The 54,252-nt window shown below is 65.5% G+C and carries 60 protein-coding genes (1 of these 60 running past the window's edge); 14 read left to right on the plus strand and 46 right to left on the minus strand.

Annotation, left to right across the window (positions count from 1 at the left end; all coding sequences use genetic code 11):
- The 30 genes from N5D30_RS10320 to N5D30_RS10465 form a co-directional block, all read right to left on the minus strand.
- Positions 1-86, minus strand: partial view of a type II toxin-antitoxin system MqsA family antitoxin gene (locus tag N5D30_RS10320; RefSeq protein WP_279909020.1) — the 5' end (the start) only. Its footprint begins 103 nt before the window's first position; only the first 86 of its 189 coding nucleotides appear in the window; it begins with the start codon at positions 84-86; the stop codon falls past the left edge of the window.
- Between the two features lie 35 nt (positions 87-121).
- Complete coding sequence (locus N5D30_RS10325) at positions 122-523, minus strand: helix-turn-helix domain-containing protein (protein WP_279908890.1); 402 nt, start codon at positions 521-523, stop codon at positions 122-124.
- A gap of 7 nt (positions 524-530) precedes the next feature.
- A complete protein-coding gene (locus N5D30_RS10330) occupies positions 531-815 on the minus strand; it encodes a type II toxin-antitoxin system HigB family toxin (RefSeq protein ID WP_279908892.1) in 285 nt (94 codons plus the stop codon).
- Positions 816-869: 54 nt separating this feature from the next.
- Complete coding sequence (locus tag N5D30_RS10335) at positions 870-2,129, minus strand: phage late control D family protein (protein ID WP_279908893.1); 1,260 nt, start codon at positions 2,127-2,129, stop codon at positions 870-872.
- On the minus strand, positions 2,126-2,569 hold the full coding sequence (locus N5D30_RS10340) for a phage tail protein (RefSeq protein WP_279908895.1): 444 nt from the start codon (positions 2,567-2,569) through the stop codon (positions 2,126-2,128). The genes N5D30_RS10335 and N5D30_RS10340 overlap by 4 nt, the downstream gene beginning before the upstream one ends.
- Positions 2,570-2,575: 6 nt before the next feature.
- A complete protein-coding gene (locus N5D30_RS10345) occupies positions 2,576-5,062 on the minus strand; it encodes a phage tail tape measure protein (RefSeq protein ID WP_279908897.1) in 2,487 nt (828 codons plus the stop codon).
- Positions 5,055-5,165 carry a GpE family phage tail protein gene (locus tag N5D30_RS10350; protein WP_262880405.1) on the minus strand — a complete coding sequence of 37 codons (111 nt, stop codon included), beginning with the start codon at positions 5,163-5,165 and terminating at the stop codon, positions 5,055-5,057. Before N5D30_RS10350 ends, N5D30_RS10345 begins: the two co-directional genes overlap by 8 nt.
- Before the next feature lie 17 nt (positions 5,166-5,182).
- The gene (locus N5D30_RS10355) at positions 5,183-5,575 is read right to left on the minus strand and encodes a phage tail assembly protein (protein ID WP_279908898.1); all 393 of its coding nucleotides are present in this window, start codon (positions 5,573-5,575) and stop codon (positions 5,183-5,185) included.
- 77 nt (positions 5,576-5,652) lie between these two features.
- Positions 5,653-6,168: a phage major tail tube protein gene (locus N5D30_RS10360; RefSeq protein ID WP_279908899.1), complete on the minus strand. Its 516-nt coding sequence runs from the start codon at positions 6,166-6,168 to the stop codon at positions 5,653-5,655.
- Positions 6,169-6,216: 48 nt separating this feature from the next.
- Positions 6,217-7,401, minus strand: coding sequence for a phage tail sheath protein (locus N5D30_RS10365; protein WP_279909021.1), 1,185 nt, complete (start codon positions 7,399-7,401; stop codon positions 6,217-6,219).
- A gap of 116 nt (positions 7,402-7,517) precedes the next feature.
- Positions 7,518-8,090, minus strand: coding sequence for a DUF4376 domain-containing protein (locus tag N5D30_RS10370; RefSeq protein WP_279908900.1), 573 nt, complete (start codon positions 8,088-8,090; stop codon positions 7,518-7,520).
- A gap of 498 nt (positions 8,091-8,588) precedes the next feature.
- The gene (locus N5D30_RS10375; RefSeq protein WP_279908901.1) at positions 8,589-9,818 is read right to left on the minus strand and encodes a pyocin knob domain-containing protein; all 1,230 of its coding nucleotides are present in this window, start codon (positions 9,816-9,818) and stop codon (positions 8,589-8,591) included.
- Positions 9,819-9,821: 3 nt separating this feature from the next.
- Complete coding sequence (locus N5D30_RS10380) at positions 9,822-13,016, minus strand: DUF4815 domain-containing protein (RefSeq protein ID WP_279908902.1); 3,195 nt, start codon at positions 13,014-13,016, stop codon at positions 9,822-9,824.
- An 8-nt stretch (positions 13,017-13,024) separates the two neighbouring features.
- On the minus strand, positions 13,025-13,513 hold the full coding sequence (locus N5D30_RS10385; protein WP_279908903.1) for a hypothetical protein: 489 nt from the start codon (positions 13,511-13,513) through the stop codon (positions 13,025-13,027).
- Between the two features lie 2 nt (positions 13,514-13,515).
- Entirely contained in the window at positions 13,516-14,415 is a 900-nt protein-coding gene (locus N5D30_RS10390) for a phage tail protein (RefSeq protein ID WP_279908904.1), read from the minus strand.
- A complete protein-coding gene (locus N5D30_RS10395; RefSeq protein ID WP_279908905.1) occupies positions 14,412-15,242 on the minus strand; it encodes a baseplate J/gp47 family protein in 831 nt (276 codons plus the stop codon). The genes N5D30_RS10390 and N5D30_RS10395 overlap by 4 nt, the downstream gene beginning before the upstream one ends.
- Complete coding sequence (locus tag N5D30_RS10400; protein ID WP_220816061.1) at positions 15,239-15,583, minus strand: GPW/gp25 family protein; 345 nt, start codon at positions 15,581-15,583, stop codon at positions 15,239-15,241. The genes N5D30_RS10395 and N5D30_RS10400 overlap by 4 nt, the downstream gene beginning before the upstream one ends.
- Entirely contained in the window at positions 15,580-16,161 is a 582-nt protein-coding gene (locus N5D30_RS10405; RefSeq protein ID WP_279909022.1) for a phage baseplate assembly protein V, read from the minus strand. Before N5D30_RS10405 ends, N5D30_RS10400 begins: the two co-directional genes overlap by 4 nt.
- Positions 16,162-16,222: 61 nt before the next feature.
- Positions 16,223-16,687 carry a phage virion morphogenesis protein gene (locus tag N5D30_RS10410; protein ID WP_279908906.1) on the minus strand — a complete coding sequence of 155 codons (465 nt, stop codon included), beginning with the start codon at positions 16,685-16,687 and terminating at the stop codon, positions 16,223-16,225.
- Entirely contained in the window at positions 16,680-17,204 is a 525-nt protein-coding gene (locus N5D30_RS10415; RefSeq protein WP_279908907.1) for a phage tail protein, read from the minus strand. Before N5D30_RS10415 ends, N5D30_RS10410 begins: the two co-directional genes overlap by 8 nt.
- A complete protein-coding gene (locus tag N5D30_RS10420) occupies positions 17,201-17,467 on the minus strand; it encodes a hypothetical protein (protein ID WP_220816058.1) in 267 nt (88 codons plus the stop codon). Before N5D30_RS10420 ends, N5D30_RS10415 begins: the two co-directional genes overlap by 4 nt.
- The gene (locus N5D30_RS10425; protein WP_279908909.1) at positions 17,467-17,652 is read right to left on the minus strand and encodes a hypothetical protein; all 186 of its coding nucleotides are present in this window, start codon (positions 17,650-17,652) and stop codon (positions 17,467-17,469) included. Before N5D30_RS10425 ends, N5D30_RS10420 begins: the two co-directional genes overlap by 1 nt.
- Positions 17,649-18,491 carry an N-acetylmuramidase family protein gene (locus N5D30_RS10430; protein ID WP_279908910.1) on the minus strand — a complete coding sequence of 281 codons (843 nt, stop codon included), beginning with the start codon at positions 18,489-18,491 and terminating at the stop codon, positions 17,649-17,651. The genes N5D30_RS10425 and N5D30_RS10430 overlap by 4 nt, the downstream gene beginning before the upstream one ends.
- Positions 18,488-18,802, minus strand: a complete 315-nt coding sequence (locus tag N5D30_RS10435) for a phage holin, lambda family (RefSeq protein ID WP_279908912.1) — start codon at positions 18,800-18,802, stop codon at positions 18,488-18,490. Before N5D30_RS10435 ends, N5D30_RS10430 begins: the two co-directional genes overlap by 4 nt.
- A gap of 12 nt (positions 18,803-18,814) precedes the next feature.
- Positions 18,815-19,021 carry a tail protein X gene (locus N5D30_RS10440; protein ID WP_279908913.1) on the minus strand — a complete coding sequence of 69 codons (207 nt, stop codon included), beginning with the start codon at positions 19,019-19,021 and terminating at the stop codon, positions 18,815-18,817.
- On the minus strand, positions 19,021-19,221 hold the full coding sequence (locus tag N5D30_RS10445) for a hypothetical protein (RefSeq protein WP_279908914.1): 201 nt from the start codon (positions 19,219-19,221) through the stop codon (positions 19,021-19,023). The genes N5D30_RS10440 and N5D30_RS10445 overlap by 1 nt, the downstream gene beginning before the upstream one ends.
- Complete coding sequence (locus tag N5D30_RS10450; RefSeq protein WP_279908916.1) at positions 19,221-19,685, minus strand: head completion/stabilization protein; 465 nt, start codon at positions 19,683-19,685, stop codon at positions 19,221-19,223. The genes N5D30_RS10445 and N5D30_RS10450 overlap by 1 nt, the downstream gene beginning before the upstream one ends.
- Positions 19,686-19,788: 103 nt before the next feature.
- Entirely contained in the window at positions 19,789-20,493 is a 705-nt protein-coding gene (gene gpM / locus N5D30_RS10455) for a phage terminase small subunit (protein WP_279908917.1), read from the minus strand.
- A gap of 10 nt (positions 20,494-20,503) precedes the next feature.
- Positions 20,504-21,511 carry a phage major capsid protein, P2 family gene (locus N5D30_RS10460; RefSeq protein WP_220816050.1) on the minus strand — a complete coding sequence of 336 codons (1,008 nt, stop codon included), beginning with the start codon at positions 21,509-21,511 and terminating at the stop codon, positions 20,504-20,506.
- Positions 21,512-21,550: 39 nt separating this feature from the next.
- On the minus strand, positions 21,551-22,405 hold the full coding sequence (locus N5D30_RS10465) for a GPO family capsid scaffolding protein (RefSeq protein WP_220816049.1): 855 nt from the start codon (positions 22,403-22,405) through the stop codon (positions 21,551-21,553).
- 153 nt (positions 22,406-22,558) lie between these two features.
- On the opposite strand from N5D30_RS10465, the gene N5D30_RS10470 reads away from it, so the two are divergent.
- Both N5D30_RS10470 and N5D30_RS10475 read left to right on the plus strand, forming a co-directional pair.
- Complete coding sequence (locus N5D30_RS10470) at positions 22,559-24,313, plus strand: terminase ATPase subunit family protein (RefSeq protein ID WP_279908918.1); 1,755 nt, start codon at positions 22,559-22,561, stop codon at positions 24,311-24,313.
- A complete protein-coding gene (locus N5D30_RS10475; RefSeq protein WP_279908919.1) occupies positions 24,313-25,371 on the plus strand; it encodes a phage portal protein in 1,059 nt (352 codons plus the stop codon). Before N5D30_RS10470 ends, N5D30_RS10475 begins: the two co-directional genes overlap by 1 nt.
- Before the next feature lie 894 nt (positions 25,372-26,265).
- Here the strand turns inward: N5D30_RS10475 and N5D30_RS10480 are convergent.
- The 8 genes from N5D30_RS10480 to N5D30_RS10515 form a co-directional block, all read right to left on the minus strand.
- Positions 26,266-26,529 (minus strand): Txe/YoeB family addiction module toxin, encoded by a 264-nt coding sequence (locus tag N5D30_RS10480; RefSeq protein ID WP_279908920.1) that lies wholly within the window; start codon positions 26,527-26,529, stop codon positions 26,266-26,268.
- On the minus strand, positions 26,526-26,768 hold the full coding sequence (locus N5D30_RS10485) for a type II toxin-antitoxin system Phd/YefM family antitoxin (protein ID WP_279908921.1): 243 nt from the start codon (positions 26,766-26,768) through the stop codon (positions 26,526-26,528). The genes N5D30_RS10480 and N5D30_RS10485 overlap by 4 nt, the downstream gene beginning before the upstream one ends.
- A gap of 35 nt (positions 26,769-26,803) precedes the next feature.
- Positions 26,804-27,817 (minus strand): tyrosine-type recombinase/integrase, encoded by a 1,014-nt coding sequence (locus tag N5D30_RS10490; RefSeq protein ID WP_279908922.1) that lies wholly within the window; start codon positions 27,815-27,817, stop codon positions 26,804-26,806.
- On the minus strand, positions 27,818-29,095 hold the full coding sequence (locus N5D30_RS10495) for a hypothetical protein (RefSeq protein WP_279908923.1): 1,278 nt from the start codon (positions 29,093-29,095) through the stop codon (positions 27,818-27,820).
- Between the two features lie 453 nt (positions 29,096-29,548).
- The gene (locus N5D30_RS10500) at positions 29,549-29,938 is read right to left on the minus strand and encodes a hypothetical protein (protein WP_279908925.1); all 390 of its coding nucleotides are present in this window, start codon (positions 29,936-29,938) and stop codon (positions 29,549-29,551) included.
- On the minus strand, positions 29,931-30,179 hold the full coding sequence (locus tag N5D30_RS10505) for a hypothetical protein (RefSeq protein WP_279908926.1): 249 nt from the start codon (positions 30,177-30,179) through the stop codon (positions 29,931-29,933). Before N5D30_RS10505 ends, N5D30_RS10500 begins: the two co-directional genes overlap by 8 nt.
- On the minus strand, positions 30,172-30,381 hold the full coding sequence (locus tag N5D30_RS10510) for a hypothetical protein (RefSeq protein ID WP_279908927.1): 210 nt from the start codon (positions 30,379-30,381) through the stop codon (positions 30,172-30,174). Before N5D30_RS10510 ends, N5D30_RS10505 begins: the two co-directional genes overlap by 8 nt.
- Positions 30,382-30,406: 25 nt before the next feature.
- Complete coding sequence (locus tag N5D30_RS10515; protein ID WP_279908929.1) at positions 30,407-30,622, minus strand: DNA-binding protein; 216 nt, start codon at positions 30,620-30,622, stop codon at positions 30,407-30,409.
- A gap of 459 nt (positions 30,623-31,081) precedes the next feature.
- On the opposite strand from N5D30_RS10515, the gene N5D30_RS10525 reads away from it, so the two are divergent.
- Positions 31,082-31,435 (plus strand): hypothetical protein, encoded by a 354-nt coding sequence (locus N5D30_RS10525; protein WP_279908930.1) that lies wholly within the window; start codon positions 31,082-31,084, stop codon positions 31,433-31,435.
- A 218-nt stretch (positions 31,436-31,653) separates the two neighbouring features.
- Positions 31,654-32,391 (plus strand): hypothetical protein, encoded by a 738-nt coding sequence (locus N5D30_RS10530; protein WP_279908931.1) that lies wholly within the window; start codon positions 31,654-31,656, stop codon positions 32,389-32,391.
- Between the two features lie 231 nt (positions 32,392-32,622).
- Here N5D30_RS10530 and N5D30_RS10535 read toward each other — a convergent pair whose 3' ends face one another.
- Together N5D30_RS10535 and N5D30_RS10540 are read right to left on the minus strand one after the other, a co-directional pair.
- Positions 32,623-33,093, minus strand: coding sequence for a Dps family protein (locus N5D30_RS10535; RefSeq protein ID WP_220815274.1), 471 nt, complete (start codon positions 33,091-33,093; stop codon positions 32,623-32,625).
- Between the two features lie 133 nt (positions 33,094-33,226).
- Positions 33,227-34,339, minus strand: coding sequence for an HD domain-containing phosphohydrolase (locus N5D30_RS10540; protein ID WP_279908932.1), 1,113 nt, complete (start codon positions 34,337-34,339; stop codon positions 33,227-33,229).
- 223 nt (positions 34,340-34,562) lie between these two features.
- On the opposite strand from N5D30_RS10540, the gene aspS reads away from it, so the two are divergent.
- Positions 34,563-36,338 (plus strand): aspartate--tRNA ligase, encoded by a 1,776-nt coding sequence (gene aspS, locus N5D30_RS10545; protein ID WP_279908933.1) that lies wholly within the window; start codon positions 34,563-34,565, stop codon positions 36,336-36,338.
- 79 nt (positions 36,339-36,417) lie between these two features.
- Positions 36,418-37,167, plus strand: coding sequence for a YebC/PmpR family DNA-binding transcriptional regulator (locus tag N5D30_RS10550; protein WP_279908934.1), 750 nt, complete (start codon positions 36,418-36,420; stop codon positions 37,165-37,167).
- Between the two features lie 7 nt (positions 37,168-37,174).
- Here the strand turns inward: N5D30_RS10550 and N5D30_RS10555 are convergent, their stop codons facing one another.
- The 4 genes from N5D30_RS10555 to N5D30_RS10570 all read right to left on the minus strand — a co-directional run bounded on the left by N5D30_RS10555 (position 37,175) and on the right by N5D30_RS10570 (position 41,559).
- Entirely contained in the window at positions 37,175-38,326 is a 1,152-nt protein-coding gene (locus tag N5D30_RS10555; RefSeq protein WP_279908937.1) for a glycosyltransferase family 1 protein, read from the minus strand.
- Positions 38,327-38,502: 176 nt separating this feature from the next.
- Complete coding sequence (locus N5D30_RS10560) at positions 38,503-39,486, minus strand: alpha-L-glutamate ligase-like protein (protein WP_220815289.1); 984 nt, start codon at positions 39,484-39,486, stop codon at positions 38,503-38,505.
- Positions 39,487-39,493: 7 nt separating this feature from the next.
- The gene (locus tag N5D30_RS10565; RefSeq protein WP_220815269.1) at positions 39,494-41,020 is read right to left on the minus strand and encodes an inactive transglutaminase family protein; all 1,527 of its coding nucleotides are present in this window, start codon (positions 41,018-41,020) and stop codon (positions 39,494-39,496) included.
- A 5-nt stretch (positions 41,021-41,025) separates the two neighbouring features.
- The gene (locus N5D30_RS10570; protein ID WP_279908941.1) at positions 41,026-41,559 is read right to left on the minus strand and encodes an ATP-dependent zinc protease; all 534 of its coding nucleotides are present in this window, start codon (positions 41,557-41,559) and stop codon (positions 41,026-41,028) included.
- 281 nt (positions 41,560-41,840) lie between these two features.
- Between N5D30_RS10570 and N5D30_RS10575 the strand changes: the two genes are divergently transcribed.
- The 5 genes from N5D30_RS10575 (at position 41,841) to prpF (ending at position 48,761) form a co-directional block, all read left to right on the plus strand.
- Positions 41,841-42,563, plus strand: a complete 723-nt coding sequence (locus N5D30_RS10575; protein ID WP_279904924.1) for a GntR family transcriptional regulator — start codon at positions 41,841-41,843, stop codon at positions 42,561-42,563.
- On the plus strand, positions 42,560-43,447 hold the full coding sequence (prpB, locus tag N5D30_RS10580; protein WP_279908944.1) for a methylisocitrate lyase: 888 nt from the start codon (positions 42,560-42,562) through the stop codon (positions 43,445-43,447). The genes N5D30_RS10575 and prpB overlap by 4 nt, the downstream gene beginning before the upstream one ends.
- A gap of 57 nt (positions 43,448-43,504) precedes the next feature.
- The gene (gene prpC, locus N5D30_RS10585; RefSeq protein ID WP_279908945.1) at positions 43,505-44,665 is read left to right on the plus strand and encodes a 2-methylcitrate synthase; all 1,161 of its coding nucleotides are present in this window, start codon (positions 43,505-43,507) and stop codon (positions 44,663-44,665) included.
- A gap of 95 nt (positions 44,666-44,760) precedes the next feature.
- Positions 44,761-47,370: a Fe/S-dependent 2-methylisocitrate dehydratase AcnD gene (gene acnD / locus N5D30_RS10590; RefSeq protein ID WP_279908947.1), complete on the plus strand. Its 2,610-nt coding sequence runs from the start codon at positions 44,761-44,763 to the stop codon at positions 47,368-47,370.
- A gap of 209 nt (positions 47,371-47,579) precedes the next feature.
- A complete protein-coding gene (gene prpF, locus N5D30_RS10595) occupies positions 47,580-48,761 on the plus strand; it encodes a 2-methylaconitate cis-trans isomerase PrpF (RefSeq protein WP_279908949.1) in 1,182 nt (393 codons plus the stop codon).
- Positions 48,762-48,780: 19 nt separating this feature from the next.
- Here prpF and N5D30_RS10600 read toward each other — a convergent pair whose 3' ends face one another.
- Positions 48,781-49,428 carry a LysE family transporter gene (locus tag N5D30_RS10600; protein ID WP_279908952.1) on the minus strand — a complete coding sequence of 216 codons (648 nt, stop codon included), beginning with the start codon at positions 49,426-49,428 and terminating at the stop codon, positions 48,781-48,783.
- 24 nt (positions 49,429-49,452) lie between these two features.
- A complete protein-coding gene (locus N5D30_RS10605) occupies positions 49,453-50,271 on the minus strand; it encodes a pyruvate, water dikinase regulatory protein (protein WP_220815262.1) in 819 nt (272 codons plus the stop codon).
- Between the two features lie 155 nt (positions 50,272-50,426).
- Here N5D30_RS10605 and ppsA point away from each other — a divergent pair, with 155 nt between their 5' ends.
- The 3 genes from ppsA to N5D30_RS10620 all read left to right on the plus strand — a co-directional run bounded on the left by ppsA (position 50,427) and on the right by N5D30_RS10620 (position 54,246).
- On the plus strand, positions 50,427-52,802 hold the full coding sequence (ppsA, locus tag N5D30_RS10610; protein ID WP_220815261.1) for a phosphoenolpyruvate synthase: 2,376 nt from the start codon (positions 50,427-50,429) through the stop codon (positions 52,800-52,802).
- Positions 52,803-52,914: 112 nt separating this feature from the next.
- Positions 52,915-53,910, plus strand: a complete 996-nt coding sequence (locus N5D30_RS10615) for an alpha/beta fold hydrolase (protein ID WP_279908954.1) — start codon at positions 52,915-52,917, stop codon at positions 53,908-53,910.
- Positions 53,911-53,913: 3 nt separating this feature from the next.
- Positions 53,914-54,246 (plus strand): Rieske 2Fe-2S domain-containing protein, encoded by a 333-nt coding sequence (locus N5D30_RS10620; protein ID WP_279908957.1) that lies wholly within the window; start codon positions 53,914-53,916, stop codon positions 54,244-54,246.
- Positions 54,247-54,252 lie beyond the last annotated feature (6 nt).

Genomic DNA, 54,252 nt, shown 5'->3' on the forward strand with positions numbered 1-54,252 from the left:
GCGGGGCACCAGTCGGCCTCCACCTGGGGAATGATGGTGGTCTGCCCATCGTAGGTGAAGGGCAGGTCGCGGGTATCGTGGGCCAGCTACGCCTGGCCGCAGACGGGACACTTCATGCCAGTCAGAAAAACACGTCTGTCGAGACGTTGAAGCGCTGGGCCAGCGCCCGGATGTGGCGCACGTTGAGTTGGCGCTTGCCGCTGAGAATGTCGGAGACAACCGACTGCGCGCCGATCTCCGGCAGGTCGCTCTGGCTGAGGCCGTGCTCGGCCATGAGGTAGCGCAGCACCTCATGGCCAGGGGCCTCGGGCATGGGGTAGTGCTGGGCATCGTAGGCCGCGACCAGGTCGCCCATCTGCGAGGCGAGGGCGGCGAGCGGGTGGGGCGATTCGCCGGCGATTTCGTCGAGCAGCTCGTCCAGGGCTTCGACGAGGGCGTCGTAGTCAGCCTCGGTTTCCGGTGGGGTGAGCAGCGGGGCGACGTAGCGCCAGTGCTCGGTGGCTTGCTTCAGGAGTGCGCTCATATGCACCTCACTTCCATTGGTTGCGGTCGTACTCTTTGTGATCGAGCACGGCCCTGATGAACACTTTTTTGAAGGTGTAATCCACGGTGGCGATGAGCCGCAGCTTGTTGCCGCCGATATCGAACACATGCTTGTCGCCGACCTTGTCCACGCTGGGGAACAGCTGCTTCATGGCGGCGAAGTCTTTCGGGCTGGTTTTGCTGAGCAGGCGATACCAGGCGTCCAGGGCGGTGGCGGAATGAAGCCATTTCTCTTTGGCTTCCCAGATGCGCTTCTGCGTGATGATGTGCATGCCCAGATTCCGTATCGCAATTTGCTATGGGTGCAGATTACGGGAATTCTGGAGCTATAGCAAGTTGCTATTTTTCCGCATGCGTCCCCATTCGCGGTCGGCGGCGCGCTTCGCGCTGGACTTGCTCTGGTAGAGGTGTGGCAGGCGGCGGGGGTTGGCCTGGTCGCCGGCGGTGACCTTGTGTTGCTGGCCGGTCTTCTCGTCCCGGTACCAGGCGACGACGCCGGTGTAGTCGCCGGAGTCGTCGGCCAGCTCGGCGACGTCGTCGCCGTCCGGCAGCTGGGATTCCAGCTCCAGGGTGGTGGTGAAGGCCTCGGGCGTGAAGCTGTGACGCAGGTTGCCGCCCAGCCAGACGATGGCGGCGATTTCGGCCTTGATGCCGACCAATGAATAGGTCTGGTCCGGGATCAGCTCGGGGCGCGCCCGGGCCAGGGTGTAGCCGAGCGTGGCGGTGCCGCGCTGCAGGCGGTTCCATTCGGCGCGGGCAGCCTGGAGGGCGCTGGCCAGGTCGGTGTAGCTGTGGCGAAGCTCTTTCAGGTTCTCGCCGCCGCCGGCGATCGCTTCCTTCTTCGCCGCGCTGTTGACCTCGTAGTAGTAGGCGCGCACGCCGGTGTAGGCGTCCCGGTCCGCTTCCAGGAAGCGGTGCTGGTCGCCGTCCGCCCTGGTCAGGGTGACGTGGGGCAGGGCCAGGCCGCTGGCGGTGGTGCTCCGGCCGGTGGGCATGAACAGCAGCCGGCCCGCCTTGACCGTGGCGATGGCGTCGTACTCGCGGCCCAGGCGGGCCAGCAGGTTGGCGTCGCTCTCGTTGGCCTGGTCCAGGTGCAGCAGCTCGACGCCGGCGAGCACGGCGCTGACCAGGGGCGCCAGGCCGTGGGCGGCGGCCACGGCGCCGATGATGGTGCCCAGGGTGGTGGTGCTCCAGGACCTTTCCCGCTTGACCTTGAGGCCGCCGCGCAGGTCCGCGCTGCGTCCGCGGATGCTGAGCACGTCCGGCGCGCCGCTGTGTTCGGTTTCGTCCACGGTGTAGGTGCCCTTGTCGACCAGGCCGGTGTCGTCCCAGCCGAGCCAGAGCTGCACAGTGGCGCCCCGGGGCGGGATGGCCAGCAGGCCGTCGTGGTCGCTCAGGGTGATATCGAGCTGGTCCGCTTCCATGCCGCGGTTGTCGGTCAGTTCGATGCTGACCAGGCGCGGTTCGATGGCGGCGGTGATATCGCGGCCGTCGACGACCACGCGGCAGATGGGGCGCGGGTACGCGGTGGCGTCGCGGTAGAGCTGCTGGGCGTCGCCGAGCAGGGCGCCGAGCTGGCCGGTCACGTCAGGATGCTCCGCAGGATGCCGCCCAGGGCGCCGGTGATGACGCCGAGCAGGTCGACGCGGCCGTCGTCGATGCGTTTCAGGTTGACGGTGAACTCGATGCGGCGGGCGGCGCCGTCGCGGAAAAACAGGGTGCGGGTCTCGCTGATGGAGGTGATGGTCCAGGCGCCGTAGATTTTCCCGGTGCCCTCGACAAGGGGCCAGGCTTTGCCGGTGTCGGCCATCATGCGCAGGGTGTCCAGGCTCAGCGGCGTGCCGGCCAGGCCGGGCAGCAGGAGGCCGGGCAGGGTGATGGTGTCTTCACCCCGCCCGAGGTACTGACTGGCCGGGTTGGTGCCGATGCGCGAGGTGCTGCCGTGGCGCCATTCCGTCTGGCGCTGGAATTCCTGGTAGGCGAGGGTTTCCAGGCTGAATACGAACATGCCGAGGGCCATCATCATGGCGGGTTACTCCTGGTCGCTCAGGCCGCTGCGGCCACGCGCGGCGATCTTCCGGCGGTGTTCTTCCAGCTTCTGGTCGACCAGGCGCGCGAGGGCGTTGGTGTCCATGCCAGGCGCAGCGTGGATCTGGATTGTGGTCGGGCCGATATTGGTGGTGCTGGGCGCGCGCGGGGTGAGTGGCGGGCGGTTGTCGAACACGGGTGGCGGCCGCAGTTGCTCGTCCTCGCGGCGGAACTGCTGGACCAGCTTGGTGCCGGCGTTCAGGGCGCCCACGGCGGGAATGAAGTCCAGCTTCTCACGCAGGCTGGCGAAGCCGTCATTCGCCGCGTCGAGCGCCGCCTGCTTGAGGGCCGGGACCATGGCCTTGATGCCGTCAATCAGGCCCTGGATGAGCAGCTTGCCGAAGTCGCTGAACTTGGCCGGCATCTCAACGCCGAACAGGCTCATGACGCCAGCGAACGCGCGGTAGAACAGGCCTTGGGGGCTAAAGTTGAGGATCAGCTCGGCGATGCCGGCCAGCCCCCCGTTGAAGCCCGCTTTGATCTCTGCCCAGAGACCGAGGAAGTATGCCTTGATGGGCTCCCAGTATTTGTAGATCAGGTAGACGGAGACGGCGATAGCGGTCACGGCCAGGCCGATGGGGTTGAGCATCAGGGCGCGCCCGATCCAGAGCAGCGCCTTGCCGGCCCACAGGAGGGCGCCGCCCACGCCCTTGATGGCTGCGATGGCGCCCAGGCTCTTGATGCCGAACAGGGTCAGCGCGTAGCGCACCATGGCGAACGGGCCGAGGAAGCTGGCCAGGGCGAGGGTGACGGCGCCGAAGACGGCGGCCAGCGCCGCGACGCCGGCAATGATCTTGACCAACTGCCCCGCCAGTTCCGGGTTGGCCTTGACCCAGTCGTTAACGCTCGCCAGCACGCCGTTGATGCCTTCGATCAGCTCAATCAGGGTCGGGCGTAGGGTCTCGCCCAGGGCGGATGCGAGGTTGAAGGCGCGGTTCTGGGCCATCAGCAGGCGAGCGGAGAGGGCGGCGGCGCGGATATCCGCCTCGCGCTGCATCGATCCATCGCCGGCGGCGGAGTTGACCAAGCCGAGCTGGCGGCGCAACTCGTCGAGGTTGTGGGTCAGTGCTGCAGCGTCCTTGCCGAACTCTTTCCCGAACAGGCGTGTCGCTACTTCCTGCTGCTTGTCGGGGTCGATTTTCTTCATCCGCTCCAGGACGTCGATGATGGTGCCCATCGCGTCGGTGCTCATGCGCTTTTGCACCACGCCGCTGTCCAGGCCGAGCATCTTCATGCCGCCTTGGAATTTCTTGCTCTGCATGGTGGCGACGCTCAGTTCTCGCACCATGGCGCGGGATGCGGAGGCGGCGGTTTCGGCCTGGCGACCGATGGTCAGGAAGGTGCTGCCCAGCGCTGCGGCGGTTTTGTAATCGAGCTTGTCCGACACGTCGCTGAGACGGGTCATGACCTCGATGATATCGGCGCCCTTGGACTTGGCGTTGTCGTCCAGGTAGTTGATGGCGTCGCCGAGTTTGTCCACCTGGGCGATAGGCACCTTGTACAGGTCGGCGATGCGCGCCAGGTTCTCGCCGATCTCGTCGGCCGGCAGCTCGAAGGCCGTGGCGGCGTTGGCGGCCACTTCGGCGAAGATAAGCAGGTTCTCCTTGCCCTGCACGCCCATGCGCGCGGCGCCCTCGACCAGGGCCGCAATCTCGGTGGTGGCCATGGGGATGCGCTCGGCCAGTTCCTTGATGCTGGCCGCAATCTGGTGGTAGGTGGCGGTGAGCTGGCCGTTGTCGTCGCGCGCGCCCTCGACCTGCTTGGCGACGCCGAGCATGGCGTCCTCGAACTCGATGTAGCTCTTGACCGAGGCGAGCACGGGCATGCCCATGGCGGTGCCTGCCGCAGCGGCACCCGCGCCGGCGCCGGCCATGTTGCCGGCGAGCTGCTGGGTTTTGTCGTACTGCGCGCGAGCGAGCGCCAGTCGCTTGGTCTGGGCGGTGAGCCGCTGCATGCGCCGGCCCTGCTCGCTGATCTGCTGGTTGGTCTGGTCGATGCGCTGGCGCAGATCCCGCTCGTCCCTCACCAGGTTGCGGGTGCTGATGCCGGCGGCGTCGAGCTTGTTGCGCAGGCCCTGGAGCTGGGTCTGCTGCTGCTGGTGTTCGCGCTTGAGGGCGGCGGCCTCGCGGATGGCGCCGCGCAGGTCGCGTTGCATCTGCCGGGTGGGCACGCCGGTGGCGGCCATTTCCTGGTTGAGGGATTTGACGCGGTCGCGGGCGGCCTGCAGACCGGCCTCGGTCTGCCGGCTGGCAGCGTGCAGGGTGCGCCAGCTGGAAACATCGTTCTGCTGGGCCTGCAGCTGCTTGAGCCGGTCGCGGGTTTCCTTGAGTTCCCGCCCCAGGCCGACGCTGCTTTGGGTGATCGTCCGCAGCGGGCGGGTGAGTCGGTCGACGCCCGCGAGGATCACCTGCAGTTTGAGGTCGCTAGCCATCGTTTCTTTCCCAGCGCGCGCGCGCGCGTTCCCGCCATTCCATCAGTTCGGTGACGCTCAGAGACTCCATGTCTCGGGGCGTCCAGTGAAACACCAGGGCGATATCCGCCCAGGCGTCCTCTACGCGACGAGGGAAGCCTCCCGCGCTTTCTTCTGCAGCAAAAAACCGGATACCGCAGTGCCACAGGCCATCAGGTCGGCCGGGTCCAGCGCCTTGACTTCGATCTCCGTCAGAGAAGGGATGGTGATGCGCGGCAGCACCTTGTGGAGCGAGTTGACGTCCATTTGGATAAGGTCCAGCAGAGCGACGCCGCGCAGCTCGCCGCTGCCGGGCTTGCGGATGATCAGCTCTTTGATGGTTTGGCTACCGCGAACGATTGGAGCGTCCAGCTCGATCACTTCCTGGTTGGGGTTCTTCGGTTGCTCGGCCGGTGCGGCGGCGGCCTTGGCCAGTTCCGCTTCGCGGGTGCGTTCCTGCTGCTCGTCGTGCGCGTTGTCGGTGATGCTGCCCATGGTGGGGTTCTCCTTTCATTGAGGGGGTGCCGGTGGGCGCTGAATGGCGGCCTCCCACCGGGCTATGGGGGATGGGGCTAGATGCCGATGGCTCGGCGGTGTTCTTCGAGCAGGTCCTTGCCGTCGACGCGGAAGATGAAGTTCAGGAGGTCGATTTCGATTTCCTCGCGGCCGTCGACGACGAGCTTGTAGTAGGTCAGGGCGGTGGTGATCTTGTGCTCGGTATCCGCGCCGGGCTCGGAGTCGCCCATGTCGATCTCTTCGTGCCGGCCGCGCATGACGACTTCCACGGCGGCGACCGAGCCGTCGTCGTCGCGCTGGTAGGAGCCGGCGCTGCGGAGCTGGACCCCGTCCGCGCGTACCGCGCCGTACTGGCGCAGGACGATCAGGTCCAGGCCGCCCAGGGTCCAGGTGACCACCATTCCGTCGTCGCTGTGGCCCATGTCGACGCTGACCGGGCCGTCCATACCGCCGCCCCGGTACTTCTCCATCTTGCGGGCCAGCTTGGGCAGGGTGATGGACTTGAGGACGCCCATGTAGCTGTTGGCGTCGTTGAACAGGTTCTGGTGCTTGAGCTTTCGGGGCAGCGCCATTGTGGAGTTCTCCTACGGCGCGGCCGAGGCCGCGCGGGGTGATTGGGATCAGGCCGCGATGAGCGAGGCGAAGTCGACTAGGTAGCGGTCGGTGATGCGCTGGCGCAGCAGCAGGTTCTCCAGCGGCGGAACGGGGGTGTAGTCCAGGTCGAGCAGCAGCTTGCCGGCCTTGAGCGTGTCCTTGTCGTTGGCCGCCGGGTCGTACCAGCACTGGCCGTCGATGATGTAGCCGGCGGTCTTCAGTTCGCGGAACTTGGCGTTGATGCTCTCGACGATGTCGCGCACCAGGCTGGCGTGCATGGGCTTGTCGACCGCCCAGAAGCACCCTTCGGCCATGGTGTCGGCCAGCACCTGGGCGGTGCGGGTGTAGTTCTCGAAGGCGAACAGCGGATCGTCGGAGCAGGTGCGGGAGCCCCAGAAGCGGAAGCCGTCGCGGCGAATCAGGGTGGTGACGTCGCCGGCGTTGAGCAGGCCGGCGTCGTTGTCCGGGCTCTGCAGGTCGAAGTAGACGTCGCGGGACAGGCCGGTCACGCCGTTGACTGCGACGTTGGAGAGGGTCTTGTGCCAGCCGGTTTCGCGGTCGATGCGGGCGCGCAGGCCGAGCGCCCGGGCGACGGCGGAGGCTGTCTGGGTGCTGCTGGTGGCGGTGTCGAAGTTGACGAAGTCGGGGTAGAGCAACATCAGCTCGCGGGCGGCGAAGTTCTCGCGGTAGGCCAGGGCCTCGGTCACGTCCTGGCAGTCCCAGGCGCTGGCGTAGGCGAAGCCGCGCAGCTTCTGAGCGGTGGTCACCAATTCGGTGGCGACAGGCAGAGAGTCGAGCCCCGGCACGCCCAGGACGCGCGGACGAACGCCGGTTTTCGCCTCGGCGGCCAGCAGCGCTTTCAGGCCCGTGAACTGGCCGCCGGCGGTGCTGCCGATGATCTTGGTGGCCTGGTCGGCGGCCTTGGCGGCGTCGTCCGCGCCTTCGCCGTCTGCGACGCGCACCACCACGGTAATGGCGTTGGCCTGGTCGGCGATGGCGTCGAGGGAGGCGGCGAGGGTGCCCATGCTGCCGGCCTTGCCGGCGGCGGTAAGCACGTCGGTGACGAGCACGGGTTTGTTGAGCGGGTAGGCGGCGGCGTCGGCGTCGCTGCCGGTGCAGACCATGCCGATGACCCCGGTGGCCGGGGTGCGCATCGGGCGCGTGCCCTCGTTGATTTCTACGGCGCGGACGCCGTGGTGATAACCGGGGATAGGCATTGTGGGGCTCCTGGGCTGGGTGCCTGATCAGTGAGCCCTGAGCGTGACGCGCGCGCGGAGGGGATGCGAGGCGCGGGACCTGTAGCGGGGCGCGCTACAGGCCCCGGAGGTCAGGCGGGGGAGGGCCAGCCCTGGTCGAGCATGGCCGGCGCGAAGGTTTCGGCGGCCAGGGCGGCGAGCAGGTCGGCCTCGCGGTCGAAACAGACCTGGACGTGGGCGCGGACGGCGCGGGCCACGGCCATAACCTGTTCGGCCGTCAGTTCGATGAAGCCGGCCGGGGTCTTCCATTGCATGACGTAGGCCGGGTCCATCAGCGCTTCCAGGGCGGCGCCGTTGATCAAGAGCTTGCTGCGGTCGTCGGTGTCGACGTGCATGCCGCCGACCTCGATGCCGGCGACTTCGGCCTGGTAGCGGCGGGCGGCGATGGCGGCCTGCCAGTCGACCGGCAACGCCGGGATTACGGACCAGCCGCGCACGGCGCGGCCCTGCTCGATGCGCAGCTCGCCGGGCTCCAGCTGCTCGCCGGGGGCCAGCTCCGGCTGCGGGTCGTAGTCGACGATGGCGAAGCCCAGCTCGCCGAGCAGATCGGCCGGCAGTTCGGGCGGGAAGATCATGTGGGCATGGGCGGCACGGAAGTCGTGTTCCTGCCATGCCTGGCGCGTTTCGAGGTTGATGATTTCCATGGTGTCAGCCTATGAGGGTGAGTTTCACGGCGCCGCGCCCGCCAGGGCTGCCGCTGGTTGTGCTGGATATACCGCCGCCGGCCCCGCCGGCCCCGATGGTGCTGCCGTCCGGCCAGGCCGATGGCCGCTGCGCGGAATACGAACCTGATATGCCGGTGCCCGCTGCCCCCCCGGCGGACGAGACCGAGCCGACTGATGATGGCTGGCCCGCTGAGCCAGGGAGATTGCCGCTCGAACTGGCGGGACCGCCGCCACCTCCGCCGCCGACCGATACGCTCAGGGATGCGCTGAATGTCAGCACGCCCGTGACGACTCCAGCGGCCCAGCCTGCCGTCCCGTACCGGCCGTAGAAGGTATCGCTGCCGCTGCCGCCGCCGCCTCCACCGATCACCTGGGCCTGGTAGACGCCGGGGAAGCGTGGATACGCGACGGTCGCGCCAACTGTCGACACTGTCTGGCTGACGCCCAGGGGGCGGGGGCGGAAGTAGATAGGGCTGATCACACGGCCCCCGAGTCGACGAGCATGGCGTAGACGGTTGAGCGACCCGGCAGGCGGTACATCATGATCACGTCGCGCGTGTTGGTGCCTGCGCTGAGCGTCGGCGCTGAGCCGCCGGCCCAGACCGGCGTGAGCGTGACGCCGTCGAGCTGGAACGCGATGGCCTTGCGGCCGCCCCGGATCAGCTCGACGTGCCATGTCACGATCTGATCGGCCGGAGCCGGGACGTTGGTAATGTTCAGCGTCAGGGTGCCGGTGGTGTTCGCCGTGTTCATCGACGCGATGAAGTAGCGACCGGCGCTGACGTCAAGCGCAACTGTCTGAGCAGCGGCAGTCGCCACCTCGCCGGCATTGAACACCCGCTGCATGACCGCCATGGCGGCCACTACAGGGTTGATCAGGGCCTGAGCGCTCTCCAGATTGGTGACGCGCGTAGTCAAGGCGGTGATCAGCTGGGCGATGGCAGTCCCGCTGGGCAGGTAGTCCCAATCGGACCAGACGCCGGCACCGAGCAGGCGATATTTGATCGTCGCCCGGCTGATGTTCTCGGAGCTGATGTAGGGAATGGCGAGCTGGAACAGCCCGCCACCATCATGGCGACCGACGCAGCACCAGTAGTAGTTGGCGACGCCATTGCCGGCCGACATTGGGGTCTGACCGTCCGGGTGGTTCGGATTGCGGGAGCCAGGTGCGCCGCCCAGCAGGCTTTTGAACCACCCGGCCACGATCAGGTTATTGAAGTCCGCGACATTGTCAGTGCCCGTTGCTGTCGGCAGGTATCGGTAGTTGGCGTTCGCCGGCCCGCCGAGGTCGCCGACCCGCAGCACTCGGCCGGCGGTGACGTCGGTCGCGGAGGTGGTGACGGTTGCGGTTGCGGCAGTCCCCAGCGCGAGCGCAGCGCGCCCGGTGGCAGAGTCACCAGCCGCCAGCAAGGAGCGGGCGAAGGCAGTCAGCGTGGCAACGGACAGCGCTCCGGCTCCGGTGAAATACGGCAGCCGGTCAGCCGCGCCGACCAGGGCGGCGAACGCTCGCACGTTGTCCGGCAACAGGTTCAGGTCGAGGCCGCCGCCCTCGCCAGTGAGGCCGTCGAGCCCGGAGGCCAGGGCAGCCAGCAGGCCGTCGACCATCTGCAGCGACGTGCGGATGCGCAGCACGTCGTCGGAGAGGTCGTTGTCCGGGTGCGGCAGGGGCAGCTCGGCGTTGGGCGTTTTCTGGTCGATGACGTCCATGGCTTACTCCGAGACGATGACGCGGATGTTGTGCGCGGTTGGCCGGGCTGCCGGTGTGCCCGCCAGCGTGAGGCGAACCCGCACCACGCTGCCGCTCAGGCCGGGGGTGACGGAGGTCAGTTCCACCGCGCCGTTGTCGGCCGGCGCGGCGGTCGGCGCGTCGCAGGCGTGCCATGGGCCGTCGTCGATCCGGTAGTGCGCGACCGCAGTGCTGCCGGGTGGCAGGACGGCGTCGTAGACGACAGTGAGCCGCTGGTTGGTGCCCAGGGCGGCAGTCACCAGGTTGAACGCGCGGGAAACGTAGGTGCCCTCTGATGCGACCTTGCCTACCACCAGGTTGGAGCCCGGCAGCAGGACACCGGACAGGTCCTCTGTGGCGGTGATCACTGCCGCGACCGCCACGTTGCCGGTGATCGGCGCGGCCAGGCGCACCGGCTGGTCACTGGCCACGTCGAGCACTTCGCCGCTGGGCAGGGTCAGGCGGTATTCCACGCCAGCGCCGGCGGCGGGGTTGAGGTGGTTGCCGAGCATCATCAGATCGGTGGCGTCTTCGACGGCCACGGCGCCGAGCGGCACGACGCGCGTGCGGTTGGCCGGCGCGATGCTGGCCCGTTGCAAACTGAAATACAGGTCGCGGTCCTGGTGGGGCGTCCAGGTCTGGGCGTTGGCGGAGCTGAGCAGGACGCCGACCTCATACGGCTGGTTGCTCACCCAGCGGTTGTACTGCACGTCGTATTTGCCCAGCTCTGCGATGACCAACTCGTGGCCTAGGCCGTTGGTCATGATGACCAGGGCGTATTCCACGCCCTCGAACAGTGTCGGCGGCAGGTCGAGGTTAATGCCGGCAAACGATTCGTTGAGGCCGAACGTGCTGGCGGGGATGCGCTGCTCGGCCAGAACCTTGCCGGTGGGCAGGCCGTTGACGGTTTCGCGGATGTGGATCAGCAACGGCTCGTCGCCGCCGCGCTTGCCGCGCAGGATGATCTGGGCGAGCTGGCATGTGCGGGTGACGCGGAACGTCTGAGCCAGCGGGTCAATGAAACAGGTGCCGATGGGCTTGCCGGTCCAGTAGTCCAAGACGTCGATGATGGTGGTGACGTAGACCTTGTTGGTGACCTCGCGGATGCCTTCGCCGGTGAAAACTGCGGTTCCGGTGCTGCCGCCCGCGCCGGTTGCCTTCACTGCCTTGCTGCCGGACGGAATGCCGGCCGGCACGGTGAAGCTGCCGGCGACTACACCGGCGTCATTGGCTTTGATAACACCGGCAGGCAGCACGTTGATGCCGTCGAACGTCAGCCCGGTCAGTTGCTCGCGGGCACCGAAGCCGGTGATGGTGAAGGCGACCGGGATCTGGCGCAGGGTCGCCACGGCTTCCCGGGTGATGTATGTCTGCGTCGAGACTTTCTTGCTGCTCTGGAGCCCGGTTTCGGCGCTGTCGAAGTAGTCGTACACGAAATGTTCGGTACGCGGCGAGCCCCATACGACGGCGGTTTCGGTCCAGCGATCCACGGCAGGATTCAGCGCGATCGAGGCCGGCACAGGTAGCTGTGAGCCGTAGGCGTTGATGGGCATCCAGCCGGTGCGCATCAGTTGCTTCACTTCGTCCGCCAGGGTGAACTGGCAGAGGGTCGGTTTGGCCACGTCGCCGGGCAGCGGGTGGGCTTGTGCGTCGATGGAGAGCATCAGCGCGCCGGCGACAATCGAAGCGGTCTGCTCGATGCCCGCGTCGCGCAGGCTGTCGTCGATGAGAGGGTCGACGAACATGCCCGACTTGAGCGAGGCGTTACGCATGCTGGCGTCAGTGCGGAGGGCCTGCTCGGCGACCATCTTGGTCAGGGTGTCGAGCCGCGCGCCGTAGCGGGCAAGGTCGAACATGCTGATGACCCGGTAGTTGTCCGCGACGATGCGGCGGGTGTCGTCCAGCCAGGTCTGATGGACCAGGGCGAGCGACAGCAGGGTCGGGGAGGTCGGCGGCGGGAGCGGGTTGCCATTCGAGGGGACGCCGCGCTGCCAGACGACGTTGCCGACCGAGTCGAGGCAGAGGCGGTCGATACGCGGCAGCTTCGCGCGGTAGGTGACCAGGGCGAGGGTGCCGTCTACCGCACCCTCAACGCTAAACCCCCGGGAATCTGGCTCGATGGGCTCGACCGTTTCGATGTAGCGGTAGGTTACGTCGTAGCTGCTGCCGGTGGCTGGCTCCGCGCCTGCAGGCGACCAGTCGACGTAGCCGGCGGTGAGGCGGTAGTCCGCAGGTGCGTGGTAGGTCGTGGCGGCTTGCTTGACCAGCAGGATTTCCAGCACGCCGGCATCCGGCAGCGGGTCGGACACGCCCGTATATGCGCCGTGGACGATCTGGACGGTCCGCTCTTTCGTGACCTGGACCGATTCGATACTGGCGATGGCCGGGCGGTTGACGTTGATGCGCTGCCGGGCCGGGCCGTGCATCAGGTGGGCTTCCGAGTTGATCAGCCTTGTGGTCGGGTCTGCGACGTAGGTGATGCGGCGGGAGGTGGCGAGGTCGAGGGCGCGACCCGCGACGCGGGCCTTGCCGCTGTCCAGTAGCCAGGTTTGCACGTCGTCGGCCGTGGTCGCGCCGAACTTCACGTCCAGGCCACTGACGACGTAGGTGCCGCCGCCGGTGGATTCGCGGTCGTAGCCCTCCAGGGCCTGCACGACGCTGTCGAGCCCCACGGGGGTTGTGCGGGAGCGGACGTAGCCGTCGATCACGGTGTAGACCGGGTAGAACTCCCCATCTGGCCGGGCACCGGCGATGCCCCATTCCGGGATGACCTGCAGGCGATCCGCGCCAGGCTCGCCGTAGCCGCGCGTGCCCGCCGCCGGGTTGAGCAGTGCCGGGTCTTCCAGGGCGGTGATGATGTTGCTGACAAGGTAGGCGCCAACGGTGACGGTGCCCTCCAGCTCGATCTGCAGTTGTGCCGGCGCGATGCCCCGGACGGCGCCGGCCAGGTACAGGGCGCCGCTGCCGAGGGTGGCGATGCCGGTCTGCTGGTCGATGATGATGTCGCAATCGCGGATGACGTCGCCGTCCTTGAGCAGGGCGTCGGCCACGCCTTTCAGACGGTGGTGGGCGCTGCTCACCATTTCGTTGAACTCGGCGGTCTGGATGATCCGGTCTGAGAGGAATCGCAGGCGGTCGTAGTTCTTGTCTGGGTCGAAGTGGTCGAGGATTTCGGTCATGGCGGGCCTCAGAACGGCAGGACGTATTCAAAGGTCTGGCGAACGCCAGCTTCGCGGATGAGGGGGGTATTCAGGCGCTCCAGCACCTTGAGCCGGCCGGGGACCACGACCTGGGCCGGGATGAAGTAGCGCTGGCCGGGTGGTAGTGCAGGGTCGGTTTCCGTGCCGTAGAACAGGCCGACCTCGCGCAGGGTTTCGCCGGCGGCGTCGAGGTAGTCGAACACCACGCGGACGTGCGCCCACTTGGTGGGGGTGGCGGATGGGATGAAGCGCTGGCCGCCGGGCAGTTCGATCTCGCCGGCCGGGTCGGGCTTGACGAACTGGGCCTGGGTGGCGATCCGCCGGCCGACTTCGTCGACCAGGCTGGTGGCGTTGGTCGGCTCGGGTTCTGGGGTGACGTCCCAGGCAGGGTTGCCGCGCCCCCATGCGAAGAACAGGGGGAGACTGATAAAGAGGGCGCATTCGCCGATGCGGCCGTCGTCTTGGAGTGCTGCCATGGTCAGACCTCGGTGGAGTGGTTGGAGTGGATGACCAGGCGCCACGGGCCTGACCAGGGGCCAGACCAGCGCCGGCTCGGGAAGCGTTCCGGCGTGGTGGTGGCGCGGTGTTGGGTGCAGGCCGGCAGCGGGGCGGGGAGGTCGCGCGGGACCAGCGCCTGGCCCACCCGGCCGAACAGCAGGACAGGGGCGGCCAGGTCCCGGTCGGGCACCAGGGCGCTGTGCATTGAGCCGACGCCGCCGAACAGGTCCATTTCCCAGAGGCTGTCCCAGACCCAGGCGTCCCAGTACATGCTGTCGCGGCGCAGCAGCAGGGCGCGGCTGTGGGTGCGTGCCGGCAGGACGTCGCGGGGGGGTGGGGGCAGTAGCGAGGCATGGCGCTCGCCGAAGCTCAGCTTGAGGCCGTCGACCAGCAGGCCGCTGTCGTCGTCGAGCAGGGCGTCGTCCCAGCGAGAGCGATCCAGCCGGGCGTGGCGCACGTCGTAGCCGTGGAACAGGCGATAGAAGCGGACGTGGGCCGGGATGCTCGCGGCTATGAGCTTGCGGATATCGTCGAGCCTGGCCGGGGCGCGGGGGCTGCCGGGGTCCAGGTGCAGCAGGGGGCCGTCTTCTTCGACGGTGGAGTCTATGTCGATCCAGCTGAGTGCGCGCTCGACCGCTGCAGCGGTGCCGCGCTGGCGGAGCCAGGGCAGGCCGGCGGCGATCAGCTGCTCGGGGGTGTCGAAGTACTCCGCGAACTGGGCCAGGAAGTACTGCGCGGCCACGAACGGGGCATAGCCGGGGGGCAGGGTGATCTGGACGCCCGCCGGCAGGTCGCCCAGGCCCTCCAGTTCGCCCAGGCCGAGGCGCGACCAGGCGTGCTCCAGCTGGGTGCTGTTGGGCGGCAGCAGGCTTGCGGTCATGCCAGGCCCCGGTCGGTGAGCTGCAGGCTGCGCAGGGTGGCGAACTCGTCGGCGCCGATGGCGATATCGGCCGGCATGTTCAGCTCGACCTTGGCGACGCCGGCGGCGTGCAGCGCGCTGGTGATCCAGCTGCGGGCGATGGGTCGGCCCAGGGTGGCCTGGGCGGCGAACTGGGCGCGGAACGATGTGGCGAGCTGGGCCACCAGGTTGGTGGGGGCGGTGGCTTCGCGCCAGATGCCGGCGAGCACGTCGACGGGCTTGGCCAGGGCCAGGCGCACGCCGAGGGTGACGCCGAGCATCTTGGCGCCGGGGGCGTCGAAGGCGGCCCAGCAGGCGGCCAGGGTGGCGGGGCCGTCCGCCCCTTCGTGCAGCCACAGCACGACGTCGACGCGGCCGGCGGCGGGCTGGATCACTTCGGCGCTGCGCACGGCCAGGCTGGCGCTTAGCGCGACTAGGACGTAGTGCTCGCGTGTGCCGTTGCCGGCCATTGCGGCGATGCGCAGCAGCAGGCGCTCGCGGTAGCGCGGGTCCTGTTCGCCGGCCAGGCGCGGCAGGCCGAACAGCTCGCCGATGTGGTCCAGGTCCAGCCCCGTCGCGTAGATGATGAGGTTGGCGCGGGCGGCGTCGTTGATACGGGCGCGCAGCAGCAGCTCGCGGTAGGCCGACTCCTGCAGCAGTTTGGTCAGCGGCTCGGACTCCAGGGCGAGCACGTCGGCCACGGCCTGGCGGTCGGCTTCGGGGTACTGGGCGAGCAGGCCTTCTTTGCGGGCCTGCAGGATTCGCTCGTAGTCCAGCGCTTCGACGATATCGGGGGCGTTGAGCGTCATGCGAGGGCTCCCATGCGCAGCGGCACTTGGAGGCTGAACGGTTCGTTGCTGTCGACGAGGGTCCCTTCGATATCCGCCACGCCGGTGGACCAGGCGTCGCCGTAGGCGATCTGGGCGCGGCTGATGCGCACGCGCGGTTCCCAGCGCATGACTGCGGCGGCGATGGCGGCCAGGGCGAGCATGCGGGTGTGGTCGTTGTGCGGGGCGTCGATCAGGTCAGGCAGGTGGCTGCCGTACTCGCGGCGCATCAGCCGGGAGCCCAGCGGGGTGGTGAGAATGTCGCTGATGGACTGGCGGATGTGCGCCAGGCGCTCGATGGCGCGGCCGTTGTGCCTGTTCATGCGCCCCCCGGGATCGGCTGGCCGGTGACGGACGGGCCGCTCATGACGCCGCCGTGGGTGTGCTTGACCAGGCTGACGCCGGCGGCGACGACGTCTTCGCTGACGGTGACTTTGCCGGTGACGTTCTGGTTGCCGGTTTGCGTGTAGTCGCCCTGGTGGGTGATGGGGCCGACGATGTTGATGCCGCCGGTGCTGACAAGCTCGGTGACGCCGCCGGCCGGCAGGATGGCGCGCAGCTGGTGGGCGACGCTGTCGTATTCGATAACGGCGCCGTCCCGGTAGGTGTAGCGGTGCAGGCCTTCGCGCTCGCCGTTCGCCGGCAGCAGGTCGCTGAACAGGCCGGACAGCACCAGGCCCTGGGCGAGGTTGCCGGAGGGGCTGAGCAGCAGGACCTGTTCGCCGACGGTGGGCGGATTCCACTCGCGGTCCGCGCCGGCGCGTGGGGTGATCCAGGGCAGCAAGGCCGTAGTGATTTCGCCGGAGGTGACGCGCACGCGCGGCGGCTGCATCTGCACCTCGGCGACGGTGCCGAGGCGGATCATGTTTTCGACGAGGCGGGCGAGGGCGGCGTAGTTCATGCCGCCGATGGTGGCGGTCGCGCGCGCGTGGCGCATTCGGCTGGCCCTGTAGCGCGCCCCGCTACAGGGCGCCGTCGCCCACCAGGTGTTCCAGCAGCGCGTCGCGGATCAGGTCCAGGTCCGCGTCGGTGAAGCCGAGCAGTTCGCGGCGGGCGTATTGTACGTCCGGTGCGCCCTTCTCCGGGCGGTCGCGCAGGCCGCGCTGGTGGACGCGGGCGATGCGGGCGGCGCGGCCGACGAAGCCGATGGCGATTTCGTTGGGGGTGCTCTGCAGCTTGAGGTGCCTGGCCTGCTTGAGCTTGGTGAACATCTGCCGCTTGATGCGGCCCGCCTTGCCCCGGAGGTTCTTGCGAGGCTTGCGCGGGGCGTAGGCGGAGCCGTCCGGGTTGCGCTGGGCGCCGATGCGGCGCTGCTGGTTGCGGCGCAGGTCGCGGCCGATGGTGGTGTTCAGCCGGCGGCGGTCGCTGGGCGAGAGCCGGGCCAGCAGGGCGCCGGCCCAGTCTTCCAGGGCTTCGAGGTCAGCCACGGCGCGGCGGGTGCGGCATGGCCAGGTCGCCGCCCTCTTGCTCGGTGCTCTGCCACTCGGCCAGCAGCTCGGCGCCGCTGTAGAGCTGCCAGGTGCCGGCCGGCAGGAACGGTTCCAGCTGCTGTTCCTGCGGGTATTCGACCAGCAGCTGGCCACCCGGCTGGCCCTTGACGATGACGCGCTCGGTCAGCGGCAGGGTTATCGACAGGTCGACCTTGCCGGCGTCGATGACGTCGACCTCGAAGCCGATGCCTTCGGCGTTCTGCTCGAAGCTGGCCAGCAGCTCATGCTGGTGGACGCCGAGCCACGCCAGCAGCGGGATGAATACGGCGTCCGGGCTGCCGGCGAAGTCGGTCAGCATCAGGTTGAGGGTGTAGCGGTACTCGAATGACAGGCCGCGCGCGGCGGTGCTGCGCGCGCTGCCCTGGTCAATGAAGATCAGCAGCTGGTCGGGGGAGCGCCGCAGTTGGGGAATGGCGGCGAGCAGGTGGGCGCGCAGGCTGTCGGGCTTCTTCATGGCGTGGGCTTCTTCTTCCCAGCCCGGCGGTAGAAGCGGCGACCGAACACGGCCACGCCGGCGAACATGACGATGGCGATGGCATCGGACAAGCCGGCGGCCATCAGCGGGTACTGGTCTGCCCAGCCCGGGCGCGCTTCCTCGACGCAGGCCAGCAGCTCGCGGTCGGCCTGGGCCTTGCCGATCTGCAGGTCATACGCGGCGTCGTGGGCCTGGCAGCAGTGTTGCCACCAGCCTTCGGGGAATCCGGTGCAGTAGTCCATCACTGGTCCCCGGCGCAGTCGACGTGCAGGCGGTTGGGGGCCAGCGCCAGGGCGACGGCCTCGCGGTTGACGCTGCGGGCCGGCTCCGGCAGGCCGCAGTAGCGGGACACGGCCCACTGCGCGGACTGGATGACGGTGCAGCCCTGGAGCAGGGCGGAGAACAGCAGGGCAATGGCGTGTTTCATGCCGCTGCTTCCTGGCCGCAGCCGCACGCGGCGTGGCGTTCGTAGGCCCGTTCCAGCTTCACGTCGTACAGGTTGCGGGCATAGGCCGGACCGTTGTAGAGGCGGGCGAACTCGGCCCACTTCTTCCCCTTCAGCGCTTTCAGCAGGGCCTTGTCCGCTTCAAGGAAGCGGACGAAGGCCTCGAACTGCTCGCCCTCGTCCTTGGCCATCAGCGCCACGAATTCCTGCACGCTGGCGTAGCCCAGGCGCTCGGCGTGGTAGCCCATGACCTGGAAGGCGCCCCAGCTGGTCGACTCCAGGGCGGCGCGCTCGTCCAGGCTCTTGGCGAGCGCGAGGCGTTGGTGCTCGGCGGTGCCGCCGGAGTAGCCCCCGGGGGCGGTGTTGATCAGGTTGGGATACTTGGCGGCCAGCTCGGCCGCGCGGCGCTTCAACTCGGCAACGTCGTCGCCCTCGGTGCGGGGCAGCTGCAGGCGCTGCAGCATGACGTGGCGCTCGAACAGAATCTTCGGCTTGCCGTTGTTCAGGAAGCCCACGCCGGCGCTTTCCACTTCGTTGACCGCGTAGATGGCGGCCAGCTCGACGCCCAGGCGCTTGGCGGCCGCTGCCAGCTGGGTGTGGCCCAGCAGGCGGTCGCCGCCGAAGCCGGCGAGGGTGACGAGAGTCTTGGTGCCGGCGATGCCGTCGACGACCAGGCCGGCGCGGCGCTGGTAGGCGCGGACGGCGGCTTCGGTGGCGTCGCCGTAGATGCCGTCGACGAACACGTCGAGGCCGAGGAAGCGCAGAGAGCGCTGGAGCTGCTGGACGTCGGTGCCGGTGGCGCCGTGCTTGAGCTGGGTCATAGGTTGTCCACCTTGCGGTTGTAGAGGCGTTTGAGGCCGTGGCGGATGGCGTCGGAGCCGACCAGGCCGACGAAGCCACCGAAGAAGGGGGCGTAGCCTGCGGGGATGCCGACCAGGGCCAGGCCGTTGCTGACGGCCAGGGTGATCAGCCCGCAGATGAATCCCTCGCTCAGGGCGCGGCGCACGCCGCCCCCGCTGTGGATGAAGCGGGCTGTGGCGAGCACGGCGGAGAGGGCCGCCGCGTAGATGAGCGGGTGATGATGTTCGAGCCAGGCGCCGAGCCAGGCCCAGGTTTCGGGGCGGTCAGGCATTCCGTTCATTCCTCAGTCCCATAGGTTCACCACTTGGGCGGTGGGTTGCGGGGCAACATCGGGAAGTTCGATCAGGGTGCCCATGGGCAGGATGGGGCCGCGACCCGCGAGCCCAGGGTTGGCCGCGAGCACGGCCTCGACTACGCCCGAGCTGCGGCCGTAGTGCCGCCAGCAGACGTCGTCGAGGGTGTCGCCCTGGTTCGCGCGGGCCTGGGCCATCAGCGTTCGCCCTCGGCTGCTTTGGCCTGATCGGGGAACACCCAGGGGCCATCGTCGGAGACAAGGGCGCCAGGCGAGTGCCCGGTTTCCACGACGCGGACGACGGCATAGCCCAGCGGGTGCATGATTTCGCGGTTGATGCGTTCGAGCAGGCCAAGCCGGGAAATTTCGTTCCAGTCGATCACCTGGTGCTTTTTCATCACAGCAGTTCCACGGTGGTGCGGGCGACGCCCAGCAGGTCGCGGATAGCGAAGCGCTGGTCGCGGCGGTAGTCGTCGATGGAGCGTTCTTCTTCCTCGGCCGAGTCGCCGCCGGATCGTGTGGCGTCGTAGCTGCGGTAGCGCTCGGCGCATTCGGCGCTGGTGGCGCTGTAGATCGCGCGTTCGTAGAGGGCCACGCGGTGGCTGCGGCCGCCGATCTGCTCGGCCGGTACGTCCGCCAGGGTGGCGTGGCCGGCGGCCAGCTGGGTGGCCTTCCAGGCGGCCAGTTCGCGGTTGACGCTGATCATGGCGGCGACCACGGCGAACTCCAGGCGCTGGTTGGTGACGTCGGCCTTGATGCGCTGGGCGTCGCGCAGCTTGTCGCCGTCGATATCGGGCCACCAGCCGTCGTTGACCAGGGTGAAGGGCTCGGCGCTGCCGCCGCTTGCCACGAATGCGCTCATGCTTGCCGCTCGAATAGGTCGGCGGTGGTCGGGGCGTCACAGCGGAGAAAGGAATAAACCGCTGATCAGCCCCGAGCCGCCGGGGTTGCGGGGGACCGCTCGGTTAGCCGGCTTCGCCAGCGTGTTTCTTGAGAAGCTTTTCTACGGTATCCATGTCTTTCTTCGCGCCGCACTTGTCGTGCAGCTCGATGGCGCGCGCGAGCTGGGCCTTGGCGTTGACCAGGCGCTCGATGCCAGCGGCGTCTACATGCTCGGGGTTGAAGGCCTTCAGATCGACCTTGCCCAGGGCGAGGTGCAGCTTGGCGCGGGCCTCGTCGGGCATGTCGTGTGTAGCGGTGAGTTCTGCGGTACGCAGCAGGATGGCGCGGTCGAAGTCGCCGCCGGCCTTGAGCGCGGTCAAGGCCGCCTGGGCTACTTCTTCCGCGACGACGCACGGCGTGCCACGGGTGAAGCGGTCAGGCATGGGCAGGCCGTACGGCAGTGCGTATTCCGCGATATCCAGCGCGCCGGCCAGGTCGCCGGTGTCGATGCGCCAGGCCATGACGGTGGTCAGTACCTCGTCGCCGGCGCCCTTGCCGGCCGAGAGCACGCCCTCGACATAGGGAGCGTAGGCCGGCAGCAGCTCGGCTTTCAGTTGCACCTTGGCCTGGATGGACTGAATTTGCTTGAGGCGCAGCATGTCCTGGTGCAGCTGGGCCATGTGCAGTTCGTAGGCGTTGGCGCCTTCCATGGTCATTTCCGGGGTTGCCGCCGCCGCCTCTGCGGCGGCGGTGACGCGCTGGAAGTGACGGCGGCAGGGGTTGGTCATGGTCGGCGCCTCAGCTCAGCTCGATGTTTTCGGCCAGGGCGGCGCAGCCCAGGTCTTCGATGACATACGCTTCGTTGACCGACTCGTAGTTCTCGATGCGGTCGCGCTTGGCGTTGTCGACGACGGTGCGGCGGCGGCTGCCTTCCTGCCAGTAGATGGACAGGTTGTCGAGCCGGGTGACCAGCAGCCCCTTGGCCGGGAAGTGCGGCACGCGAACGGCCGGCAGGTTGCCGATACGCTTCTGGCTCATGACGATATCGGCCGCGAGCATTTCGCTGGGCGCCTGGGTCTTGTTGATGATCGGGAAGTACTTGTCGGCCAGAATCTGGCGGCCGCAGATGACGACCATGTCGGTGTCTTCCTGATACCAGGGCTCAATGAGTTCGTTGACCATGGCGTAGACCAGGGCGTCGATGTTCTCGAAGTCCTTGCCGCTGCCGACCTCGATTTTATTGCTGCCCTGGGCGACTTCCTTCATCACGCGGGCGGCGTTTTCGGTGCGCATCTTCTGCAGCCAGCCGATGTTGACGTCCTGGAGCAGCGGATTGGTGGCCGGGTTGGACGTGGCCGCGCGACTGGTGCCGTTCCAGCCGATGCAGATGCGGTTGAGGGCCATGAGCTTGATGATTGCGTCGCGGATGCGGGCTTGGAAGTCGGGGAACTTGGCCCAGGCGTCGAGCTTCGAGTACTTGAGGTGGGTGTCGAAGTTGGTCTGGGTGCAGATGTACCCACGGTCGTCCAGGGCGCTGGGGTCGCGGGTTTCGCGGTCCTTGACGTCGGTATCGGTGGTGCCGGCGACGTTGCCGGTAACACCGAGGCCGATTTTCTCGCCCATCTGCTCGGTGACGCCGTAGATGTTGACGCGGCTCAGGAACTCGCTGGATTCCTGGATGCGGCTTTCCAGGGTCTGCGCGACCGAGGGGGCGGTGGCAAATTTGGTGGTGACGTCGGTCACGCCGTTCAGCTGCGCGAGCTGCTGCAGGTAGGCGTTGAACAGGGCACGGGTTTCGTTGCGCATGGGGCTCTCCGGTAGTCCTTGGGTGTGCAGTTCCGTTGATCAGCAGTCGGTGACGGCGAGGCCATCGCCCCCGGAAGCCACCGGCCGCTTGGGCTGGCTCGGGTTGGGGGTGTTGCTGAGCCGCTTGACCAGGTCGGCGAACTCGGTCTGCAGCGTCTCGAACTTGGTTTGCAGGGCCTTGCGGGCGGCCTGTTCGGTAGCGAAGGCCTTTTCCTGCTCGGCGCCGTGGGTGGCGATCTGCTCGATCATTTCGCCCAGGGCGGCGAAGGAAGCGGCGTCCTTGCCTTCCTTGTCCTTGCTCTTGCCCAGCAGTCCGTCGAGCTTTTCTTTCAGCCCGGCGAACATGCTTGGTGTGTCGGTGATTTCCTCGAACTCGATGGCCTCGACCTGCTCGGCGGAGGTGAACAGGTTCTCCGGGCTGACCTTCCGGCTGTTCAGCGTTCCATGCTGAGCGCTGAAGGCGAGCGCTTCAGTTCCCAGGCTGGCCGGGTTGTCGGTGAGGGCGACGCCCACCAGGTAGGCCTTGCCGGTGTCGGCGAACTTCGGGGAGACCTCGATAGAGGTGTAGATTTTCTGGCCCTTCTTGTTGAGGGCGATGCCGGCTTCGTTGGGCTCGAACTGGGCGTAGAGGGCGAGTTTCTTTTTGCCGCCCAGTTCGACTTCCTCGGCTTTCAGGGCAACCACGTCGCCGTAGGCGCCAAAGGGCGACTCAGGCATCACGCTCTTGATGTGTTCGCAGTTGATCCGAGCGCCGTACAGGTTGCGGTCGTAGCTGCTGGCCATTTCCTCGATCCAGCTGCGTTCGATGTTGCGGCCGTCGGTGGTTGCCCCTTCCAGGGCGACACGGAAGGGCTTGGAACGGTACTTCTTGGCGGGGGCGGTGCTTGCGGCCATTCGGGCGGTCCTCGATGCGGTGGCGGTGGTGCCGTTGCGTTGAGGGCATGGTCGACAGCAGGAGAGGGCGCAGCAACGCGCTAAGCCTGTAGCGGGGCGCGCTACAGGGTGCCGTGGTAGGGGCTCGCGCGCGCGACCGGCAGCATCGGCGCCATGAATGCCATCGCCCAGCCCGCCGCCACCGATAACCGCCGCCAGGCCAAGTTCCTGTATTGGACCGGCTGGCGCATCACGGAAATTGCCGACCACCTGGGCGAGAAGGAAAAGACCGTCCATAGTTGGAAGGCCCGCGACGAGTGGGACCGTGCGGACAACGTCGAGCGGATCGGCGGGGCGCTGGAAGCGCGCCTGGTGCAGCTGATCCTCAAGGACTGCAAGACCGGCGGCGACTTCAAGGAAATTGACCTGTTGCACCGGCAGCTGGAGCGACAGGCGCGCATCCAGCGCTTCCAGGGTGGCGGCACCGAGGCCGAGCTAAACCCGAACATAGAGCGACGCAACTCCGGGCCGAAGCAGGCGCCGAAGCGCAACGAGTTCAGCGAAGAACAGATCGAAACGCTGGTCGAGGCGTTCCTCGACGGTTGTTTCGATTACCAGCTCGATTGGTATCGGGCGGGCAATCAGCGCACGCGCATGCTGCTGAAGTCTCGCCAGATCGGGGCCACGTACTACTTCGCCCGAGAAGCGCTGATCGACGCGATCACCACCGGCCGCAATCAGATTTTCCTGTCCGCCAGCAAGGCGCAGGCGCACCAGTTCAAGACGTATATGCAGTCCTTCGTCAATGAGGTGCTGGGCGTCAAGTTGACCGGCGACCCCATCGTGCTGTGGAACAACGCCGAGCTGCATTTTCTCGGGACGAACTACCGGACGGCCCAGGGCCGCACCGGGAATTTCTACTTCGATGAATTCTTCTGGGTTCATGGCTTCGCGGAGATCAACAAAACCGCCTCGGCGATGGCGCTGCAGAAGCGCTGGCGGAAGACCTATTTCAGCACGCCGAGCAGCACGGCCCACCCGGCCTATGTGTACTGGACCGGCGAGCGACACAACAAGGGCAAGCCGACCGCCAAGCACCTGCACATTGACGTCAGCCATGAGGCGCTGCAGCAGGGCCGGTTGTGCGAGGACCGTATCTGGCGGCAGATCGTCACCATCCTGGATGCCGAGGAACGGGGCTGCGATCTGTTCGACCTGGACGAGCTGCGCCTCGAATACGACGGCCCCGCGTTCCAGAACCTGCTGATGTGCCAGTTCGTCAACGATGGCGACTCGGTGTTCCCGTTGACGTTGCTGCAGCCGGCGATGGTGGAAAGCTGGGATTGGGAGGGCTACCGCCCGTTCGCTCCCAGGCCCCTGGGGGATCGGCCGGTGTGGGTTGGCTATGACCCTGCAGAGACTGGCGACTCGGCGGGGCTGGTGGTGGTGTCGCCGCCGCCGCCGTCCGGCGGCAAGTTCCGGGTGATCGAGCGCTTCCAGTTCCGTGGCATGGACTTCAACGCCCAGGCCGAGACCATCCGCAAGATCACAGAGCGCTACTGGGTCACCTACATCGGTATCGATACCACCGGCATGGGGTCGGGGGTGGCGCAGCTGGTGAAGCAGTTCTTCCCGGGCCTGCGCACGTTCAGCTACAGCCCCGAGGTGAAAACCCGCCTAGTCATGAAGGCGTGGGACGTGTTCACGAAGGGGCGTATCGAGTTCGACGCCGGCTGGGCCGACTTGGCCCAGTCGCTGCTGGCGATCCGCAAGACCATGACCGCCAGCGGGCGGCAGTTCACCTACACGGCGGGGCGCAGCGATTCCACCGGGCACGCCGACCTGGCCTGGGCGCTGTTCCACGCGCTGGCCAATGAGCCCCTGGAAGGCCAGACCGTCGCCAATACCAGCATCATGGAGATTTGTTGATGAGCAAGAAAAGTCGCCGCCAGCCGGCCCACAAAGCGAGTGAGGTTCTGGAAGGCGAGCTGCTGCTCAAGGACCAGAGCGGGGCGCCGATGGTGTTCACCTTCGGCGACCCTGACCCGGTCCTCGATGGGCGCGGGGTGCTGGACTATCTGGAGTGCTGGGCGAACGGGCGATGGTATGAACCGCCGGTGTCGCTGAGCGGCCTGGCCAAGGCGCAGACGGCCAGCGTCTACCTGCAGTCGGGCCTCACGTTCAAGCGCAACGCGCTGTCCCGCACGTTCATTCCCCACCGGCTGCTGAGCCGCCAGGCCTTCGAGCAGGTCGTCATGGACTGGGGGTGGTCGGGCAATCTGTACCTGGAAAAGCAGGACAACATGCTGCGGCAGGCGATGGGGCTCAAGCCCTGCTTGGCAAAGTACATGCGCAGGGGGGTTGAGCTGGACACCTACTACCAGGTGATGGGCTGGAAGGACGAATACCAGTTCCGCCCGGGTAGTGTGTGCCACCTGCGCGAGGCCGATATCAGCCAGGAAATCTACGGCCTGCCGGAGTGGCTGCCGGCGCTCCAGAGTGCGCTGCTCAACGAGAGCGCGACCCTGTTCCGCCGGAAGTACTACCAGAACGGGTCGCACGCTGGGTTCATCCTCTACATGACCGACGCCGTCCAGGACGAGACCTTCGTCAAGGACCTGCGCGAGGCGATGAAGAACAGCAAGGGGCCGGGCAACTTCCGCAACCTGTTCATGTACGCACCTGGTGGGAAGAAGGAGGGAATCCAGCTGATCCCCATCAGCGAGGTTGCGGCAAAGGACGACTTCGGAGCGATCAAGAACATCAGCCGCGACGACCAGCTGGCCATGCTGCGCATCCCGCCCCAGTTGATGGGCATCGTGCCGCAGAACGCGGGGGGCTTCGGCTCGATCCGCGACGCGGCCGAGGTGTGGGCGGTCAACGAGCTGGAGCCGGTGCAGGCCCGCCTGGCACAGATCAACGAATGGCTGGGGGAGGAAGTGGTGCGCTGGAAGCCGTATGCGCTGCCCAGCAGCGCCGCCAACTGACCCTGGCACCCGCCCTACCCAAGCCGCCCGCGAGGCGGCTTTTTTGTGCCCGACGGCCGGCTGGGGGCACGCGGGCGCACCAACGTGGTGCGATTTTGGTCCCCGAGCGGCTGCCGGAGGCCCAGCGGCACCCGGCGCGCGCAGTCGTCCCCCCGCCACGCCTGCGGGCTAAACGTGTGGATTTTTCCGCACCCCCGCACAGGCCTCCAGGCGGCCCAGGCTGTGCGCTGGTTTCCGATTTCCGATTCTGGATTTCCCTGCGAATCCCTGCAGGAGGGGGCTTTCTTGGGGCTATGGGGATGCCTGCCGCCCTTTTCTCAGGAGCGAATTTCAAAACGGGTAATTTTGGTTAGGACGTTCACAAACCGCGCTGGAGCCCGCGTGGTTGCTGGTCTGGAGCCCTTACCTTGGAAGGTAATTTTGGGTAAGGGAAAAGGTAATTTTTTTGTAAGTAGCTGATTCGTAAGGATTTTTATTTTTGAGAAAATCACTTCAGAAAAGGTAATTCGATTACCTATCAATTACCAAAAAATTACCTTTAATAAATATCTATAAGCCTTTGTATTTAAAGGAGAAAACTCTATTCAGAAAATCAAATTACCAAAATTACCTGTTTTTTAGGGGTCAACATAAAAACCGAAAAAGCCCATGGGGCGGGGTGTTTCTGGCCGCCGCTAATGCTGACGTGGGAACGCTCTGGGAACAGATACAGACGCCTGCGCACCCTCTAACCCGCATGGAATGCGGCCTCCAGCGGTGGGGGATTAGCTCGGGTGCATTCGAATCCCTCCTTCACCGCCAGACCCCAATGCTAAGGCCCTGAAAACTAACAAGTTTTCGGGGCTTTTGCTTTTCAGACCCTCGAACGTGTCGAAGAAGTGTCGAGAGCCGGCGCTATTCGTAGTGCGACCAGAGCCTGAGTACCTTCACCGTCTGCTCCTCCTGCAGCACCTGATACACCAGGCGATGCTGGATATTGATGCGCCGCGAGTAGGCGCCGGCCAGATCGCCGACCAGCTTTTCGTAAGGGGGCGGGTTCTGGAAGGGGTTGGCCCGCACCACCTCCAGCAGCGCTTTCGCCTTGTCCTTCAAGCCTGCAGATGCCAGCTTCTGCGCGTCCTTCTGCGCCTGCTTCGTGTAGACGAGTTGCCAGGTCACCAGTCCAGTTCCTTAGAGCATTCCTCGACGGGCTCGGCCATGCCTTCCTTGATCGACTCGCGCATGCCAGGGATGGACAGCAGATAGAGCGTTTCCTGGATGGCTTCCCAATCTTCGGCCGAGAGCAGCACGGAGCTGGTCCGCTTGCCAGAGATCATGATCGGCTGATGCGACTCGGCCGACTGGTCCATGAGCCGATAGAGATTGGTGCGGGCTTCGCTTGCGGTGAGTACTTTCATGGGAGGTATCTCCAGAGTCATGCGCTGAGCGTACGCTAAAACGTACGTTGTGTTAATGCGCTCTCGTCGGAGAGTGGGTTGAACAGCAGGGCCTCCTGCAGGTGATCCGGCGCCAGGTGCGCATAGCGCATGGTCATCGTCAGGGAGGAATGGCCCAGGATCTTCTGCAGCACCAAAATGTTGCCGCCCCGCATGACGAAGTGGCTGGCGAAGGTGTGGCGCAGCACGTGGGTGGCCTGGCCTGCAGGAAGGCGAATCGACGTGGTTTCGAGTACCCGGCTGAAGGTCAGCATGCAGTGGGTAAAGGGGCCATGCTTCTTCCAGTGGGCGCGTAGTCGCTTGGCCAGGGCATCGGATATCGGCACCGACCTGACCCGCTTCGACTTGGTGTTGGCGAACACCACCAGATTGCCACGCAAGCGATCCGGCCCGAGCTGTTCGGCCTCACCCCAGCGGGCACCCGTTGCCAGGCAGAGGCGGGCGATCACAGGCGGGTGCGGCGAGGTGTCGGCACGATCATCCAGGGCATCCAGCACTTCGCCGATCTGCTCGATCGACAGATAGGACAGCGGCCGCTCCTGCAGCTTGATCGGCTTGAGCCTGGCGAAGGGGCAGGGGTAGTCGATCACGCCCAGGCTGTGCAGGTTGTTGTAGACCGCCTTGAGGTAGCCGAGACGATTGTTCGTGGTCTTCGGCGATACACCGGCAGCGAGCCAGGTTGCGCGGAGGTTGGCGACTGTGGCGCCTTCCACGGCGATGGCCTTCGGGTCGCCCAGGGTGGCTGCAGCTTCGTCGAGAATGGCCTTGCGCCGGACGCCATCCGAGAGGGACGAGCCGTGCAGGTCGAACCACAGCTTCACCAGCTCGGAAACGGTGCGCCGATCCTTGGGCTTGGGTGACCAGTCCGGTGTGTCGATAACCTTGGCCCTGCAGGTCGCTTCGAAGCGCTGGGCTTCACCCTTGGTCTTGAGCGTCTTGCGGAAGCGCTTGCCCTTGATCGGCTCTACATCCACCCGCCAGCGGCCGTCCGGCAGTTGCTCGATTGCCATCTAGACGGCCCGTCCCCAGCGGATATGACGTTCCTCCAGCAGATCCTTGATGTGCTTGTAGATGTCGTACTCGGTCATGTCCTTGGCGGCGTAGTGATCGCGGATGACCGGCCAGCATTCCCAGGTTTGCAGCCGGTCAAACGCCTTTTTTGCACCCACCCGCTCCCTTGCCAGCAGGCTGACGAAGTTGCCCAGGAACAGCTCCACGTTCTTGCCGGAGAAGCCGCGAGCGGTCTTGTAGTGGCGCTTGTATTCGGTTTCCTCCAGCAGCGAGTCGACGGGCACGTCTACGCGCACGTCCTGGCGGATCAGCGTCCAGATGGGCTCATAGCGTCCCGGGCGAGCCAGCAGGCGGAACTGGGTCAGGCCGTAGCGCCAGAGGCCGTCAAGGTGAGCGGCGAAGGAGCAAAACGAACGGGTGTCGATAATCTGGCCAGTCTGCAGGTCCACCGAGCCACTGGCGAACTGCTGGATGATGGAATGGTGGTAGCGCAGCTCGACACGCCACACGTCCTGGGCGGGGTTGTAGTTGTCCGGGTCGCCTTCGTCGAAGCTGTCACGGCGCTTCCACACGCCTTCCCAGTAGTCCAGCTTGTCGGTCGCCCTGGCTTGCTCGGTCTTGTTGTAGATGCAGAGCTGGATGCCACCCGCCGAGCCGAACATGGACGTTTCACCGCGGCCGTACACACTGGACTTGCTGGCCCACTCGATCTGGTTGATGCCCGAAATGTCCCGGTGCGTTCGTGCCCGGCAGTGCATGCGGCCCACCAGATCGACCGGAGGCTTCCACCCCTGCAGGTCCAGGGCCAGATGCACGGCACACTGGTTGGCTTCCACATGGGTCAGCAACTCGCCGGCGTAGTAGTCCATGCGGTCTTGCAGGCGCTCGGGGCTCAGGCTGTCGATGGCATGGGGTGACACCTCGATCTTGAGGTGCGGGCCGATGGCGTCCTGCTTGGCGTTGAAGTTCTTCACCAGCAGGACGAAGCCCAGGTCGGCGTTCTGCAGCTTGTACTGGTAGCCGGAGTCCCGACCTACCCGGCCGGCGTGCCAGCGCTGGCCGGCGAACTCGACCATGGCGCCCGGCTTCTCGAACAGCACCATGATTTCCGGGCGGATCAGCCCCCGGTAGAGCTGGCGCACCGTGTCCACGCCGCAACGGAGCAAGCGGACCTTCGACAGGTCGGTCAGGATGGCCGTCGTGTCGTCGAAGAACAGGCGCCCGCTCGGGGATTCCTGAAACTCATGATCGACGCGCAGTTGGTCTTTAACCTTCATCTTGTCTCACTCCAAATTGCTACGAATTGGCACTGTGTTTACTTCGTTATCTGACGTGTTACAGGGACGTCAGCCGGGCGCCCTGCCAGCGCCTAGCGGCGTCTCCCGCTGCGCGCAAACCGCCGCTAGGCGCTGTCCGGCGTCTCTTCACTCCCTCCACCAGCAGCTATCCATCCCGCTCAGGCAGGGATAGTCATCACAGGCAATGCAGGTATCGCCCAGGAAGGGCACTAAGAAAGGAGGCGGATCGGGCGGCAGGCCCTGGGCGCACCCTCGCCAGAGCGCGAGGCAGGCCAGCAGCAGAAACAGGCGGGGCATCGCGGCGAGGTCCAGCGGGGAAAACACCAAGGGCGCCGCCCTTGTCATCCCGCTCTTGCCGCCGAGGGCTCGGGAGCATGGGGTGGTGAAGCTACCCCACACTCCCCGGCAGAGGCTGTTCATGGTCGTGCAGGGTCAAGGATGCGCTACGCCCGTGCTTCCGTTCGACGGAACGATGAAGCTGTTCCGACGAGCCGGGAGCGCGGCCCCTGACCTCGACGCAGAGGGTCGGGTCATACGGTCCAGTACGTTGCCGGAACTCTGCCGGTCGCGGTGCCGTATCGCCCGAATGGTGCGGATGTTGTAGAAGCAGATTTCAGCGGGGAAATCCTTCGTGCCACCGAGAGGGACCGTCAGGAAATAGCCGCTCTCGTCATAGACCCCTTCCATCGGCAGGACGATGCCGACGATATGGAAGCAGCGCCACAGCACTACCGGGTCTTCCTTCCAGAACAACTCAACAATGACTGTTGCCCCCATGTACTGAGCAGCGTTTGAGGCGTCCACAGGGAGGCGGCTATCCATGGCTGTAACCTCCTTCCTTGAACTCGCCCTTGCTGCTGAGCAGCTCCTCGCGGAGCTGCTGGACGTTGACCATGCGAAGACCGCCCATGGTGATGCTGGGCAGGGTGCCGTTCTCCACCCACTCGGCCACCTCATCCACCGGAATGCCGCAGGCCGAGGCAAAGGTCACGATGCTGCACAGGTCGCCGATGGCAGAGCCAAGCGGTACGACCTTGCCATGGGGCTGACCGGGCTTATTCATCGTCGTAATCCCCTTCTTCGAAGCTGCTCTTGCCCTTGTCGAGGTCGGCCTTGATCCTGGCCAGGTTGATCATGCGGAAGTCGGAGACCTTCACGCTCGGGATGGCGCCGCTGTTCATCCAGGCGATCACGCTGTCGATGGAGGTGCCGCACATGGCGGCAAAGGTGCTGATGCTGCAAATATCGAGTTTGGCGTGGCTCATGCGGTGTGCTCCTTGGCTTGGCGATTCATGCGGTCCAGTCCTGTTCCAGCAGCCACGAACGGAACAGCGCGCTGTTCACCATGCGGCGCTTGCCGACCTTGAGGGTGGGGATCACGGCCTTCATCGCCCAGGCGCGGGCGACTCCATAGGCAATTCCGTTGCGTTCGGCCCAGCCCTCGATGGTTTCGAGGTCGCGCTGCTGGGCATGCAGCTTGGCGGGGTCTAGCTCTTCCAGTTCCATGCTCGTTCCGTCACTATTCGTGGCATTAGCCGTTAGTGGCTCAGGGAAATATTTGCCCCAGGTGAATTATTGCCCTGAATGTCGATGCGGAGCAATATTTTCTCTGGATTTTATTTTCTATATGAGCACGGCTGCTGATAGAGCACGTCTACTGATCAAGAAGCTTGGGCCGAAGAAGGCCAGCACATATGGTGGCGACTACGAGCGCTGGAAGAGTGTGAGCAAGGGCGCAGTACGTGTGAGCACTGAGGAAATTGATGTGCTTGTAGACGTCTTCCCCCAATACGCCCTATGGCTAGCGAGCGGAAAGACTGCGCCTGAAATAGGGCAGACCAGCCCGGAATACGACCGGGCCCATTCAAACTTGCCCAATCAAGACGTGGGATAGCGATCACCAAGGAAGTAGTTAGGCGCTGGTATTCCCAAAGGACGGGCGGCGAAAAGGACTGAATCACGCGAATGGATGACGACGACATCTACATCCCACCCAGGCCCAAGGAGCGGAGCAGCTTCATGTGGCTTGGCATCATCACCCTGGCAATCGTGCTGGGAACCCTTATCGCTGATGGCATCCGACTCTTGGCAGCAAATGCCTGGATGAACTATCAGCTTGAGCAGCTAGCAAAAGAGTTTCATAGCGAAAAAGCAGAGACCCGGCAACGAGCCGAGGGGCGGCGCGAAACATTACAAACTCAAGAGGCTGAAAAGAAGATGCAGCTTTATGAGTGCCTGTTTTGGCAGGATCAATATCGCTCAAATCCTAGTGCTAAGAACGAAGCAAAGAAAATGCAGAGTTGTAGGCAGGCTAAATAATGTGGCGGAATTGAATGTAGATGACTCAATAGAGGGATGATCGGTTTGCGCTAATTATAAGAAAGGGCATTTCGAGTATCGAAAGTGCCATGAAGGCGCAAACAATTTTTTACGAGCAATGCAGGTCAAGCGGTGGTGCAAGAAACGATATATTACAACAGCGCTATTGCCTGCTGTGTCTGGACTTAATCCTGTAGGTTAATTTTAAAAGGATTTTTATGTTTCAAATAGAAGTGGATCGTTTGCTTGAATACCTGCTGAAAGCAAAAAGATACAAGGCTCCGATGCATCGCAGCGCGCATGCCATTTCTTTTGAGCAGGCTTCAAAATTAGTGCTGGCATTAGGGATTTTGTTTTTTATAGCGATGTTAGTGGTTGCGAGCGTGGTTTTTATTGGCGGTGAAGCTTCTGAAAGAGTTAAACTTTGGGGGACAATTACGGGTCTGGCAAGTATGGTGTTGGTTTTGCTTTCATTTGTTCTTGGAGGGGGCAGTATAATAATTTCAATCTTGAGGATATCTAAAGATCTTCATGCTGATTTTCTTGAAGAGAAAGATAGGGAAATGGAGCATGCTCGTTATGTTTTAAGTGTAAGCGAGACTGCTGTTAATTATGTAGAGAAAATTCTTATAAATAAAATTGATAGAATCGAAAGTAGAATCAGTGGTTTCATGGGTAGAGCTGATTTGGCTTTGCTTTCCTTGGCTGCGATGGGGTGGACCTTATACAAGGAAGTTGATGATCGTGTAGGGGCTGATTATGTGATCGATCAAGTCTCTCAGGGTTTGAACGCTGGATGGTTATTTAATACAATTTTTTTTGGCTCTGCATTAGTTTTTGGTATGGCAATTGGGGCGATGGCGCTTAAATACATATCGCGTCAATACAGGTACGCACTGGAGATTGTTCAGCTTTCTTTTGTGCTACGCAAAGGAAATGCTTTCGGAGCGCCGTAGAGATTTGTGTCGAAAAAGTGTCGAAATCACTGCGTCGGATAGCTACGTAGTGAGAAGGATCAGTGCCCGGAGGCCGCAGATTGAGCGAGTTTGCGACGCAACGGAACGGCAAAAATAGGGTTCGAATCCCTCCTTCACCGCCAGACCAAAACAAAGCCCCGAAAACTGATGTTTTCGGGGCTTTGTTCTTTCCGGTATCCCTCCTTTTGTGGGAGGGATGTCACTTCAAGGTCAGTCCGCCAGCAGGCTACGCAGCATCCATGCAGTCTTCTCGTGTACCTGCATGCGCTGGGTCAGCAGGTCGGCGGTTGGTTCGTCGCTGACCTTGTCGAGCAGCGGGAAGATACCGCGGGCAGTGCGTACCACCGCTTCCTGGCCTTGGACCAGCAGTTTGATCATTTCCTCTGCGCTGGGCACGTTTTCCTCTTCCTTGATGGAGGAGAGGCGGGCGTAGGCGGAGTAGGTGCCAGGGGCGGGGAAGCCGAGGGCGCGGATGCGTTCGGCGATGGCGTCGACGGCCAGGGCCAGTTCGGTGTACTGCGTCTCGAACATGAGATGCAGAGTGTTGAACATCGGGCCGGTGACGTTCCAGTGGAAGTTGTGGGTCTTCAGATACAGGGTGTAGGTGTCCGCCAGCAGGCGGGACAGGCCCTCGGCGATGGCGGCGCGATCCTGTTCGGCGATACCGATGTTGATTTCCATACCTTTCTCCTCATATGGCCGGAGCACAAGCTCCCAGTGATGGGGGCAGCCTAACATAGGCCACGTGGCTTCCAGCTTGGCTTGAATCAATGAATGCCATGCTTGGAGGCTATTGCCGGGTTTGCGGTTCCGTTTAAAGGTGGGCGAGTTCCGGTCTGTTCTGCAGCGTGTGGTTGAATGCCTCGACCCAGTGGCGGCTGAATTGCTGGCCCGCCAGGTTGTTGATTTCCAGGATCGCGCGCAGGCGCGGGCGCTTGCTCAAGGTCTGGTGGGCTCGTTCGTGGGTGCGCGCGTCGTAGGTGTCGGCGATGTTCAGCAGCAGCGCGCCGGGATGGATCTCCGCCTCGCGCAGTCCCTTCGGATAGCCGCTGCCGTCGGCATGTTCCTGGTGCTGGAGGATGATCTCGCCTGCTTCGCTCCAGAGCGGCATGCGCTTGAGCAGTTCGCTGGCCTGGCGGGGGTGGGATTGCATCTGCCGGCGTTCTTCGCGGCTGAGGTCGCTTCCCTTGTGCAGCAGGTCCAGCGGCAGGAAGGCCATGCCCAGGTCGTGCAGAAATACCGCGGCTGCGAGCTGCTCGGGAGCCACCGGCTTGCCGGCGGATTCGTTCATGCCCAGCGCGAGGTCGAGCAGGCGCAGGCCGCGGCCCTGCCAGTAGGGCGAACGCTGCTCGCCCGCTTCCATGAGTCCGGCGAAGAACAGCAGGTCGGCGTTGGCCTCGATGCCATGATCGGAGAGCAGCTGGGCGAGCTGTCCTTCACCGATTTCGACAGGCTCCAGGCGGGTTTCCGGCGCCAGGTTCTGCAATAGGCCGCGACGGACTTCGGTCTGCCGGGAAGCGGGGGCCGCCGCGAGTGCCTGGAGTGCCTGACAGAGGCTGTCGATCTGGCGCCGGTCCGGCGCTGCGGCAAGCCCGAGGGCCGCCTGGATCGTGTTGCGCAGCTGGTCCAGGCTGAGCAGCAGGATGTCGCCGAGCAGGCTGTCGAACTGCAGGGTGCCTGCGCGCAGGCAGTCCAGCACGTCCTCCATCGCCTGGGGCAGCGGCAGCAGATGGTTCAGCTCGACGTAGCCGAGGTTGCCCTTGAGGCTGTGCACCAAGCGGAACAGTTCGCGCAACCGGCCGCCATCCTGCGGGTGGCGCTCCAGTTCGATCAGCAATTGCTCGCAGCGCGGCAGCTGCTCCTCGGTATCGAGGCGAAAGTCATCCAGCAGATCGCTGGGTATGTCGGCGGGGCGGGGCAGGGCCATGGGGTGGTCTCCGCAGGGCTGGACTCTCAGTATAGAAAGGCTGCGGGGCGGTGGTGGGCTGCGCAGGTGCGATTAACGCTATATAATCCCGCCCCTTGTCCCGCGGGTGCGGAGACGCATCGACCATGGCGCCATCGGTCGCCCGTTTCCCCTCCGCCTGCAGAGTATGCCCGGGCCGGCCGGGCGCGAATTCAAGACTGATCTAGAGAAGCGAACCACGACCATGATGCGCAGCCACTATTGCGGCCAGTTGAACGAGAGCCTGGACGGCCAGGAAATCACCCTTTGCGGCTGGGTTCACCGCCGTCGCGACCATGGTGGCGTGATCTTCCTCGACATCCGCGACCGTGAAGGCCTGGCCCAGGTGGTGTTCGACCCGGATCGCGCCGACACCTTCGCCAAGGCCGACCGCGTGCGCAGCGAGTACGTGGTCAAGGTCACCGGCAAGGTGCGCCTGCGTCCGGAGGGCGCACGCAACCCGAACATGGCCAGCGGCGCCATCGAGGTCCTGGGCTACGAGCTGGAAGTGCTGAACCAGGCCGAGACCCCGCCGTTCCCGCTGGACGAATACTCCGACGTGGGCGAGGAAACCCGCCTGCGCTACCGCTTCATTGACCTGCGCCGCCCGGAGATGGCCGCCAAGCTGAAGCTGCGTTCGCGCATCACCAGCAGCATCCGCCGCTACCTGGACGATAACGGCTTCCTCGACGTCGAGACCCCGATCCTAACCCGTGCCACCCCGGAAGGCGCGCGCGACTATCTGGTGCCGAGCCGTACCCACGCCGGCAGCTTCTTCGCTCTGCCGCAATCGCCGCAACTGTTCAAGCAACTGCTGATGGTGGCCGGCTTCGACCGCTACTACCAGATCGCCAAGTGCTTCCGCGACGAGGACCTGCGTGCCGACCGTCAGCCGGAATTCACCCAGATCGACCTCGAGACCAGCTTCCTCGATGAAGACGACATCATGGGCCTCACCGAGACCATGATCCGCAATCTGTTCAAGGAAGTGCTGGACGTGGAGTTCGGCGAGCTGCCGCACATGACCCTGGCCGAGGCCATGCGTCGCTTCGGCTCCGACAAGCCGGACCTGCGCATCCCGCTGGAACTGGTCGACGTGGCCGACCAGCTCAAGGACGTGGAATTCAAGGTGTTCTCGGGCCCGGCCAACGATCCGAAGGGCCGCGTCGCCGCTCTGCGCGTGCCGGGTGCCGCCTCCATGCCGCGCAGCCAGATCGACGACTACACCAAGTTCGTCGGCAACTACGGCGCCAAGGGCCTGGCCTACATCAAGGTCAACGAGCGCGCCAAGGGCGTCGAGGGCCTGCAGTCGCCGATCGTCAAGTTCATCCCGGAGGACAACCTCAAGGTTATCCTTGACCGCGTGGGTGCCGTGGACGGCGACATCGTGTTCTTCGGCGCTGACAAGGCCAAGATCGTCTGCGACGCCTTGGGCGCGCTGCGTATCAAGGTCGGCCACGATCTGAACCTGCTCACCTGTGAGTGGGCGCCGCTGTGGGTGGTCGACTTCCCGATGTTCGAGGAGAACGACGACGGCAGCCTGACCGCCATGCACCACCCGTTCACCGCGCCCAAGTGCTCGCCGGAAGAGCTGGAGGCCAACCCGGCCGCCGCGCTGTCTCGCGCCTACGACATGGTGCTCAACGGCACCGAGCTGGGTGGCGGCTCCATCCGTATCCATGACAAGGGCATGCAGCAGGCGGTGTTCCGTGTGCTCGGCATCAGTGAGGACGAGCAGCAGGAGAAGTTCGGCTTCCTGCTCGACGCGCTGAAGTTCGGCGCGCCGCCCCATGGCGGCCTGGCCTTCGGCCTGGATCGCCTGGTGATGCTGATGACCGGCGCCAGCTCGATCCGCGAGGTCATCGCCTTCCCGAAAACCCAGAGCGCGGCCTGCGTCATGACCCAGGCGCCGGGCATCGTCGATGCCAAGGCGCTGCGCGAGCTGCACATCCGCCTGCGCGAACAGCCCAAGGCGGAATAAGAGAGAGCGACAGGAGCCTGGCATGCCAGGCTCCTTGCATTTCAGCGGTACGAAATCGATCGAAGAGACGGAGTGAGTTATGGCTGGTCATTCCAAATGGGCCAACATCAAGCACCGCAAGGGGCGTCAGGACGCCAAGCGCGGCAAGATCTTCACCAAGCTGATCCGTGAGCTGACCGTGGCTGCCAAGCACGGCGGCGGGGTGCCGGCGGACAATCCGCGCCTGCGCCTGGCGGTGGATAAGGCGCTGACCGCCAACATGTCGCGTGACGTGATCGACCGCGCCATCGCCCGTGGCGCCGGCAACAACGAAGCCGACAACATGATCGAGCTGAGCTACGAAGGCTACGGGCCGAGCGGCGTGGCGATCATCGTCGAGGCCATGACCGACAACCGCAACCGCACCGCCGCGGCGGTACGCCACGCCTTCAGCAAGTGTGGTGGCAACCTCGGCACCGACGGTTCGGTGGCCTACATGTTCGAGCGCAAGGGGCAGGTCAGCTATGCCCCGGGCGTGGACGAGGACGCGCTGATGGAGGCGGCTCTGGAGGCCGGCGCCGATGACGTGGAGATGGGCGAGGATGGCTCGGCCCTGGTGTCCACCGGTTTCTCCGACTTCCACGCGGTGAACGAGGCCCTGCAGGGTGCCGGTTTCAAGAGCGAGGAGGCCGAGATCGCCATGATCCCGTCGGTCAGCGCGCCGATTGCCGACCTGGAAACCGCGAAGCAGGTGCTCAAGCTGATCGACATGCTCGAGGACCTGGACGACGTGCAGAACGTCTACCACAACGCGGAAATCCCCGACGAGCTCATGGAGCAGCTGGACTGATCGCTATTCAGGCTTGATCTGTGCCAGGCCGGCTGGCCTGGTGCAGGTGCGCCTCGAACTGGGCGACGATCTGCGGCCAGCCCTGCTTGCCGGCATGCTGGCGGGCATTCAGGCGCACCCGCCGCAGGCTTTCGGCATCGTGCAGCAGCCAGTGCGCCGCGTCGATGAAGGTCTGCTCGTCGCCGGGCGTCGCCAGCGCGCCGTTGTGGCCGTGGCGGATATGCAGGGCGGCCGCCGCCTGGTCGAAGGCGACTACGCCGAGCCCCGAGGCCAGGGCCTCCAGCAGGACGTTGCCGAAGGTTTCCGACAGGCTGGGGAAGAGGAACAGGTCGCCGCTGGCGTAGTGAGCGGCCAGGTCCTCGCCGCGCCTCACTCCGCAGAACACGGCGTCCGGCAGCTCTTCCTGCAGCTGTGCCCGCAGCGGGCCATCCCCGACCATCACCAGCCGCAGGCGCAGCCGGGACTGTTGCAGCGCCCGATAGGTGCGCACCAGCAGTTGCAGGTTCTTTTCTGCGGCCAGGCGGCCGACGTGCAGCACGGCGATCTCGTCTTCCTCCAGTCCCCAGGCGGCACGCAGCTCCTGGGAGCGCCGTGCGGGGTGGAACAGCTGGCCGTCCACGCCGCGGGCCAGCAGTTCCAGCCGCTCGAAACCGCGCCGCTGCAGTTCCAGTCGCTGGCTGGGGCTGGGCACCAGGGTCAGCCGCGAGCGGTTGTGGAACCAGCGCAGGTAGCCGGTCAGCAGGCGGCTGAGCAGGCCGAAGCCGTAGTGGCCGCTGTATTGCTGGAAGTTGGTGTGGAAGCCGCTGACCACCGGGATGCCGAGACGCCGCGCGGCGCGTAGGGCCGAGAGGCCGAGTGGCCCTTCGGTGGCGATGTAGAGCACGTCCGGCCGGTTGCGCTGCCAGCGCCGGAGCAGCTTGTGCAGCGACGACTGCCCCCATTGCAGGCCGGCGTAGCCAGGCAGCGGCCAGCCGCGTGTCAGCAGCAGTTCCTCGTCGCTGGCGCCGGCTTCGTCGACCTGGCGCGGGCGCACCAGCTGCAGTCGATGGCCGCGCTCGCGCAGGCCCTGGCAGAGCCGGCCGAGGGTGTTGGCCACGCCGTTGACTTCGGGCGGATAGGTCTCGCTGACCAGGGCGATATGCAGGCTTGTGACATTCATGGCATCAGTCTGGACCGATGCCGTGTCGCGCAGGTGACGGGGCGATGACCGAATGGTGACCGCGCTTGTGGCGCACCGTCCCGTCATCCCCGCGAAGGCGGGGACCCAGAAACGCAGCGCATGGATTCCCGCCTGCGCGGGAATGACGGGGTTTGAGTGGGGGCTGCGTGTGCCCCTCAGACTTCCTTCGGCTTGATGTGGCCGAACAGCTGCTGGGAGAAGCGCACGCGCTCTTCCGGGCTTTCCTTGATGTCGTCCTTCGCCAGTTCCGCGATGCGGGCTTCCACCGCGTGGGCGCGATGGGTCAGGCCGCAGTCGTTGGCGATCTGGATGTTCAGGCCGGGGCGGGCGTTGAGTTCGAGGATCAGCGGACCCTTGTCCACGTCCAGCACCATGTCCACGCCGATATAGCCGAGGCCGCACAGCTCGTAGCAGCCGGCCGCCAGCTTCATGAAGCCGTCCCAGTTCGGCAGCTGCACGCCGTCCACCGCGTTGGTGGTGTCCGGGTGCTTGGTGATCTTGTTGTTCAGCCAGGTGCCGCGCAGGGTCACGCCAGTGGCCAGATCCACGCCGACGCCGATGGCGCCCTGGTGCAGGTTGGCCTTGCCGTTGGACTGGCGGGTCGGCAGGCGCAGCATGGCCATCACCGGGTAGCCCATCAGCACGATGATGCGGATGTCCGGCACGCCCTCGTAGCTGATGCTCTTGAAGATCGGGTCCGGGGTGACGCGGTATTCGATCAGCGCGCGGTCGCGGTGGCCGCCCAGCGAATACAGGCCGGACAGAATGCTGGAGAGCTGCTGCTCGATCTCGTCGTGGCTGACGATCTTGCCGGAGACGGTCTTGAAGCGGCCCTCGAACTTGTCGGCGATCACCAGGATGCCGTCGCCGCCGGCGCCCTGGGCAGGCTTGATGACGAAGTCGCTGCGCCCGCCGATGATCTCGTCGAAGCGCTCGATCTCCTTCTCCGTGGAGATGATGCCGTACAGCTCCGGCACATGGATGCCGGCCTCGATGGCCCGCTCCTTGGTGATGATCTTGTCGTCGACGATCGGGTACAGGTGCCGCTTGTTGTACTTCAGCACGTAGTCCGCGTTGCGTCGGTTGATGCCCATGATGCCTTTGGCTTCAAGGGCCTTCCACGTCTTCCACAGGCCGATCATGGGTTCAATCCTTCAGGAAGGCTTTGAAGCGGAACAGCTCGGTCAGGCGGTAGCCGCGGTAGCGACCCATCGCCAGCATGAAGCCCACCAGGATCAGCAGCACGGCCGGGAAGGTGAAGACGAAGTAGGTCAGCTGCTCGATGCTCATCAGCATGTGGGCCAGCGATGCGGCGATCAGGGTGCCGACGGCGACCTTGAAGGCGTGGGCGCCGCCGCGCTCTTCCCAGGTGATGGACAGGCGCTCGATGGTCATGGTCAGGATCACCATCGGGAACAGGGCCACCGACAGGCCGCGCTCCAGGCCGAGCTTGTGGCTGAACAGGCTGATCACCGCGATCAGCACTACCACGAAGGTCAGCACCACCGACAGGCGCGGCAGCATCTGCAGCTTGAGGTGTTCGAGGTACGAGCGCAGCGACAGACCGAGCGCGGTGATGATGGTGAACAGCGCGATGCCGAAGCCCAGCTGGGTCTCGCGGAAGGCGAGGGCGATCAGCACCGGGGTGAAGGTGCCGAGGGTCTGCAGGCCGCCGAGGTTGCGCAGGATCAGGATCACCAGCACGCCGATCGGGATCATGATCATGATCTGGTAGGTCTGCTGGGTCTGCAGCGGCAGGCCGTACAGCGAGTATTCGAGGAAGTCGACGTCGGTGTTCTCGTCGGTCAGCTTGGCCAGGCGGATGGCGTTCATCTCGCTGTTGTTCAGGGTGAAGCTGACCTGCGGCTTCTTGCCGCCCTCGATGGTCACCAGCGGCTCGTCGCCGGTCCACCAGACCACGCGATCGACCGGCAGGCCCTGTTCGCCGGTTTCCGGGTTGAAGTACAGCCAGTTGTCGCCGTTGAAGCTGCGCAGCCACAGTTCCGGGGTCTGCTGGGCGTCGGCGACCAGGCGGATGGTGTGCACGCGCTCCATCGGCACGTGGGCGATGGACAGCAGCAGGTCGATCACCTTGGCCTTGTTGGCGGTGGACGAGTCGCCGCCGAGCAGCAGCTTGACGTTGTCGTCGCCGGCATTGTTGACACGCTTGATGGTCTCGCTGATGAAGGTCTGCACGTCCGCCGAGTGCTGGCGGATGGGGGCGAGCAGCGCTTCGGCGGCGATCTTCTCGGCGCCTTCCACGGCGATGCTGTCACGGAAGATCGGGCCCTTGGCCTTGGCCGGCTCGCCGCTGTAGCGCTTGGTCAGCACCAGGCGGTAGTAGAGGGTCTGGTTGCCGTTGGCGCGGCGGGCCGACCAGGTCAGCTTGCGGTTGCCGTCGACGCGGTTGACGCTCACCCCGTAGTTGTTGGAGATGAAGCTCTCGTTGAGGCTGACGTAGTCCTGGTTCAACGGCGGCACGAACATCTGCACCTTCACCGGTTCGCGCGGGCTGGCCTGGAATTCGACCTTGGCGTCGATGTTCCACAGATCGTCGGTCTCGTCTTCGGTCACCGGGATGCCGAGGATGAAGATCTGGTAGGCCGTGACCAGAACGCCCACCGTCACCAGGAGGGTGATCAGGACTTTCAGATGCAGGGTAAGAGAGCGCATGTGAGTTACTCGGCAGAGTTTGCGGAGGTGCAGCCAGGTTTGCCAGCAGCATATTTAAGACTGGGATCGACCAGGGCATCCAGGCGCTTGAGCGCTTCGGAGCCGATCAGCAGCGGGTATTGGAAGGCGCTGCGGTCGGTCAGGTTCACTTCGATGGTGCGTCGGGCCTTGCCCATGCACAGCTGCAGTTCGATCACCGGGCGTGCGGTGTAGGTCTTGTCTTCGTCGGGATCGAAGTCGCCGGCGCGGCGCTTGATCTTGCTGATGCGCGCCAGCGGGCGCTCGATCGGATGCTCGTGGGCGTCGTCGATGGCCAGGTAGAAGCGTACCCAGGTCTCGCCGTCGCGCTTGAAGCGCTTGATGTCGCGGGCGCTGAGGGACGCGGTCTTGGCGCCGGTGTCGAGCTTGGCGGCGACCTGCAGGTCCAGTTCGGTAAGGCTGACGTATTCGTTCAGACCATAGACGGTCTTTTCGGCGGCGGGACTCAGGCCGGGAAGCATCAGGATGCCGAGGAGGGTGGCGAGGGACGTGAGTCGCATAAATCCTTTGATGGGTCGCGTCGTCGGGGCGGCGGGGCATGGGGCCGGCCGATGAAGTCTAGCAGGCGCACGGGTGGCCTGGGCCGGTGGATGCGGGCGGCATTCTAACATGGGGTTTTTCTGCGGCGACAGCCGCTTATGAGCGTTTCTGCAGGTGAAATGGTCGGTTGGGCACCGTTTTGCTCTCTCTTTGGATTGTCGACAATCCTGGTTTTGTTCATTGACATAAAGGCTTTTAAGGGCTTATTTTGGGCTCATTGAAGTCAATGTTGTTGACAATGATGCTCGAATTTATCGACTCGACCGCTGCCGACCAGGGCGACTCGGAAACCCTGGCCGAACACGTCTTCCGCCGCATCCAGGCGGCCATCGTGCAGGGCGAAATCCCCCCGGGCAGCAAGATCTCCGAGCCCGAGCTGGCGCGCACCTATGGCATCAGTCGCGGGCCGTTGCGCGAAGCGATACACCGTCTCGAGGGACAGAAGCTGCTGGTGCGAGTTCCCCACGTGGGCGCACGGGTGGTCTCGCTCAGCCATGCCGAACTGATCGAGCTGTACGAGATCCGCGAGTCCCTGGAGGGCATGGCCTGCCGCCTGGCGGCCGAGCGCATGGGGCAGGACGAGATCGACGAACTGCGCCGGGTGCTCGAGCTGCATGAGCAGGACGCCGCGTTCAAGGCCGGCGTGGGCTACTACCAGCAGGAAGGCGATTTCGACTTCCACTACCGGATCATCCAGGGCAGCCGCAACAAGACCCTGGCGCAGATGCTCTGCGGCGAGCTGTACCAGTTGGTGCGCATGTACCGGCTGCAGTTCTCCAGCATGCCCAACCGGCCGCACCAGGCCTTCGCCGAACACCACCGCATTCTCGATGCCATCGCCGACCGTGACGGCGAACTGGCCGAGCTGCTGATGCGCCGTCACATCGGCGCCTCCAAGCGCAACATCGAGCGCCACTACCAGGAAGCGCTCGCCAACCCGTCCAAAACACGAGGTGAGTCATGAGTCAGAACACCGCCGGCCAGCGTTTCCGTCAGGCCCTTGCCGAAGAGAAACCGCTGCAGGTCATCGGCGCGATCAACGCCAACCACGCACTGCTGGCCAAGCGTGCCGGCTTCCGCGCCATCTACCTGTCCGGCGGCGGCGTGGCGGCCGGTTCCCTCGGCCTGCCGGACCTGGGCATCAATACCCTGGACGACGTGCTCACCGACGTGCGCCGTATCACCGACGTCTGCGACCTGCCGCTGCTGGTGGACATCGACACCGGTTTCGGCCCCAGCGCCTTCAACATCGAGCGCACCATCAAGAACCTGATCAAGGCCGGCGCCGCCGCCGCCCACATCGAGGACCAGGTTGGCGCCAAGCGCTGTGGCCACCGCCCGGGCAAGGAAATCGTCTCCTGCGAGGAGATGGTCGACCGGGTGAAGGCCGCCGCCGACGCCAAGACCGACCCGGACTTCTTCCTGATCGCCCGCACCGACGCGATCCAGGCCGAGGGCGTGGACGCCGCCATCGAGCGCTGCCGGCGCTACGTGGAGGCGGGCGCCGACGGCATCTTCGCCGAGGCCGCCTACGACCTGCCGACCTACGAGCGCTTCGTGCGCGAGCTGAACGTGCCGGTGCTGGCCAACATCACCGAGTTCGGCGCCACGCCGCTGTTCACCCGCGACGAGCTGGCCTCGGTCGGTGTGGCCATCCAGCTGTATCCGCTGTCGGCGTTCCGTGCGGCCAACAAGGCAGCGGAAAGTGTCTACACCTCGATCCGCCAGAACGGCCATCAGAAAGACGTCATCGAGCAGATGCAGACTCGCGTTGAGCTGTACGACCGCATCGGCTACCACGCCTTCGAGCAGAAGCTGGACGCGCTGTTCGCCGCCGGCAAGAAGTGATCGGCACGCAGGCCCGCCTGCGCACGCACAAGAACGAATGATGAGGAGAGACCCGCGATGAGCGCCCAAGAAGCGACCACCCCTGGCTTCAAGCCGAAGAAGTCCGTGGCCCTGAGCGGCACCGCCGCCGGCAACACCGCCCTGTGCACCGTCGGCCGTACCGGCAACGATCTGCACTACCGCGGCTACGACATTCTCGATGTCGCCACCACCTGCGAGTTCGAGGAAATCGCCCACCTGTTGGTACACGGCAAGCTGCCGAACGTCGCCGAACTGGCCGCCTACAAGGCTAAGCTCAAGGCCCTGCGTGGCCTGCCGGCGGGCCTCAAGGCCGCGCTGGAGCAGCTGCCGCCGTCCGCCCACCCGATGGACGTGATGCGCACCGGCGTGTCCGTGCTCGGCTGCCTGCAGCCGGAGAAGGAAGACCACAACCACCCGGGCGCCCGCGACATCGCCGACAAGCTGATGGCCTCGCTGGGCTCCATGCTGCTGTACTGGTATCACTTCAGTCACAACGGCCGGCGCATCGAGGTAGAGACCGACGACGACTCCATCGGCGGTCACTTCCTGCACCTGCTGCACGGCGAGAAGCCGCGCGAGTCCTGGGTACGTGCCATGCACACGTCGCTGATCCTGTACGCCGAGCACGAATTCAACGCCTCCACCTTCACCTCCCGGGTTGTCGCCGGCACCGGCTCCGACATGTTCAGCTGCATCGCCGGCGGCATCGGCGCGCTGCGCGGACCCAAGCACGGCGGCGCCAATGAGGTGGCCTTCGAGATCCAGAAGCGCTACGACAACCCGGACGAGGCCGAGGCCGACATCCGCGCCCGCGTCGAGCGCAAGGAAGTGGTGATCGGCTTCGGCCACCCGGTCTACACCGTGGCCGACCCGCGCAACAAGGTGATCAAGGAAGTGGCGCGCCAGCTCTCTGCCGAGCAGTCCAATAACAAGATGTACGACATCGCCGAGCGCCTGGAGACCATCATGTGGGACATCAAGAAGATGTTCCCCAACCTCGACTGGTTCAGCGCCGTCAGCTACCACATGATGGGCGTGCCCACCGCCATGTTCACCCCGCTGTTCGTGATCGCCCGCACCTCGGGCTGGTCCAGCCACGTCATCGAGCAGCGCATCGACGGCAAGATCATCCGGCCGAGCGCCAACTACGTCGGTCCGGAAGACCTGAAGTTCGTGCCCCTCAAGGACCGTCCGTAATCCAGCGGCGCGCCCCTCGCTGACCGTGCAGCGCGCCTTCTCCCGGACGGGGGAGGGTCGCCGGGGCCGCCCGCCAAGCCCATACAGGTTCGACCATGAACAGCCAATACCGTGAACGCCTGCCAGGCACAGACCTGGACTACTACAACGCCCCCGCGGCGGTGGACGCCATCAAGCCCGGCGCCTGGGCCGGCCTGCCGTACACCTCCCGCGTGCTGGCCGAACAACTGGTGCGCCGCTGCGACCCGCAGCACCTGACCGCCTCGCTGGAGCAGCTGATCTACCGCAAGCGCGACCTGGACTTCCCCTGGTACCCGGCGCGGGTGGTCTGCCACGACATCCTCGGCCAGACCGCGCTGGTCGACCTGGCCGGCCTGCGCGACGCCATCGCCGAGCAGGGCGGCGACCCGTCCAAGGTCAACCCGGTGGTGCCGACCCAGCTGATCGTCGACCACTCGCTGGCCGTGGAAGCACCGGGCTTCGACCCGGACGCCTTCGAGAAGAACCGTGCCATCGAGGACCGCCGCAACGAGGACCGCTTCCACTTCATCGAGTGGACCAAGACCGCGTTCAAGAACGTCGACGTGATCCCGGCCGGCAACGGCATCATGCACCAGATCAACCTGGAGAAGATGAGCCCGGTGATCCAGGCGCGCGGCGGCGTGGCTTTCCCCGATACCTGCGTCGGCACCGACTCGCACACCCCGCACGTCGATGCCCTGGGCGTGATCGCCATCGGCGTCGGCGGCCTGGAAGCGGAAACCGTGATGCTCGGCCATCCGTCGATGATGCGCCTGCCCGATATCGTCGGCGTGGAACTGACCGGCCAGCGCAAGCCCGGCATCACTGCCACCGATATCGTCCTGGCGATCACCGAGTTCCTGCGCAAGGAGCGGGTGGTCGGCGCCTACGTCGAGTTCTTCGGCGAGGGTGCCGACAGCCTGTCCATCGGCGACCGCGCGACCATCTCCAACATGTGCCCGGAATACGGCGCCACCGCCTCGATGTTCTACATCGACGGCCAGACCATCGACTACCTCAAGCTCACCGGCCGCGAGCCGGAGCAGGTGGCGCTGGTGGAGAACTACGCCAAGGCCCTCGGCCTGTGGAGCGACGCGCTGAAGACCGCCGAGTACGAGCGCGTGCTGTCCTTCGACCTGGGCAGCGTGGTGCGCAACATGGCCGGCCCGTCCAACCCGCACCGCCGCCTGCCGACCTCGGCGCTGGCCGAGCGCGGCATCGCCGACGAAGCCAAGCTGCAGAGCGGCAAGGTCGAGGAAGCGGAGGGCCTGATGCCGGACGGCGCGGTGATCATCGCCGCCATCACCAGTTGCACCAACACCTCCAACCCGCGCAACGTGGTCGCCGCCGGCCTGGTGGCGAAGAAGGCCAACGCGCTGGGCCTGGTGCGCAAGCCCTGGGTGAAGACCTCCTTCGCGCCCGGCTCGAAAGTCGCCAGGCTCTATCTGGAAGAGGCCGGCCTGCTGCCGGAGCTGGAAAAGCTCGGCTTCGGCATCGTCGCCTACGCCTGCACCACCTGTAACGGCATGTCCGGCGCGCTCGATCCGGTGATCCAGAAGGAAATCATCGACCGCGACCTGTACGCCACCGCCGTGCTCTCCGGCAACCGCAACTTCGACGGTCGCATCCATCCCTACGCCAAGCAGGCCTTCCTGGCTTCGCCGCCGCTGGTGGTGGCCTACGCCATCGCCGGTACCGTGCGCTTCGATATCGAGCAGGACCCGCTGGGCACCGACGCCAGCGGCAATCCCATAACCCTCAAGGACCTGTGGCCGTCCGACGAGGAGATCGACGCCATCGTCGCCGCCAGCGTCAAGCCGGAGCAGTTCCGCCAGGTCTACATCCCGATGTTCGACCTGGGCAGCGTGCAGGAAGCGGAAAGCCCGCTGTACGACTGGCGCCCGATGTCCACTTACATCCGCCGCCCGCCGTACTGGGAGGGCGCCCTGGCCGGCGAGCGTACGCTCAGGGGCATGCGTCCGCTGGCGATCCTGCCGGACAACATCACCACCGACCACCTGTCGCCGTCCAACGCGATCCTGATGGACTCGGCCGCCGGCGAATACCTGCACAAGATGGGCCTGCCGGAGGAGGACTTCAATTCCTACGCGACCCACCGCGGCGACCACCTGACCGCCCAGCGCGCCACCTTCGCCAACCCGCAGTTGGTCAACGAGATGGCCGTGGTCGACGGCCAGGTGAAGAAGGGCTCGCTGGCCCGCGTCGAGCCGGAAGGCCAGGTCATGCGCATGTGGGAGGCCATCGAGACCTACATGAACCGCAAACAGAACCTGATCATCGTCGCCGGCGCCGACTACGGCCAGGGTTCGTCCCGCGACTGGGCGGCCAAGGGCGTGCGTCTGGCGGGGGTCGAGGTGATCGTCGCCGAGGGCTTCGAGCGCATCCACCGCACCAACCTGGTCGGCATGGGCGTGCTGCCGGTGGAGTTCAAGCCAGGCACCACCCGCCTGACCCTGGGCCTGGACGGCACCGAGACCTATGACATCGAGGGCGAAGTGTCGCCGCGCTGCGACCTGACCCTGGTGGTCAACCGGCGTAGCGGCGAGGTGGTCAGGGTCCCTGTGACCTGCCGCCTGGACACCGCCGCCGACGTCAGCGTGTACAAGGCCGGTGGCGTGTTGCAGCGCTTCGCCAAGGACTTCCTTGAAGGGGCGGTTGCCTGATAGCACGGACTGCTCCCTCTCCCATGAATGGGAGAGGGAGTAGACCCTGAGGGCCAGCAACACCTGGATTCCCGCCTACGCGGGAATGACGGGGGCAGGCCCGCCGTCCTTCCATGCCGTCGTCCCCGCGAAGGCGGGGACCCAGTAGGCTCACAGCGCCAAATTACTTGCCTAACATAGGATCTACCTTAATCAGCCAGGACGAAATCATGGCGCAACAGATCAAGATTCCCGCTACCTACATGCGTGGCGGCACCAGCAAGGGCGTGTTCTTCCGCCTGCAGGACCTGCCGGAAAGCTGCCGGGTGCCGGGCGAGGCGCGCGACAGGCTGTTCATGCGCGTGATCGGCAGCCCCGACCCTTATGCCGCGCACATCGACGGCATGGGCGGCGCCACCTCCAGCACCAGCAAGTGCGTGATCCTGTCGCGCAGCAGCCAGCCGGACCACGACGTCGATTACCTCTATGGCCAGGTCTCCATCGACAAGGCCTTCGTAGACTGGAGCGGCAACTGCGGCAACCTGTCCACCGCTGCCGGCGCCTTCGCCATCCATGCGGGGCTGGTCGATCCGGCGCGCATCCCCGAGAACGGCACCTGCGTGGTACGCATCTGGCAGGCCAACATCCAGAAGACCATCATCGCCCACGTGCCGGTCACCGGCGGTCAGGTCCAGGAAACCGGCGACTTCGAGCTGGACGGCGTCACCTTCCCGGCCGCCGAGATCGTGCTGGAGTTCCTCGATCCGTCCGATGACGGCGAGGAGGGCGGCTCGATGTTCCCCACCGGCAATCTGGTGGACGATCTGGAGGTCCCCGGCATCGGCACCTTCAAGGCGACCATGATCACCGCCGGCATCCCCACGGTGTTCGTCAACGCCGAGGACATCGGCTATCAGGGCACCGAGCTGCGCGAGGACATCAACGGCGATCCGGCGCAGCTGGCGCGCTTCGAGCAGATCCGCGTCGCCGGCGCCCTGCGCATGGGGCTGATCAAGACCGCCGAAGAGGCTGTGACCCGCCAGCACACGCCGAAGATCGCCTTCGTCACCCAGCCCCGCAGCTACCGGGCGTCGAGCGGCAAGACGGTCGAGGCGGGCGATGTCGACCTGCTGGTGCGCGCCCTGTCCATGGGCAAGCTGCACCACGCCATGATGGGCACCTGCGCCGTTGCTATCGGCACGGCGGCGGCGATCCCTGGCACCCTGGTCAACCTGGCCGCCGGTGGCGGCGAGCGCGAGGCGGTGCGTTTCGGCCATCCGTCCGGCACCTTGCGGGTCGGTGCCCAAGCGAGGCTGGTCGAGGGCCAGTGGACGGTGACCAAGGCCATCATGAGCCGCAGTGCGCGGATACTGATGGAAGGCTGGGTGAGGGTGCCGGGCGACGCGTTCTAGGTCTCGCTCGCGCCGGGCGTCAGTGGTGATTGACGCCCAGCATCAGGCCGCCGGCGCCGACGAAGAAGGCACCGGTGCCTTTGTTCAGGCGGCTGATGCCCTTGCGGCTGCGCACCATGCGGCGAATCTGCAAGCCGAACAGGGCATAGGCCATGGAGGCGACGCAAAGCTCGGCCAGCAGATAGGTGCTGCCGAGGTAGAGGAACTGCTCGGCGGCCGGCTCACCGGGCTTGATGAACTGGGGAAAGATCGCGGCGAACAGCAGGATGGCCTTGGGGTTGCTGATGCCGACCAGGAACTCGTTTAGCATCAGCTTGCCGATGGGCGCCCTGGCGGCGGGCTGGGGGCGCAGCTCGCCCTCGTCGACCTTCAGGCCGCTGAACTCGGTGCTGCGCCAGGTGCGGATGCCCAGGTACACCAGGTAGAGCGCGCCGACCCACTTGATGAGGGTGAAGGCGGTCTCCGAGGCCAGCAGCATGGCGCCCAGGCCGACCGCGGAGATGAACAGGAAGATGGCGTAGGACGCCAGTCGGCCGAAGGTGGCCAGCAGTGCGGCCCGCAGGCCGTAGTTGATGCCGTTGTTGAGGGCGCAGAAGTTGTTGGGCCCCGGGCCGAGGGAGATCAGCGCCGCGATGGGGGCGAACAAAACCGCGTCCATGAGTGTCATGACATCACCGGCTGGGCAAGTGGATTATTTGAGGCGCCGTTCGACGCCTTTCTCGACCAGGATCTTCGCCGAGATTTCCTCGACGGAGAAGTGGGTCGAGTTGATGAAGTTGATGCCTTCGCGACGAAGCAGGTTCTCCACCTCGCGCACCTCGAATTCGCACTGGGCGAAGCTGGCGTAGCGGCTGTTGGGCTTGCGCTCGTGGCGGATGGCGGTGAGGCGGTCGGGGTCGATGGTCAGGCCGAACAGCTTGTGCTTGTAGGGCTTGAGGGCGGTCGGCAGCTGCAGGCGCTCCATGTCCTCCTCGGTGAGGGGGTAGTTGGCGGCGCGGATGCCGAACTGCATGGCCATGTACAGGCAGGTGGGCGTCTTGCCGCAGCGGGAGACGCCGATCAGGATCAGGTCGGCCTTGTCGTAGTAGTGGGTGCGGGCGCCATCGTCGTTGTCCAGAGCGAAGTTGACCGCCTCGATGCGCTCCATGTAGTTGGTGCTGCTGGCGATGGAGTGGGACTTGCCGACCGAGTAGGAGGAATGCTCGCTCAGCTCGGCCTCCAGCGGTGCCAGGAAGGTCGAGAAGATGTCGATCATGAAGCCTTCGGACTGGCCCAGGATGTCGCGGATTTCGTGGTTGACCACGGTGTCGAAGATGATCGGCCGGGCGCCGTCTTTCTCGGCAGCATTGTTGATTTGCTGTACCATGGCCCGCGCCTTCTCGACGCTGTCTATATAGGGGCGCGTGAGCTTGGTGAAGCTGATGGTCTCGAATTGCGCCAGCAGACTTTGACCAAGGGTTTCCGCGGTGATGCCGGTGCCGTCGGAAATGAAGAATGCGGTTCGTTTCATTGATGCCGGAGGCCTTAAGTCAGGAACGATTCTTGGCTATGATAGGCCCCCTTTGCTGGGCCCGTACTGGTCGGCATTGTGACTTATTTCCTTGAGGCAAAGCCAGGATGCGGCGGCGCTGCACCGGCTCTGCCACGTACAGTGGAGAGTTCACCTTGGTAGAGTACGTCATTTCCCTCGATAAGCTCGGCGTCCACGATGTGGAGCATGTAGGGGGCAAGAACGCATCCCTCGGCGAGATGATCAGCAACCTCGCCGGTGCTGGCGTATCGGTTCCCGGTGGTTTCGCCACCACTGCCCAGGCCTACCGTGACTTCCTCGAACAGAGCGGCCTCAACGACCGCATCCACGCCGCCCTCGACGCGCTGGACGTGGACGACGTCAACGCCCTGGCCAAGACCGGCGCGCAGATCCGCCAGTGGGTGATGGACGCCGAGTTCCCGGCCCAGCTGGACGCCGACATCCGCACCGCCTTCGCCGAGATGAGTGCCGGCAACGACAACATGGCCGTCGCCGTGCGTTCCTCGGCCACCGCCGAGGATCTGCCGGACGCCTCCTTCGCCGGCCAGCAGGAGACCTTCCTCAACATCCGTGGCGTGGACAACGTGATCCGCGCAGCCAAGGAAGTGTTCGCTTCCCTGTTCAACGACCGCGCCATCGCCTACCGTGTGCACCAGGGCTTCGACCACAAGCTGGTCGCCCTGTCCGCCGGCGTGCAGCGCATGGTGCGTTCGGAAACCGGCACCGCCGGCGTGATGTTCACTCTGGACACCGAGTCCGGCTTCCGCGACGTGGTGTTCATCACCGGCGCTTACGGCCTCGGCGAGACCGTGGTGCAGGGCGCGGTGAACCCCGACGAGTTCTACGTGCACAAGCAGACCCTGGAGGCCGGCCGTCCGGCGATCCTGCGTCGCAACCTGGGCAGCAAGGCGATCAAGATGGTCTACGGCGACGAAGCCAAGGCCGGTCGCTCGGTCAAGACCGTCGACGTGGACCGCGCCGACCGCGCCCGCTTCGCCCTGTCCGACGCCGAGGTCACCGAGCTGGCCAAGCAGGCGCTGATCATCGAGAAGCACTACGGCCGCCCGATGGACATCGAGTGGGCCAAGGACGGCGATGACGGCAAGCTGTACATCGTCCAGGCCCGTCCCGAGACCGTGAAGAGCCGCAGCAGCGCTACCGTGATGGAGCGCTACCTGCTCAAGGAGAAGGGCAAGGTGCTGGTGGAAGGCCGCGCCATCGGCCAGCGCATCGGTGCCGGCAAGGTGCGCGTCATCCACGACGTGTCCGAGATGGACAAGGTGCAGCCGGGCGACGTGCTGGTCTCCGACATGACCGATCCGGACTGGGAACCGGTGATGAAGCGCGCCAGCGCCATCGTCACCAACCGCGGCGGTCGTACCTGCCATGCGGCGATCATCGCCCGCGAACTGGGCATCCCGGCCGTGGTCGGCTGCGGCAACGCCACCCAGGTGCTGCAGGACGGCCAGGGCGTGACCGTCTCCTGTGCCGAGGGCGACACCGGCTTCATCTTCGAGGGCCAGCTGGGCTTCGACATCCGCAAGAACTCGGTCGACGCCATGCCCGACCTGCCGTTCAAGATCATGATGAACGTGGGCAACCCGGACCGTGCCTTCGACTTCGCCCAACTGCCCAACGAGGGCGTCGGCCTGGCCCGTCTCGAATTCATCATCAACCGCATGATTGGGGTGCACCCCAAGGCGCTGCTGAACTTCGCCGGCCTGCCGGCGGAGATCAAGGACAGCGTCGAGAAGCGCATCGCCGGCTATGACGACCCGGTCGGCTTCTATGTCGAGAAGCTGGTCGAGGGCATCAGCACCCTGGCCGCGGCCTTCTGGCCGAAGAAGGTCATCGTGCGCCTGTCGGACTTCAAGTCCAACGAGTACGCCAACCTGATCGGCGGCAAGCTGTACGAGCCGGAAGAAGAGAACCCGATGCTCGGCTTCCGTGGCGCGTCCCGCTACATCAGCGAGAGCTTCCGCGACTGCTTCGAGCTGGAGTGCCGCGCGCTGAAGAAGGTGCGCAACGAGATGGGCCTGACCAACGTCGAGATCATGGTGCCCTTCGTGCGCACCCTCGGTGAGGCCTCGCAGGTGGTCGAGCTGCTCGCCAGCAACGGCCTGAACCGCGGTCAGGACGGCCTGAAGGTCATCATGATGTGCGAACTGCCGTCCAACGCCCTGCTGGCCGACGAATTCCTCGAATTCTTCGACGGCTTCTCCATCGGCTCCAACGACCTGACCCAGCTCACCCTGGGCCTGGACCGCGACTCCGGCATCGTCGCCCACCTGTTCGACGAGCGTAACCCGGCGGTCAAGAAGCTGCTGGCCAACGCCATCGCCGCCTGCAACAAGGCCGGCAAGTACATCGGCATCTGCGGCCAGGGCCCGTCGGACCACCCGGACCTGGCCAAGTGGCTGATGGAGCAGGGCATCGAGAGCGTGTCGCTGAACCCGGACTCGGTGCTGGACACCTGGTTCTTCCTCGCCGAGGGCCAGCAGCAAGGCTGATCCGGTCGCACGCAGAAGGGCGGGAGCGATCCCGCCTTTTTTGTGGCTCCGGGCTATCGCCCAGGGACGACGCCAGCAGTCGCTCCCGGCAATTCTTGTGCAAGAAAGCAGTATGCAAAGCAGTAGCGAATTGTTCCCCGTCGCCCTGATCAGCGCCGAACTGCGCGGCGATCTGAGCGAGGACGTGTACCGCCTGAAGCCTGGCACCGCGCCGGATTTCTCCGTCGAGCTGGCCGTGACCCGGCTGGGCCTGGCCGGCCAGCAGGAGCGCGGCCAGCCGGTGATCCTGCTGCACGGCAGCTTCTCCAACCGGCGCTTCTGGTATTCGCCACGGGCCATCGGCCTCGGACCGCACCTGGCCCGCGCCGGTTTCGACGTGTGGATCGCCGAGATGCGCGGGCACGGCTTGTCCCCGCGCAACCAGGCTTACAAGCACAACAGCGTGGCGGAGTATGCCCGCTACGACCTGCCGGCCATCGCCGCCTTCGTCCGTGAGCAGAGCGGGCAGGTGCCGCACTGGGTGGGGCACTCGCTGGGCGGCATCACCCTGGCCGCCGCGCTGGGCGGCGGCTACCTGGACGAGAGCAGCGCCGCGTCGGCGGCACTGTTCGGCAGCCAGATCAGCCGCGTCTACTGGCCGCTCAAGGTGCCGCCCCTGGAATGGGGCAGCCGCCTGCTGCTCAGGGGCTTTCCTCATATTTCCGGTACCCGTTTCAAGCGCGGCCCCGAGGACGAGCCGATCGGTGTGGCGCTGGAAAGCCTGCGCTGGCACCGGCTGTTCGGCCGCTTCGGCGACGCCGAGCGCGACTGGTGGGCCGGCATGGCCGACGTGACGGTGCCGCTGCTGGCGGTGAGCGCCACGGGTGACCTGCAGGACCCGGCCTGGGCCTGCCGCAAGCTCTACGATCAGTTCATCTCGGCGCCGCGCAGCTTCCTGCTGCTGGGCAAGGACAAGGGCTACTCCAGCGATTTCGGCCATATCGAGATGCTGGTCAGCAAGGAGGCGCAGACCGAGGTCTGGCCGCTGGTCGAGCACTGGCTGCGGGAACTGGGACTGCCGCCCGAAAAACGCCAGGACGAGGTTACAAGCGCTCTGGCATGCGGCTAAGATGTGACGAAATCCGCCGGCTCGGTCACGATCCGCATGTTCGTCGCTCTGGAGCGTCTGATCAATCTGCAGGACGGCTATCGGCAGGCCTTCCGGGTCGCCGGTCTCGATCTGCTGTTGCTGGTGGTCGAGCGACAGCCGCTGCTGCCGGAGAATCGCTGTCCCCATCGCGGGACGCCGCTGCAGGACGCCACCCTCAGCGGCTCGGTGCTGCGTTGCGCGCGCCACGGCGTGGAGTTCGACCTGCACAGCGGCCGGCCGCTGAACGCGCACTGCGCGGCGCTTCGCCGGTTCAGCCTGGCGTACGACGGTGACCGCATCGGTATCGATGTCTGAGGTTCA

Source organism: Pseudomonas sp. GD03875 (genome assembly GCF_029840585.1).
Taxonomy (GTDB): Bacteria; Pseudomonadota; Gammaproteobacteria; order Pseudomonadales; family Pseudomonadaceae; genus Aquipseudomonas; species Aquipseudomonas paralcaligenes.

Excerpts from the sequence above, each read along its gene's own strand:
- N5D30_RS10325 (WP_279908890.1), bottom strand. The coding sequence starts at position 523 with ATGAGCGCACTCCTGAAGCAAGCCACCGAGCACTGGCGCTACGTCGCC.
- N5D30_RS10330 (WP_279908892.1), bottom strand. The coding sequence starts at position 815 with ATGCACATCATCACGCAGAAGCGCATCTGGGAAGCCAAAGAGAAATGG.
- N5D30_RS10340 (WP_279908895.1), bottom strand. The coding sequence starts at position 2,569 with ATGATGATGGCCCTCGGCATGTTCGTATTCAGCCTGGAAACCCTCGCC.
- N5D30_RS10345 (WP_279908897.1), bottom strand. The coding sequence starts at position 5,062 with ATGGCTAGCGACCTCAAACTGCAGGTGATCCTCGCGGGCGTCGACCGA.
- N5D30_RS10355 (WP_279908898.1), bottom strand. The coding sequence starts at position 5,575 with ATGGGCAGCATCACCGACAACGCGCACGACGAGCAGCAGGAACGCACC.
- N5D30_RS10360 (WP_279908899.1), bottom strand. The coding sequence starts at position 6,168 with ATGGCGCTGCCCCGAAAGCTCAAGCACCAGAACCTGTTCAACGACGCC.
- N5D30_RS10370 (WP_279908900.1), bottom strand. The coding sequence starts at position 8,090 with ATGGAAATCATCAACCTCGAAACGCGCCAGGCATGGCAGGAACACGAC.
- N5D30_RS10375 (WP_279908901.1), bottom strand. The coding sequence starts at position 9,818 with ATGGACGTCATCGACCAGAAAACGCCCAACGCCGAGCTGCCCCTGCCG.
- N5D30_RS10380 (WP_279908902.1), bottom strand. The coding sequence starts at position 13,016 with ATGACCGAAATCCTCGACCACTTCGACCCAGACAAGAACTACGACCGC.
- N5D30_RS10385 (WP_279908903.1), bottom strand. The coding sequence starts at position 13,513 with ATGGCAGCACTCCAAGACGACGGCCGCATCGGCGAATGCGCCCTCTTT.
- N5D30_RS10390 (WP_279908904.1), bottom strand. The coding sequence starts at position 14,415 with ATGACCGCAAGCCTGCTGCCGCCCAACAGCACCCAGCTGGAGCACGCC.
- N5D30_RS10395 (WP_279908905.1), bottom strand. The coding sequence starts at position 15,242 with ATGACGCTCAACGCCCCCGATATCGTCGAAGCGCTGGACTACGAGCGA.
- N5D30_RS10400 (WP_220816061.1), bottom strand. The coding sequence starts at position 15,583 with ATGAACAGGCACAACGGCCGCGCCATCGAGCGCCTGGCGCACATCCGC.
- N5D30_RS10405 (WP_279909022.1), bottom strand. The coding sequence starts at position 16,161 with ATGAACTACGCCGCCCTCGCCCGCCTCGTCGAAAACATGATCCGCCTC.
- N5D30_RS10415 (WP_279908907.1), bottom strand. The coding sequence starts at position 17,204 with ATGAAGAAGCCCGACAGCCTGCGCGCCCACCTGCTCGCCGCCATTCCC.
- N5D30_RS10420 (WP_220816058.1), bottom strand. The coding sequence starts at position 17,467 with ATGGACTACTGCACCGGATTCCCCGAAGGCTGGTGGCAACACTGCTGC.
- N5D30_RS10425 (WP_279908909.1), bottom strand. The coding sequence starts at position 17,652 with ATGAAACACGCCATTGCCCTGCTGTTCTCCGCCCTGCTCCAGGGCTGC.
- N5D30_RS10430 (WP_279908910.1), bottom strand. The coding sequence starts at position 18,491 with ATGACCCAGCTCAAGCACGGCGCCACCGGCACCGACGTCCAGCAGCTC.
- N5D30_RS10435 (WP_279908912.1), bottom strand. The coding sequence starts at position 18,802 with ATGCCTGACCGCCCCGAAACCTGGGCCTGGCTCGGCGCCTGGCTCGAA.
- N5D30_RS10440 (WP_279908913.1), bottom strand. The coding sequence starts at position 19,021 with ATGGCCCAGGCCCGCGCGAACCAGGGCGACACCCTCGACGACGTCTGC.
- N5D30_RS10445 (WP_279908914.1), bottom strand. The coding sequence starts at position 19,221 with ATGAAAAAGCACCAGGTGATCGACTGGAACGAAATTTCCCGGCTTGGC.
- N5D30_RS10450 (WP_279908916.1), bottom strand. The coding sequence starts at position 19,685 with ATGAGCGCATTCGTGGCAAGCGGCGGCAGCGCCGAGCCCTTCACCCTG.
- gpM (WP_279908917.1), bottom strand. The coding sequence starts at position 20,493 with ATGACCAACCCCTGCCGCCGTCACTTCCAGCGCGTCACCGCCGCCGCA.
- N5D30_RS10460 (WP_220816050.1), bottom strand. The coding sequence starts at position 21,511 with ATGCGCAACGAAACCCGTGCCCTGTTCAACGCCTACCTGCAGCAGCTC.
- N5D30_RS10465 (WP_220816049.1), bottom strand. The coding sequence starts at position 22,405 with ATGGCCGCAAGCACCGCCCCCGCCAAGAAGTACCGTTCCAAGCCCTTC.
- N5D30_RS10470 (WP_279908918.1), top strand. The coding sequence starts at position 22,559 with ATGAATGCCATCGCCCAGCCCGCCGCCACCGATAACCGCCGCCAGGCC.
- N5D30_RS10475 (WP_279908919.1), top strand. The coding sequence starts at position 24,313 with ATGAGCAAGAAAAGTCGCCGCCAGCCGGCCCACAAAGCGAGTGAGGTT.
- N5D30_RS10485 (WP_279908921.1), bottom strand. The coding sequence starts at position 26,768 with ATGAAAGTACTCACCGCAAGCGAAGCCCGCACCAATCTCTATCGGCTC.
- N5D30_RS10490 (WP_279908922.1), bottom strand. The coding sequence starts at position 27,817 with ATGGCAATCGAGCAACTGCCGGACGGCCGCTGGCGGGTGGATGTAGAG.
- N5D30_RS10495 (WP_279908923.1), bottom strand. The coding sequence starts at position 29,095 with ATGAAGGTTAAAGACCAACTGCGCGTCGATCATGAGTTTCAGGAATCC.
- N5D30_RS10500 (WP_279908925.1), bottom strand. The coding sequence starts at position 29,938 with ATGGATAGCCGCCTCCCTGTGGACGCCTCAAACGCTGCTCAGTACATG.
- N5D30_RS10505 (WP_279908926.1), bottom strand. The coding sequence starts at position 30,179 with ATGAATAAGCCCGGTCAGCCCCATGGCAAGGTCGTACCGCTTGGCTCT.
- N5D30_RS10510 (WP_279908927.1), bottom strand. The coding sequence starts at position 30,381 with ATGAGCCACGCCAAACTCGATATTTGCAGCATCAGCACCTTTGCCGCC.
- N5D30_RS10515 (WP_279908929.1), bottom strand. The coding sequence starts at position 30,622 with ATGGAACTGGAAGAGCTAGACCCCGCCAAGCTGCATGCCCAGCAGCGC.
- N5D30_RS10525 (WP_279908930.1), top strand. The coding sequence starts at position 31,082 with ATGGATGACGACGACATCTACATCCCACCCAGGCCCAAGGAGCGGAGC.
- N5D30_RS10530 (WP_279908931.1), top strand. The coding sequence starts at position 31,654 with ATGTTTCAAATAGAAGTGGATCGTTTGCTTGAATACCTGCTGAAAGCA.
- N5D30_RS10535 (WP_220815274.1), bottom strand. The coding sequence starts at position 33,093 with ATGGAAATCAACATCGGTATCGCCGAACAGGATCGCGCCGCCATCGCC.
- N5D30_RS10540 (WP_279908932.1), bottom strand. The coding sequence starts at position 34,339 with ATGGCCCTGCCCCGCCCCGCCGACATACCCAGCGATCTGCTGGATGAC.
- aspS (WP_279908933.1), top strand. The coding sequence starts at position 34,563 with ATGATGCGCAGCCACTATTGCGGCCAGTTGAACGAGAGCCTGGACGGC.
- N5D30_RS10550 (WP_279908934.1), top strand. The coding sequence starts at position 36,418 with ATGGCTGGTCATTCCAAATGGGCCAACATCAAGCACCGCAAGGGGCGT.
- N5D30_RS10555 (WP_279908937.1), bottom strand. The coding sequence starts at position 38,326 with ATGAATGTCACAAGCCTGCATATCGCCCTGGTCAGCGAGACCTATCCG.
- N5D30_RS10565 (WP_220815269.1), bottom strand. The coding sequence starts at position 41,020 with ATGCGCTCTCTTACCCTGCATCTGAAAGTCCTGATCACCCTCCTGGTG.
- N5D30_RS10570 (WP_279908941.1), bottom strand. The coding sequence starts at position 41,559 with ATGCGACTCACGTCCCTCGCCACCCTCCTCGGCATCCTGATGCTTCCC.
- N5D30_RS10575 (WP_279904924.1), top strand. The coding sequence starts at position 41,841 with ATGCTCGAATTTATCGACTCGACCGCTGCCGACCAGGGCGACTCGGAA.
- prpB (WP_279908944.1), top strand. The coding sequence starts at position 42,560 with ATGAGTCAGAACACCGCCGGCCAGCGTTTCCGTCAGGCCCTTGCCGAA.
- prpC (WP_279908945.1), top strand. The coding sequence starts at position 43,505 with ATGAGCGCCCAAGAAGCGACCACCCCTGGCTTCAAGCCGAAGAAGTCC.
- acnD (WP_279908947.1), top strand. The coding sequence starts at position 44,761 with ATGAACAGCCAATACCGTGAACGCCTGCCAGGCACAGACCTGGACTAC.
- prpF (WP_279908949.1), top strand. The coding sequence starts at position 47,580 with ATGGCGCAACAGATCAAGATTCCCGCTACCTACATGCGTGGCGGCACC.
- N5D30_RS10600 (WP_279908952.1), bottom strand. The coding sequence starts at position 49,428 with ATGACACTCATGGACGCGGTTTTGTTCGCCCCCATCGCGGCGCTGATC.
- N5D30_RS10605 (WP_220815262.1), bottom strand. The coding sequence starts at position 50,271 with ATGAAACGAACCGCATTCTTCATTTCCGACGGCACCGGCATCACCGCG.
- N5D30_RS10615 (WP_279908954.1), top strand. The coding sequence starts at position 52,915 with ATGCAAAGCAGTAGCGAATTGTTCCCCGTCGCCCTGATCAGCGCCGAA.